Here is a 57117-nt window from a genome sequence, read left to right as displayed (position 1 = left end):
CTGAACAGTTTCAGGCTCTCGGTGCCAGGGCGCGAGCCCTGGCCGAAGTAGAAGGCCATGTCGGCCTTGCCTTGCAGCAGTTCGTCCGGCTCCTGTTCGTTGCACAGGTCCAGGTGGATCTGCGGGTGGCGCAGGCGCCAGCCCTTGAGGCGCGGTACCAGCCAGCGGGCGCCAAAGGTGTAGGGCGTGGACACGCGCAACACTTCGGTCTCGCCGCCGTAGGAGCGCAGGTAGTGGGTCGACATCTCCACCTGCGTGAGGATCTTGCGCACTTCCACCAGGTACAGGTCGCCCGCCGGGGTCATCTGCAAGCGGCGGCGTACGCGGCGGAACAGCAGGTGCTGGAGCAGTTCTTCCAGCTGCGCGACCTGTTTGCTCACTGCGCTTTGCGTGAGGTTCAGCTCCTCGGCGGCGCGGGTAAAGCTCAAGTGGCGGGTGGCGGCCTCGAAACACTGCAGGGCGGTGATCGAGGGCAAATGTCTTCTGTTCAGCACGGCACGCCTCTTTTTATTCTTTGCATGAATAAACGGAATGATATCTCGCCTAATCGTCGTTTGTTGGCAAGTCTTGGGCCAGCTACAAATAAGGCCTGGATCGCCGTGCGTGCCGCGGTGCGATTTTTTGTTCGAAGATTAAAGGAGTGACCCATGGTTGCCGCATTGCTTGATCGTCTCGGGGTAAACCCGGCGCTGTACCAGGCGGGTAAACAACCCGTGCATTCGCCGATTGATGGCAGCCGTATCGGCAGTGTGCACTGGGAAGGTGCCGCCGAGGTGGAGCAACAGGTCAGTCGCGCCGAGCATGCATTCGAGGCCTGGCGCAACGTGCCGGCACCGCGTCGCGGCGAGTTGGTGCGCCAGTTCGGCGATGTACTGCGCGAATACAAGGCCGATCTGGGCGAGCTGGTGTCCTGGGAAGCCGGCAAGATCACCCAGGAAGGCCTGGGTGAAGTGCAGGAAATGATCGACATTTGCGACTTCGCCGTGGGCCTGTCCCGCCAGTTATACGGCTTGACCATCGCCTCCGAGCGTCCGGGCCACCATATGCGTGAAACCTGGCACCCGCTGGGCGTGGTCGGGGTGATCAGCGCCTTCAACTTCCCGGTGGCCGTGTGGGCGTGGAACACCACGCTGGCGCTGGTATGCGGCAACGCGGTGATCTGGAAACCTTCGGAAAAGACCCCGCTCACCGCCCTGGCCTGCCAGGCGTTGTTCGAGCGCGTGTTGAAGAACTTCAAGGACGCCCCCGAGTACTTGAGCCAGGTGATCATCGGCGGCCGCGATGCCGGTGCTGCGCTGGTGGATGACCCCCGCGTGGCGCTGATCAGTGCCACCGGCAGCACCCGCATGGGCCGCGAAGTGGCGCCGAAAGTTGCCGCGCGGTTTGCCCGCAGCATCCTCGAACTGGGCGGCAACAACGCCATGATCCTCGGCCCGAGCGCCGACCTGGACATGGCCGTACGCGCCATCCTGTTCAGTGCCGTCGGCACCGCCGGCCAGCGTTGCACCACCCTGCGTCGGCTGATCGCCCACGAGTCGGTCAAGGAAGAAATCGTCACCCGCCTCAAGGCCGCCTATTCCAAAGTGCGCATCGGCCACCCGCTGGAAGGCAACCTGATCGGCCCGCTGATCGACAAGCATGGCTTCGACAACATGCAGGACGCCCTGGAGCAGGCCTTGAGCGAAGGCGGCAAGGTGTTCGGCGGCAAGCGCCAACTGGAAGACACGTTCCCCAACGCCTACTACGTATCGCCGGCCATCGTGGAAATGCCTGAGCAGAGCGATGTGGTGTGCACCGAAACCTTCGCACCGATTCTGTATGTCGTCGGCTACAAGGACTTCGCCGAAGCCCTGCGCCTGAACAACGCCGTGCCCCAAGGCCTGTCGTCGTGCATCTTCACCACTGACGTGCGCGAGGCCGAGCAATTCATGTCGGCAGTGGGCAGTGACTGCGGGATCGCCAACGTCAACATCGGCCCGAGCGGCGCGGAGATTGGCGGCGCGTTTGGCGGTGAGAAAGAGACCGGTGGCGGTCGTGAGTCAGGTTCGGATGCATGGCGCGGGTATATGCGCCGCCAGACCAATACCGTGAACTACTCGCTGGAATTGCCGCTGGCGCAGGGTATTACCTTCGACTAAATACCTGCCGGAACGCGGAAAAAATGTGGGAGCGGGCTTGCTCGCGAATGCGATGGATCAGCTGTATATCTGTTGACTGATCCACCGCTTTCGCGAGCAAGCCCGCTCCCACAGTTGATTGGATTACCAAGTCAAAACTGAATTTAGATGTTTGTTAGGTCTCATCGGAGTCTGGCAATGGCATTGCGCGAAACATGTTTGTGGGAACACCTAACCCCCGGCCGACCGGAGCGTGCGGCGCTGGCGGGCGAGGTCAAAGTGGATGTGTGTGTGATCGGCGCCGGCATCACCGGATTGTCGGCCGCCATTCACTTGCTGGAACAGGGTAAAAGCGTCGCCGTGCTGGAGGCTCATCGCACCGGTCACGGTGGTTCGGGGCGCAACGTCGGGTTGGTGAATGCCGGCCTGTGGATCCCCCCGGACGAGATCGAAGCCGGTTTCGGCGAAGCGGTGGGCAGCCAGCTCAACCGCATGCTCGGCGCGGCACCGTCGCTGGTGTTCAGCCTGATCGACAAATACACCATCGATTGCCAATTGCGCCGCGAGGGCACCTTGCACATGGCGCATAACGCCCGTGGCGAGGCGGATTTGCGCAGTCGTGAAGAACAATGGAAGCGCCGTGGCGCGCCGGTGGAATTGCTCACCGGCCAGGCCTGCGAGCAAGCCACCGGCACAAAAAAAATCGCCGCCGCCTTGCTGGACCGGCGTGCCGGCACCTTGAACCCGATGGCCTACACCAGTGGCCTGGCGAATGCTGCCGTGGGGCTTGGCGGGCAGTTGTTCGACCATTCGCCGGTCACCCGGTTGGAGCGCCAAGGTGCGAGCTGGTCAGTTCAGACCACCAGCGGTTCGGTGCAGGCTGCACAAGTGGTCATCGCCTCCAACGCCTACACCGAAGGTGAGTGGACCGAGCTGCGACGCAATTTTTTCCCTGGCTACTATTACCAGGTCGCCTCCGCGCCGCTGACCGACGCCGCCGCCGAGCAGATTCTGCCCGGCGGCCAAGGCTCATGGGATACACGCCAGGTATTGAGCAGCATCCGCCGCGATGCCGATGGCCGCCTGTTGCTCGGCAGCCTGGGCAACGGCAACCAGAAACCGGCGTGGTTCCTCAAGGCCTGGGCCGATCGGGTGCAACAGCATTACTTCCCGTACCTCAAATCGGTGCAATGGGAGTTCACGTGGACCGGCTGCATCGCCTTCACCCCCGATCACCTGATGCGCCTCTTCGAGCCAGCCCCCGGCCTGGTGGCAGTAACGGGCTATAACGGGCGCGGCGTGACCACCGGCAGCGTGGTCGGCAAGGCGTTTGCCGACTATTTGTGTCACCAGAATCCCCAGGCGTTGCCGATTCCGTTTGCACCCATGCAACCGCTGGCCGGGGTGGGCCTGCGCAGTTGCCTGTATGAAGCCGGATTTTCGCTGTATCACGCCGGGCAATGCCTGAGGATCGTGATCTGATCACCGAAATACCGCTCAGAAGCCTGCATTTTCTTAGCCGGCTACTAATCTGTATTGGTGCAGGTCGTAGCAATCGCGCACTGTAAATGTGCAGTTCCGTTACGCAGCCTGTTACAGCTGTAGGAACTGTCGTTTATTGCTTTGGTTGCAGGTGCGACCCGTCAGGGTTGTACTTTTTCGGTCAATGGGTTGCACCTATTGATGCCAGAGGGTTGCACGTCCTGGCGAGCGGAGCCGAAACGCCTGTAATAACAATGACACCGTGTCTTTTTGAAGAATAAAAACGTAATGGCACGAGGCTTGCTCTGGGCTTTCAGTGAAAAGTTTGAACGCAAGTTGTAGTGCCAAAAATCAAAAATATCGGAGCACCACTCATGTCCCAGACGTTTTACAAGAAAGGTTTTCTGGCCCTCGCCGTTGCAGCGGCGCTGGGTGTTTCTACGTTTGTTCAAGCTGATGTGAAGATTGGCGTTGCGGGGCCGATGACCGGCGCCAACGCGTCGTTCGGTGAGCAGTACATGAAGGGTGCCCAGGCGGCAGCCGAGGTGATCAACAAGGCCGGCGGCATCAACGGCGAGAAAGTTGTGCTGGTGGCAGGCGACGATGCCTGTGAGCCGAAACAGGCCGTGGCCGTGGCCAACCGCCTGGCGGACCAGGACAAAGTGATTGGCGTGGTCGGGCACTTCTGCTCGTCGAACACCATCCCGGCCTCCGAGGTCTACGACGAAGCGGGCATCATTGCGATCACCCCAGGCTCTACCAACCCACAGGTCACCGAACGCGGCCTGGGCGCCATGTTCCGTATGTGCGGCCGTGACGACCAGCAAGGCATCGTCGCCGGCGACTACATCGTCGATGTGCTCAAGGGCAAGAAAGTCGCCGTCATCAACGACAAGGACACCTACGGCAAAGGCCTGGCCGACGCCACCGCTGCCCAGTTGACCAAGCGCGGCGTCAAGCCAGTGCTGGAAGAAGGCCTGACCCGTGGCGAGAAAGACTTCAGTGCCCTGGTCACCAAAATCCGCTCCCTGGGCGCCGACGTCGTGTACTTCGGCGGCCTGCACCCGGAAGCCGGTCCATTGGTTCGCCAGATTCGTGAAGCCGGCCTGAAAGACGTCAAGTTCATGTCCGATGACGGCGTGGTGACCGATGAACTGGTGGCCACCGCTGGCGGCGCGCAATACGTCGATGGCGTCTACATGACCTTTGGTGCCGACCCGCGCCTGCTGCCTGACAGCAAGGCCGTCGTGGAAGAGTTCCGCAAGGCTGGCTACGAGCCTGAGGGCTACACCCTGTACGCCTACGCTTCGCTGCAGGCCCTGGCCGCCGGCTTCAATGGCGCCAAGTCCAACAAGGGCGAAGACGCGGCCAAATGGCTGAAAGCGCACCCGGTCAAAACCGTGATGGGCGAGAAGACCTGGGACGCGAAGGGCGACCTGAAAGTCTCCGACTACGTGGTTTATCAGTGGGATAAAGACGGCAAATACCACCAGTTGGAAAAGCAGAAGTAATCCATGTGGGAGGGGGCTTGCCCCCGATAGCGGAGTGTCAGTCAACAGTTGTTCAGCTGACCCACCGCATCGGGGGCGAGCCCCCTCCCACATTGGGACAGTGTTGTTATTGAGATCTGTCTTTTCCTCCAGAAGCGCCGCACACCGACTGGTGTGCAGGTGCTCACCGCGTGAGATTGCGTTATGGATGGTATTTTCCTGCAGCAACTGGTCAACGGCCTGACCCTCGGGTCGGTCTATGGCCTGATCGCCATCGGCTACACAATGGTCTATGGCATCATTGGCATGATCAACTTCGCCCACGGCGAGGTTTATATGATTTCCGCTTACCTCGCGGCGATCAGTCTGGCACTGCTGGCTTACTTCGGCATCGAATCCTTCCCGCTGCTCATTCTCGGCACCCTGATCTTCACCGTAGTCGTCACCGGCGTGTACGGTTGGGTCATCGAACGGGTCGCCTACAAACCGCTGCGCAACTCCACCCGACTGGCTCCGCTGATCAGCGCCATCGGGATTTCCCTGATCCTGCAGAACTACGCGCAGATCGCCCAGGGCGCCAAGCAACAAGGTATTCCAACCCTGCTGGCCGGGGCCTGGCGTGTCGATATCGGCACAGGCTTCGTACAGCTTACGTACACCAAAGTGTTCATCCTGGTCGCGGCATTCGCCGGCATGGCCTTGCTCACATACATCATCAAGTACACCAAGCTCGGCCGCATGTGCCGCGCTACCCAGCAAGACCGCAAGATGGCTTCGATCCTGGGGATCAACACCGACCGCGTCATTTCCTACGTATTTGTCATCGGTGCTGCCATGGCGGCCCTGGCCGGCGTGCTGATCACTCTCAATTACGGCACGTTCGACTTCTATGCCGGCTTCATCATCGGCATCAAGGCGTTTACCGCAGCGGTACTCGGCGGCATCGGCTCCCTGCCAGGGGCGATGCTGGGCGGGATCATCCTGGGTATTTCCGAGTCGTTGTTCTCAGGGTTGATCAACTCTGACTACAAAGACGTGTTCAGTTTCTCCCTGCTGGTGGTGATTCTGATTTTCCGTCCTCAGGGCCTGCTTGGTCGCCCACTTGTGGCGAAGGTGTAAACATGTCTGCTGCCAAACCCATCGATATCAAGAAAAGTGTGGTCGATACGGTCCTCGCCGGCCTTATTTCGCTGATCGTGTTCGGTCCGATCGTCGGCGTGGTCCTCGACGGCTACAGCTTCAACCTGGAACCTGCGCGCGTGGCCACGTTGGTCGCCATCGTGATGGCCGGGCGCTTTGCCCTCAGCCTGTTCCTGCAAACCCCCAAGGGCCTGAAGGTTCTGCAAGGCTTCGAAAGGAGCGGCTCCGGCGTTCATGTACTGCCACCGGACTACAAGTCGCGGCTGCGCTGGATCATCCCGGCGCTGATCGTGATCGCCATCGTGTTCCCGATCTTCGCCAACAAGTACCTGCTGACCGTGGTGATCCTCGGGCTGATCTACGTGTTGCTGGGCCTGGGCCTGAACATCGTGGTCGGCCTGGCCGGGCTGCTCGACCTGGGTTACGTGGCGTTCTACGCCATCGGTGCCTACGGCCTGGCGCTGGGTTATCAATACCTCGGCCTGGGCTTCTGGAGCGTGTTGCCGCTGGCAGCCATCGCGGCGGCGCTGGCGGGGTGCATACTCGGCTTCCCGGTGTTGCGAATGCACGGTGACTACCTGGCCATCGTGACCCTGGGCTTCGGTGAAATCATTCGCCTGGTCCTCAACAACTGGCTGTCGTTCACCGGCGGCCCGAACGGTATGCCGGTGCCTTCGCCGACCTTCCTGGGCCTGGAGTTCGGGCGCAGGGCAAAGGAGGGCGGGATTCCGTTCCACGAGTTCTTCGGCATCGATTACAACCCCACCATCAAGTTCATGTTCATCTACATCGTGCTGTTCCTGGTGGTGCTGGCCGTGCTGTACATCAAGCACCGCCTGACCCGCATGCCGGTCGGCCGCGCCTGGGAAGCCTTGCGCGAAGATGAGATCGCCTGCCGCTCCATGGGCCTGAACCACGTGCTGGTCAAGCTCTCGGCCTTCACCATTGGCGCGTCCACTGCCGGTTTGGCCGGGGTGTTCTTTGCCAGTTACCAGGGCTTCGTCAACCCGTCGTCGTTCACCTTCTTCGAATCGGCGCTGATCCTGGCCATCGTGGTGTTGGGCGGCATGGGCTCGACGGTCGGCGTGGTGATCGCGGCGTTCGTATTGACCGTCGCCCCTGAACTGCTGCGCAGCTTCAGCGAATACCGCGTGCTGCTGTTTGGCGTGTTGATGGTGGTGATGATGATCTGGCGACCGCGCGGCCTGATCCGGATCAGCCGTACCGGTGTGACCCCACGTAAAGGAGTGGCGCCATGAGCAAGGAAGTCGTCCTCTGCGTGGAACACCTGATGATGCACTTCGGTGGCATCAAGGCCTTGAGCGATGTGAGCCTCAAGGTCGAACGCAACTCGATCTTCGCCCTGATCGGCCCCAACGGCGCCGGCAAGACCACCGTGTTCAACTGCCTCACCGGCTTCTACAAAGCCAGCGGCGGCAAGATCGAACTCAATATCCGTGGCAAGCAGACCAACGTGATCCAGCTGCTCGGCGAGCGCTTCAAGGCGGTCGACTTCGTATCGCCGAAAAGCTTCTTGAGCCGGGTGTACTACAAGATGTTCGGTGGCACCCACCTGGTCAACCGCGCCGGCCTGGCGCGGACCTTCCAGAACATTCGCCTGTTCAAGGAAATGTCGGTGCTGGAAAACCTGCTGGTGGCCCAGCACATGTGGGTCAACCGCAACATGCTCGCGGGCATCCTCAACACCAAGGGCTACCGCAAGGCCGAAAGCGATGCCCTCGACCACGCGTTCTACTGGCTCGAAGTGGTGGACCTGGTGGACTGCGCCAACCGCCTGGCCGGTGAGCTTTCCTACGGCCAGCAGCGCCGCCTGGAAATCGCCCGCGCCATGTGCACCCGGCCGCAGATCATCTGCCTGGACGAGCCCGCAGCGGGCCTCAACCCTCAGGAAACCGAAGCCCTCAGCGCGATGATTCGCCTGTTGCGCGACGAACATGACCTTACGGTGGTGCTGATCGAACACGACATGGGCATGGTGATGAGTATTTCCGACCACATTGTGGTGCTGGACCACGGCAACGTAATCGCCGAAGGCGGGCCGGAAGCGATCCGCAACGACCCCAAAGTGATTGCCGCCTACCTGGGCGCAGACGAAGAGGAGCTGGTATGAGTGCACCTATCCTCGAAATGAAGGACCTGGACGTGTTCTACGGCCCGATCCAGGCCCTGAAAAAAGTCTCGCTGCACATCAACGAAGGCGAAACCGTCAGCTTGATCGGCTCCAACGGCGCGGGTAAATCCACGCTGCTGATGTCGATCTTCGGCCAGCCACGGGCCGAGTCGGGGCAGATCATCTACAACGGCGTCGACATTACCCACAAGTCGTCCCACTACATTGCTTCCAACGGCATTGCGCAGTCGCCGGAAGGGCGGCGGGTGTTCCCCGACATGACCGTCGAGGAAAACCTGCTGATGGGTACCATCCCGATTGGCGACAAGTTCGCCCAGGAAGACATGCAACGCATGTTCGAGCTGTTCCCACGGCTCAAGGAACGGCGTAACCAGCGGGCCATGACCATGTCCGGCGGCGAGCAGCAAATGCTCGCCATCGCCCGCGCGCTGATGAGCCGGCCCAAGCTGTTGCTGCTGGACGAACCGAGCCTGGGCCTGGCGCCGATTGTGGTGAAGCAGATCTTTTCCACCCTGCGCGAGCTGGCCTCCACCGGGATGACCATCTTCCTGGTGGAGCAGAACGCCAACCACGCGCTGCGGTTGTCGGACCGGGCGTATGTGATGGTCAACGGAGAGATTCGCCTTACCGGCACCGGCAAGGAGCTTTTAGTGAACGAGGAAGTGCGCAACGCCTACCTCGGTGGCCACTGATCTAAATAACAACGCAGTACCCCTGTGGGAGGAGGCAAGCCCCCTCCCACATTTGTTTTGTGTCGCCTGCAAGGGGCGATCCCAAATTGTGGAAAACAAATCCAGCCCCCCTCCAAAGCGCGACATATAGCCGCCGCAAATCCCTGTTTTGTCACAGTTTTGACTTGTCCCCATCCACTGTGGAACCGGCTGTGGGTAACGTGGGAGTAGCTGGCTGAACGCCTTTAAAACCGTGGCTTTCAGCTGTGTGGTTGTTTTTTGATCAGTGGCTTTTTCGCGGCCGATCGAGGGGTTTGTCAACCTGTTTAAAGACACAGGTATATGACTGAAATATGTCCCGTCAGCCTGTGGATAAGTCTGTGATTAAACTCTGGAAAGACGGCCGCAGAGGCCGGAATGACTGGCCTGGAGCCATCGTTCGTTTTCCCCCGCTGCCCATAGGCCTACATACGGCTGTGTCCAGGTCAAGCAAAAAACTTTCTAAAACTGCCTGAAAGCCTTGTACACAGCGGCCTGAAGCGTTTTGCACTTGCCCCCAAAGACTGTGGGCGCAGCTGTGGATAACCTGCGCGCATATGGCTGCAAGCCACGGTTTATAAGGCGTTGCTCGTAGTGGTTAAAAAATGACCAGGCGTGCGTGAAGTTATGCGCATAGCGGTTGCCGCAACCGCAGCGTAAGGGCATTCTGCTGGCTGATTTTTTTCCGATGCCCGCAAGGAGAACACCATGTCCAACACGCTGTTTATTACTGGCGCTACTTCAGGTTTCGGCGAAGCCTGCGCCCGTCGGTTTGCCGAAGCCGGCTGGAAACTGGTGCTCACCGGTCGTCGTGCCGAGCGTTTGAATGCCCTGGTCGAAGAGCTTTCCAAGCAAACCGAAGTGCATGGCCTGGTAGTGGACGTACGGGATCGCAAAGGCATGGAAGACGCGATCGCCAACCTGCCGCCATCGTTCGCCACCTTGCGCGGGCTGATCAACAACGCCGGCCTGGCCGTGGGCACCGACCCTGCGCCCAAGTGCGACCTCGACGATTGGGAAACCATGGTCGACACCAACATCAAAGGCCTGCTGACCACCACCAGCCTGCTGCTGCCGCGCCTGATCGCTCACGGCCGTGGCGCCGGGATCATCAACCTGGGCTCCATTGCCGGCAGCTACCCGTACCCGGGCAGCCATGTGTATGGCGGTTCCAAAGCGTTCGTGAAGCAGTTCTCCCTGAACCTGCGCTGCGACCTGCAAGGCACCGGCGTACGTGTGACCAACATCGAGCCGGGCCTGTGCGAAAGCGAGTTCTCCCTGGTGCGCTTCGGCGGTGACCAGGCGCGCTACGACGCCACCTACGCCGGTGCCGAGCCGATCCAGCCGCAGGACATCGCCGACACCATCTTCTGGGTGCTGAACACCCCGGCACACGTCAACATCAACCGCCTGGAGCTGATGCCGGTGAGCCAGACCTGGGCTGGGTTTGCGATTGAGCGTGGGGCCAAGTAAGGCTTTAGACCGAGTTGCTGCCATCGGGAGCAAGTCGAATCGTCGCACCGCCCCTCCCACATTGGGTCGTGTTCACACATTCAAATTTGTGAATACGGTCAAATGTGGGAGGGGGCTTGCTCCCGATGAGGCCCTGCAGGTCACCCAAGATGCTGGATCAGCCCCTGGTAGCAGGTTGCCAAATGATAGGGGGTGGTAGAAGGCATATCCCGCCGGCTCACCGCACCCTTGGAATCCAGGCATTCATGCCAGCCTTTTTCATGCAGGAAATGCTGTTGCAGCGCGAGCAATTGGCGCTGCAGCACCGCCTCACTGCCAGGCCGCAAGGTCAATGCCCGCAGGTATTCCGCCTGGGCCCAGATACGCTGGGTGCCGTCGCGCACGCTGCCGTCGAGTGCCAACATGCCGCTGACCGCTCCGGACGCGTTATCCACACCCTTGTGCTCTGCGTAGGCAAACGCCCGCGTCAGTGACGCATGCAGCGGCGTGCCGCGCAGCACGGGCGAGGATTCGAGCAAAAAGAACCACTCGAACTGGTGCCCCGGCTCAAACCAGTTATCCACAGCGCCCAGCGGTTTTTCCATCATCACGCCGTGCTGGCGGTCGATGAAACGCTGCTGCATGGCCGTCGCCAAGGCCAGCAGGGCTGCTTGCACAGGGGCATCCTCGCGCACCGCGAGTGTAGCGAGGAACGCTTCGGCCAGGTGCATCAACGGGTTTTGCAGCGGGCCGGACTGGAGGGACGACCAGTTGCGTTCCAGCACCGCCTCGTACAGGCCATCCTCGGTGGCGAAGCGCTGGGCGACTACTTCCAGGGCGGCGTTGAGCACCGATTCCACCAGCGGCTCACGCACCTTGGCCCAGTAATGGGCGCAGGCAAAGATGATGAAGGCGTGGGTGTAGAGGTCTTTGCGCTTGTCCAGCGGCTGGCCGGCGGGGTCGATGCTGTAGAACCAGCCGCCGTGTTCCGCATCGTGGAAATGCCGTTGCAGGGAGCGGAACAGCACGGCCGCGCGCGCTTCAGCGAAGGCCGCGCCTGGCTCGCCGATCAGGCTGGCAAACAGATACAACTGCCGCGCGCAGGCCATGGCGCGGTAGCGTTGCGGGGGCAGTGGGCGGTGATCGGCGTCCAGCGCCTCATAGGGCAACGCCAATTCGGCATTCCAGCCCGGGCCCTGCCAGAGCGGCACGATCAGGGTGTGGAAGTGCGTGAGCACGGCATTCAATGAAGGCTGAGGGGCGGAGCTTGGAGCGATGGGCATCGGCTGGCGTCGTCACGGCAGGGGTGTAGGCGCGCATGGTAGCAGAGGGGCAGCGTTAAGTTGTGAGCGGCAAGCTGCAAGTAAGAGCGGTTCGGCGTTTACTTGCAGCTTGTAGCTTGCGACTGTTAGCTGGCGAGCAACCACACCCCAGTCGCCGCCGAAGCCGCTCCGGCAATCCGCACCAACGGTGCCGCCGCAGCCGGCAGCCAGCGCACCAGCGCATACCCGGCAGCGTGCAGTGCAGCGGTGGCGCCGACAAACCCTGCGGCATACGCCCAAGAGCTCGACATCTCCGGCAACTCCAAGCCATGGGCCACACCATGGAACAGCGCAAACAACGCCGTCGCACCCATGGCCATGAACAACGGCGGACGCACCGCCAGTGCCACCGCCAGGCCCAGGGCCAGCACCGAGGCGGCAATCCCGCTTTCCAGCGCGGGCAATTGCAGACCTTCAAAACCGAGGATGCCGCCGATCAGCATGGTGCCGACAAAGGTGCACGGCAGGGCCCAGCGCGCGGCACCTTTTTGCTGAGCCGCCCACAGACCCACCGCAACCATGGCCAGCAGGTGGTCGAGGCCGCCCAGCGGGTGGCTGATACCGGCCACCAGGCCGTTGTCGCCGTGGCCAGGATGAGCGAAGGCCAGGGCGGGCGTGAGCAGCAGGGCGGCGGCTGCGAGGAGTTTGTTGAGGTTCATAAACAGGTTCCTTATGGGTTGATCAGGCGGCGGTCAGCAGGCCTTGGCGTTCGATAAAGGCGACGATTTCTTCCAGGCCTACCCCGGTTTTCTGGTTGCTGAACACGAAAGGCTTGCCGTTGCGCATGCGCTGGGTGTCGCTGTTCATCAGCTCCAGCGAGGCGCCGACCAGCGGCGCCAGGTCGATCTTGTTGATCACCAGCAGGTCGGATTTGCAGATACCCGGCCCGCCTTTGCGCGGCAGCTTGTCGCCGGCGGACACATCGATCACATAGATGGTCAGGTCCGACAGCTCCGGGCTGAAGGTGGCCGACAGATTGTCGCCACCGGATTCCACCAGGATCAGGTCCAGGCCGGGAAAGCGACGGTTGAGTTGGTCCACCGCTTCCAGATTGATCGAGGCGTCCTCGCGAATCGCCGTGTGTGGGCAGCCGCCGGTTTCCACGCCGATGATGCGCTCCGGCGCCAGGGCCTGGTTGCGCACCAGGAAGTCGGCGTCTTCGCGGGTGTAGATGTCGTTGGTGACCACCGCCAGGTTGTAGCGATCGCGCAGCGCGAGGCACAGGGCCAGGGTCAGGGCGGTCTTGCCGGAGCCGACCGGGCCGCCGATACCGACGCGCAGGGGTTGTGTGTTCATCTGATTCTCCAAAATAAAAGGCCCAAAATTTAAAGCCCTAGGAACGGAACAGGCGGCTGTACTGGCGCTCGTGGGCCATGCTCGCCAGGGACAGGCCGAAGGCGGCGCTGCCGAAATGGTGGGGGTCGATGCAGGCGGCGTCCTGCTGGGCTTGTTGCAGCAGGGGCAGCAGCTCGCTGGTCAGGCGTTGCGCGGCTTGTTGGCCCAGGGGCAGGGTTTTCATCAGCACGGCCAATTGGTTTTCCAGCCAGCTCCAGAGCCAGGCGGCGAGGGCGTCGTCGGCGCTGATCGCCCAGGCACGTGCGGCCAGGGCCCAGCCCAAGGCCAAGTGCGGTTCGCTGCGTTGCTCCAGGAAGCTGTGGGCGTCGCTGTCCAGTTCCGGCAGGCCATTGAGCAACTGCTGCAGGGAATAACCCATCTGCCGACTTTCCTGATACAGCTCCCGGGTTTCGCGGCTGGCTTGATGCGCTTCGCACAGCTGTGCCAACGCTGGCCAGTCCTGCTCTGCGGCGGCGCGACAGTGGGCGAGCAACAACGGGGCTTCGAAGCGCGCAAGGTTGAGCAGCAATTGGTCGCTGATCCAGCGGCGAGCACTGGCGGCATCGTTGACGCGGCCGTTCTCCACGGCCATTTCCAAACCTTGGGAATAGCTGTAGCCGCCAATCGGCAATTGCGGACTGGCCAGACGCAACAGCGCCCAGGCTGGGTTCATAGACGCACGCCGAACTGATGCAGCTTGGGCGGGTAGTTGAAATCTTCATCGCCATGACGGGAGTGATGGTGGCCACCGCCGTAGGCGCCGTGTTCCGGTTGGAACGGCGCTTCGATGGTTTCGGTGTGGGCGCCCAGTTGCTCAAGCATGGCCTTGAGCACGTAGTCATCGAGCAGGCGCAACCAGCCATCCCCCACTTGCAAGGCCACATGGCGGTTGCCGAGGTGGTAGGCGGCGCGGGTCAGTTCAAAGGCGTTGCTGCAGGTGACGTGCAGCAGGTGTTCAGGGCGGGCGCACACGCGTACGACACGTCCGTCTTCGGCTTGTAGGAATTCGCCATCGTGCAACGGCGGCTGGCCGCGCTCCAGAAACAGGCCGACGTCTTCACCGTCGGCACTGAAACAGCGCAGGCGGCTCTTGCTGCGTGCTTCGAAATTCAGCAGCAGCTCAGCGGCCCAGAGGGCTTGGGGGGCGATTCGGCGGTGGATCACCAGCATCAGGAAGCTTCCAGCTATGAGCGATGGAAGTGCTAGAGCAAGGGGCTTGCCAACCCGGTCAAGCGTAGGAAATGCCTGTAGGCAGGCAAGACGGTGCTACTAAACGGGGCGTGGGAAGGGTTTTTGAGTGGGCCAAAATGGTGCGATTTGCTGTTGTGCGCACTGGTCTCGGGCGTTTTCGGATTTGTCCTACGCGTGATCAGGAATCGGCGTTCAAAACATTACGTGCCGTGTCTTTAGGCTATGCGCCGTGTTTAATCCACTGCGACGTTCATCATGTTCAAGTCATTTTTTTGCTTGGTTATTGTCAGCCTGTCTTTGGCCATTTCATCGGCCTCGGCCAATTTGCAGCCACGTTCAACCTTCACCGTTTCGGTTAAGGAGGCCCCTATCAATGATGTGATCGACCGTGCCCACGAACTGCTGGGCACCCCCTACAAGTGGGGTGGTTCTTCAGCAGAGCAGGGGTTCGATTGCAGCAGCTTCCTGGTTTACCTGTTCAAGACCCAAGCCAATATCCAGATACCGCGCACCACGGTGGCGATGCACCGATCAACGGCTCCGACCATCCAACGCACGGCTTTAAAGCCAGGGGATGCGGTGTTTTTCAAAGGCAATGGGCGCGGCCAGGTCAGCCATGTCGGCCTGTATATCGGCGAGGGTAAATTCATTCATTCACCGCGCACCGGCAAAAGCATCCGCATCGATTCACTGAGCAACAGCTATTGGAACAAGCACTACACCACCGCCAAGCGTTTTCACACGGCGGGTTGACGGCTTATTCGGTGCTGCCCAGGCCTTGCCAGTGTTTGAGGCCGATAAAGATAAAGCGCAGTTGCTGGGTGATTTTCGCCTGGGGCGTGAGGTGGGCAGGCAACGCCTGGGCAGGCGGGTCGATGATGTCGGGGAGGGTGGCAAACACGCTCTTGACGATCAGGTCCGCCATCACGTGCAAACCTTCGGCATCCAGGTGCTGCAGTTTGGGCATCAGCGTCAGGTCTGCCGCCAGGTCGCGGGTGATGTCTTCACGCAGGGCTCCGATGGCTTGGCGCACCGCCAGGCAACCGCCGTATTGCTCACGGGCCAGGAACAGGAATTGCGAGCGGTTGGCCGAGACCACATCGAGAAAAATCCGCACTGAGGCATCGATAATGCCGCCCATCACGAATTCGTTGTGGCGCACCAGGCGAATGGTGGCGCGAAAGGTCTGGCCCACCTCACTCACCAATACAAGTCCAAGCTGGTCCATATCGGCAAAGTGGCGATAGAAACCGGTGGGGACAATGCCTGCGGTTTTGGCCACTTCACGCAGGCTCAGGCTGCCAAACCCACGACCACACTCCATCAGATGGCGGGCAGCGTCCATCAGGGCGAGGCGGGTCTGTTGCTTCTGTTCGGCGCGGGGCAGCATGGGCAGGCGGGCTTTGTCGGCGAGTACAGCGACGCACTCTAGCAAAACAGCTTCGTTGACGTCGAACTTGGCGGGGGATAGATGAGGAGGTTGCGTGACAGGCTCTACAAAAAGTCAAAAGCCCGGTCGGTAGATCGGGCTTTTTTGTGGGCCACCACGGGGTCAGCTCTGAGCTTGATGCAGTTCTTGCAGGCGATCAGCACCACCTTCGGCGACACCTTCAGTGTAGGCACGTTCGTTGGCTTGTTCCGCGCCACCTTCAACCAAACCTTTCTGTTCCAGGCGGTTACGGCCGTTTTCGGTCAGGCCTTCGGTGTAGGCGCGTTTGTTGGCTTGTTCCGAACCGTTTTCAGCAACAGCGCCTTTGGCGTAGTCACGGTTCTCGTCTTCTTGCGAACCGCTGCGGGCCAGGGTCTGGTTGAAGTGAACGGCGTCGGCTTTGACTTGTGGGGTAACCTGTTCGGCGGCAGGCAGCGCAAATGCGCTGGAAGCCAGGATGGATAACAGGACGGTAGCGAGTACTTGGCGTTTCATGATGGGTTGCTCCTTGGGAGGGCGATAAAGTGGGTACGGGGCTAATGCTACTCTCGATAAGTCGATATAAAAGTTCATAAACGCAATGGTAATAATCAACAGAATTGATTGTTCCCGGCGGAGGCTCTAGAACAAGCCTCTCAAGCACGCGGTTTTGCACCGTGGTGGGTATTTTCGACACGAACCTGGGTAACAATGGTGCGTCGTTGATGGCCAGAATGTGTCTGGTTGGTCAGGTAAATGGCTTTTTGCGGTTAAATCGGTGATCGGGTTAAACCCCCGGTCGGTTTGCCAGTCGTAGTTTTATAAGCTGTCTTAATGGCTGTAACCCGGCCAGTCGTATTCAGGAGTCCTGTGCAATGACGCGCACTCGTAAAATCGTCACTTGGAGCTGCGCCAGCTTCGTTGTGTTAATCGCTGTGGTGGTGCTGGTCCTGGTGTTCTTCGACTGGAACCGCATCAAGCCCCCGCTCAATGCCAAAGTTTCCGAAGAGCTGCATCGTCCGTTTGCCATCAACGGCAACCTGGCGGTGGTGTGGGCACGTGAGCCCGATGAAGGCGGCTGGCGCGCCTGGGTGCCGTGGCCCCATGTGATTGCCGAGGACCTGACCCTGGGCAACCCCGAGTGGTCGAAAAAACCGCAGATGGTCACGCTGAAAAAAGTCGAGTTGCGTATTTCGCCGCTGGCGTTGCTGGTGCAGCGCGTGGTGATCCCGCGTATCGACCTCACCGAGCCCAGTGCCGAGTTGCAGCGCCTGGCCGATGGCCGCGCCAACTGGACGTTCAAGTTCGATCCCAAGGACCCCGACGCCGAACCTTCCAACTGGGTGGTGGACATCGGCGCCATTGGTTTCGACAAGGGCCACGTGACCCTCGACGACCAGACCCTCAAGACTCAGTTGGACGTGATCATCGACCCCCTGGGCAAGCCGATCCCGTTCGGCGAAATCGTCGGTGACGCCGATGCCAGGAAGGCCTTGGAAAAAGGCTCCGCGCCCCAGGACTATGCGTTCGCCCTCAAGGTCAAAGGCCAGTACCACGGGCAGAAGCTCGACGGCAGCGGCAAGATCGGTGGCCTGCTGGCCTTGCAGGACGCGGCCAAGCCGTTTCCGCTGCAAGCCCAGGTCAAGATTGCCGATACCAGCATCGCGCTGGCAGGCACCTTGACCGACCCGTTGAACCTCGGCGCCCTGGACCTGCGCCTGAAACTGTCCGGCAGCAGCCTGGGTAACCTCTACCCGCTGACCGGCGTCACCTTGCCGGATTCACCGGCCTACTCCACTGACGGCCACTTGATCGCCAAGTTGCACGAGGCCAGCGGCGCGTCATTCAGCTACGAAAACTTCAACGGCAAGATCGGCAACAGCGATATTCACGGCAACCTCGCCTATGTCGCCAGCCAGCCACGTCCCAAGCTCAGCGGTGCGTTGGTGTCCAACCAATTGCTGATGACCGACCTTGCCCCCCTGATCGGTGCCGACTCCAACGCCAAGCAAAAGGCGCGTGGCGGTGAGAGCAAACAGCCGGCGACCAAAGTGCTGCCGGTGGAGGAGTTCCGCACCGAGCGCTGGCGCGACATGGATGCCGATGTGGAATTCACCGGCAAGCGCATCGTGCACAGTGCCGAATTGCCCTTCAACGACCTGTACACTCACCTGGTACTCAACGATGGGGAACTGAGCCTGGAGCCGCTGCGATTCGGCGTCGCCGGCGGCAAGCTGGATGCGCAGATCCGCTTGAACGGCCGCACCACGCCGATGGAAGGCCGCGCCAAATTCACTGCGCGCAACTTCAAGCTCAAGCAGTTGTTCCCGACCTTCGAACCGATGAAAACCAGCTTTGGTGAACTCAACGGTGATGCCGATATTTCCGGGCGCGGTAACTCCGTCGCGGCGCTGTTGGGCACCTCCAACGGTGACCTGAAGATGCTGATCAACGACGGCGCCATCAGCCGTGGCCTGATGGAAATTGCCGGGCTCAACGTGGGCAACTATGTGGTGGGCCGCCTGTTTGGCGACAAGGAAGTGAAGATCAACTGCGCGGCGGCGGACTTCGGGATCAAGACCGGCCTGGCAACCACACGGTTGTTTGTGTTCGATACCGAGAACGCGATCATCTATATCGATGGCACCGCCAACATGGCCACCGAACAGCTCGACCTGACCGTCACCCCCGAGTCCAAGGGCTTCCGCCTGTTTTCCCTGCGTTCGCCGTTGTACGTCAACGGCCCGTTCATCAAGCCCAATGCGGGTGTAAAAGCCATCCCCCTGGCCCTGCGTGGCGCGGGTATGGTGGCTCTGGGTGTGATCGCCGGCCCGGCAGCGGGTCTGTTGGCGCTGGTGGCACCAAGCGCCGATGCGCCGAACCAGTGTGCACCGTTGTTGCAGCAGATGAAGGAGGGCAAGGCACCGAAGACGGTGAAAGGCTAGCGGACAGAACACAAACCCAAATGTGGGAGGGGGCTTGCCCCCGATGCGTCGTTTCAGCCACTGCATCCGGTGGCTGACACTCCGTCATCGGGAGCAAGCCCCCTCCCACATTTTTTTGAATTGCGCGGCTTACAGGCTTTCGAGAATATCCGCCATATCGTCCGCATGCTCTTCTTCCTGAGCCAGGATCTCTTCAAACAGGCGACGCGTGGTTGGATCCTTATCACCGATGTACTGGATGATTTCACGGTAGCTGTCCACCGCGATCCGCTCGGCCACCAGGTCTTCGTAGACCATTTCCTTCAAGCTGTTACCGGCCACGTATTGGGCGTGGGAGTTTTTCGACAGCAGGTCCGGGTTGAACTCCGGCTCGCCGCCTAACTGCACGATGCGTTCGGCGAGTTTGTCGGCGTGCTCGGCTTCCTGGGTGGCGTGTTCGAGGAACTCCTGCGCGGCGACGGCAGCTTTAACGCCGCTGGCCATGAAGTAGTGGCGCTTGTAGCGCAGCACACACACCAGCTCAGTGGCCAGGGAGCCGTTGAGCAGGCGGATAATCTCTTCGCGGTCGGCGTCATAGCCCTCGGTCACGGCACCGTTTTCGACGTTTTGGCGGGCGCGGCTGCGCAGGGTCGCAACGTCAGTCAAGTTTGCTTCAGTCATCTCAATCTCCTGGGGCTAATCCGGTTTTACGCCACGCTCTGTCGGCGTGATCGCTCCCAGTTGTGAGTCACGGGCGCAGCAAAAAGTTTTATTGGATTTGCCCGACGTGTCATCAGCGCGTCGCTGGAGTTGCGCTAGCCTGCCATCATCCTTTCTTGATCCAGGGCGTTCGCTACATGTCGCAGTTGTTAGCCACGCGTTACCCCTTGGTGCTGGTGCCTGGCATGCTGGGGTTCGTGCGCCTGGGGTTCTTCCCTTACTGGTACGGCATTGTCCCGGCACTGCGGGCGGGTGGGGCGCAGGTGTTTCCCATCCAGGTGGCGCCGCTGGATTCCAGCGAGGTGCGTGGCGAGCAGTTGCTGGCGCAGATCGAGCGGATTCGCCTTGAGACCGGCGCCGACAAGGTCAACCTGATCGGCCATAGCCAGGGCGCGCTGACCGCCCGTTATGCGGCGGCCATGCGCCCGGAGTGGGTAGCATCGGTGACGTCGGTGGCCGGGCCCAATCACGGCTCGGAACTGGCGGACCATATCCACGCGCATTATCCGGCCGACAGCGTGAAGGGGCGGCTCATGAGCGCGCTGTTTCATCTGGTTGCAGCGGTGATGAGCCTGCTGGAAACCGGCTATCGCGGCCCGCGCTTCAAGGCGGACTTGCAGGCGTCCCACCACTCCCTGACCAGTGCAGGCGTGGCGCTGTTCAACCGCGAGTATCCCCAAGGGCTGCCGCACACCTGGGGCGGGCACGGGGCGGAGGTGGTCAATGGCGTGCGCTACTACTCATGGTCCGGCACCTTGCAACCGGGCAAGACCGATCGCGGGCGCAACCTGCTGGACGGGACGAATCGCAGTTGCCGAGTGTTCGCCCGCAGCTTCGTGCGCGAGAAGGGCCAGTGCGACGGCATGGTCGGGCGCTGCAGCTCGCACCTGGGGCGGGTGATCGGCGATGACTACGCCCTGGACCACTTCGATATCGTCAACCAGTCCATGGGCCTGGTAGGCAAGGGCGCCGAGCCGATCCGGTTGTTCGTCGAGCATGCCCAGCGCCTGAAGGCCGCCGGGGTTTAAGCCTGGCGGCGCACCGGTGTGGTCCAGCGCTCGGACAAAATCACCCCGCCCAAGGTCAGCAAGCCCCCCACCAGGTGATACAGCGCCAACTCTTCCTTCAACACCACGGAGGCAATCAACGCGGTGATCAACGGCAGCAGGTTGAAAAACAGCGTTGTGCGGCTTGGTCCCAGGGTCTTCACCGAATGCATCCACGCCAGCGGCGCGAGCATCGAAGCCAGCAAGCACGCATAAAGCACCAGTGGAATATTCGCCCAGCCCAGGCCGGCTTTTGCCGAAAACAGAAACAGCGGAAACAGCACCACCACTGCCACCAGCACCTGTAAATACAGAAGCACCAGCGGCGGCAAGCGCAGTTGCCATTTTTTCAGCAGGGTGCTGTAGACCGCATACGCCAGGGTCGCGACCAGCATCATTGCGTCGCCCAGGTTCACGCCGTGCTGCAGCAACGCGCCGAGGCTGCCGGCCGACACCACCACCACAACCCCGGCGAACGACAGCACCGCACCCGTCAGCGCACCAAACGTCAGGCGCTGGCCCAGGCTGATGATGGCCGCCGTCAGGGCCATCAACGGCATCAACGACAGGATGATGCCCATGTTGGTGGCGCTGGTCAGCGAAGCGGCGTAGTACGCCAGGCTCTGGTACACCGCCATGCCCAGCACGCCGAGGATGCAGATCTTGCCCAGGTTCGGGCGGATCAGCGGCCAGTTGGCGATGACCGGTTTGAGCATGAACGGTGTAAACAGCAGTGCTGCCAGCAACCAGCGGTAAAAGCCGATTTCAGCGGGGAAAATCGAACCCACGGCCAGTTTGTTGACCACGGTGTTGCCGGCCCAGATAAAAATGGCCAGCAAGGGATACGCGTATTGCATGACATCGCCGTACAGAGGAATGAGCGGGGATTATCCTCTCTTCGCGGGAATGTGTAACAGGATTTGGCTACACTCTCGGAAGGCTGCGCTCCTCGGCGCGGTAACAGGGAGAAAACTTCATGAAGATGTTGCGTGTTCCGTTGATGATGTTAGGCCTGCTGCTCTGTTCCCAAGGCTTTGCCGCCACCGCGCAGCAAAACAAGATGACCACCTGCAATGCCGAAGCCACCACCAAGACGCTCAAGGGCGACGAGCGCAAGGCATTCATGAAAACCTGCCTGTCGGCCCCGGCGGCCAATGATGCGAAGACGCTCACGCCGCAGCAGCAGAAGATGAAGGATTGCAATGCGTCGGCGAAAACCAAGGCGCTGACCGGCGATGCGCGCAAGACGTTCATGAGTACCTGCCTGAAGAATTGATAGCCCCGGGCCCTAGAAGGCTGCGACACTCGCACACAGCCCACCTGTAGGAGCGAGCTTGCTCGCGAAGAACACAATTACCCCGCGTTTATTCAGAATAAACGCGTTATCGTTGGCGACCTTCGCGAGCAAGCTCGCTCCCACACATCCTTTAATGCCGTTCGTTTTGAGGCTGTATGCCAACGTTTTCTCAGCGTCATGTGTTGTTGCTGGCCAGCTACATCATCATTTTCGGCGGGTTGCTGCTGGTATTGCCGCTGAAATTGCTGCCCAGCCTGTTGGCCGGCCTGTTGGTCTATGAACTGGTCAACATGCTCACCCCCCAACTGCAACGGTTGATCGAAGGGCGCCGCGCGCGCTGGTTGGCGGTGGCCTTGCTCGGCACCCTGATCGTCAGCGTGCTGACCCTGATCTTCGCCGGCGCCATCAGCTTCCTGCTCCACGAAGCGGAAAACCCCGGGGCCTCCCTCGACAAGTTCATGGGTGTGGTCGACCGGGCGCGCGGCCAGTTGCCGCCGTTCCTCGATGCCTACCTGCCCGCCAGCGCCGCCGAATTCCGCGTGGCCATCGGCGACTGGCTGAGCAAGCACCTGAGCGAACTGCAACTGGTCGGCAAAGACGCCGCCCACATGTTCGTCACCCTGCTGATCGGCATGGTGCTTGGCGCGATCATCGCCCTGCAGCGCGTGCCGGATCTGACCAAGCGCAAGCCTTTGGCCGCCGCGCTGTTCGACCGCCTGCACCTGCTGGTCCAGGCGTTTCGCAACATCGTTTTTGCACAGATCAAGATCGCCGCGCTCAACACCGTCTTTACCGCCGTGTTCCTCGCCGTGGTATTGCCGTTGTGCGGCATTCACCTGCCGCTGACCAAAACCCTGATCGTGCTGACCTTCCTGCTCGGCCTGCTGCCGGTGATTGGCAACCTGATGTCCAACACCCTGATCACCATCGTCGCGCTGTCGCTGTCGATCTGGGTGGCGGTGGCGGCGCTGGGGTATTTGATCGTGATCCACAAGGTCGAGTACTTCCTCAACGCGCGCATCGTCGGCGGGCAGATCAGTGCCAAGTCGTGGGAATTGCTTCTGGCGATGCTGGTGTTTGAAGCCGCGTTTGGTTTGCCGGGGGTGGTGGCGGGGCCGATTTACTATGCGTATCTGAAGAGTGAGCTGAAGCTCGGCGGGATGGTTTAAGGCGTGTGTTGCCTGGGCGGGCCCCATCGGGGGCAAGCCCCCTCCCACATTTACTGTGTTTACATAGGTCGACTTGTGAACACTGTCAGTGTGGGAGGGGGCTTGCCCCCGATGAAGTCACCACGGTATTTCAGGTGAAACTCAGCAGCCGTAGCGCTTGCTGGCTTCAATCGCCAAACCGCTGCCGATACTGCCGAAGATATTCCCTTCCACATGCCGGGCATTCGGCAGCATTGCCGAGATGCTGTGGCGCAGTGCTGGAATACCGCTTGAACCACCGGTAAAGAACACCGTGTCCACCTGGGCCACCGACACCGAGGCATCGGTGAGCAACTGCGTCACGCTGTTGCGCACGCGCTCCAGCAAGCCGTCGATGGCCGACTCGAACAGTGCGCGGCTCAGGTCCACGCTCAACCCCGGCTCAACCCGGTCCAGCAGGACGTGGCGGCTGTCGTCATGGGTGAGTTGGATCTTGGTCTCTTCCACTTCCATGGCCAGCCAGTGCCCGGCGCGCTGTTCGATCAGCTTGAACAGGCGGTCGATGCCGCCGGTGTCTTCGATGTCATAGCGCATGCTGCCCAGGGCCAGCTGGGATTTCTGCGAGTACACCGAGTTGATGGTGTGCCAGGTCGCCAGATTCATGTGGTGGCTGGTGGGCATGTAGGCGCCGCTTTTCATGCGGCTGCCGTAGCCGAACAGCGGCATCATGCCGGCCAGGGACAGTTGCTTGTCGAAGTCGGTCCCGCCGATGTGCACGCCGCCGGTGGCGAGGATGTCGTCCTGGCGGTTGTCGTTGTGGCGGCGGTCCGGGGACAGACGCACCAGCGAGAAGTCGGACGTACCACCGCCGATGTCGACGATCAGTACCAGCTCTTCTTTCTCGATGGTGGACTCGTAGTCGAACGCGGCGGCAATCGGTTCGTATTGGAACGAGATGTCCTTGAAACCGATCTTGCGCGCCACGTCGACCAAGGTGTTTTCGGCTTCCTGGTCGGCCATCGGGTCGTCATCGACGAAGAACACCGGGCGGCCCAGTACCACTTCTTCGAACTCGCGGCCGGCGGTGGCTTCGGCGCGGCTCTTGAGTTGGCCGATAAACAGCGCCAGCAGGTCGGTGAACGGCATCGCCGTGCCCAATACGCTGGTGTCGTGCTTGATCAACTTGGAACCCAGCAGGCTCTTGAGCGAGCGCATCAGCCGGCCTTCGTAGTTTTCCAGGTATTCGTGCAGGGCCAGGCGACCGTAGACCGGGCGGCGCTCCTCGAAGTTGAAGAACACCACCGACGGCAGGGTGATCTTGTCGTCCTCCAGCGCGATAAGCGTTTCCATGCCGGGGCGGATCCAGCCGACGGTGGAGTTGGACGTGCCGAAGTCGATACCGCAGGCACGGGCTGGGGATGGGTTTTTCATGTCTATCGGGTTCCGGTTGAAAAACGGCCGCGCAGTGTATGCCAGTCGAGGGCGGATGCGTAGGCCGACCATCCGTTAAATCGTGCTTGAAAGTTCAGCATTTGCCCCCACATCTGGTGCATACGGCAAGCGCCGATAACACTTTGACGCACCCCCAGGCCACGACACTCTACAGGTGCAAAGCAACGCACGTTGTGCCCCGGGCTGTGCGATCTCGATTAAGGATGGTGAACCGCCGATGGATTTCAAAGACTACTACAAGATTCTGGGTGTCGAGCCGACGGCCGATGACAAGGAAATCAAGGCCGCCTATCGCAAGCTCGCGCGCAAATATCACCCGGACGTGAGCAAGGAAAAAGACGCCGAAGCCAAGTTCAAGGACGCGTCCGAAGCCTATGAAGCGCTTAAAAGCGCCGATAAGCGCGCCGAATACGACGAGCTGCGCAAATACGGCCAGCATGGCCAACCGTTCCAGGGCCCGCCAGGCTGGCAGAGCCGTGGCGGTTTTGGCGGTGGCCAGGGCACCGAAGACTTCTCTGACTTCTTCAGCTCGATCTTTGGCGGTCGTGGCGATGCCTTTGGTGGCGGCCAGCGTCGTCCGACCGGGCGCAAGGGCCAGGACGTGGAGATGCAGCTGTCGGTGTTCCTCGAAGAGACGCTGTCCACCGAGTCCAAGCAGATCAGCTTCCAGGTGCCGCAATACGACGCCTCGGGCCGGCATGTCAGCAATACCACCAAGAGCCTGAACGTGAAGATCCCCGCCGGCGTGGCCGACGGTGAGCGTATCCGCCTCAAAGGGCAGGGCGCACCGGGCATTGGCGGTGGGGCCAATGGTGACCTGTACCTGATCGTCAAGTTTGCGCCGCATCCCAAGTTCGAAGTGGATGGCGAAAACCTGATCATCAACCTGCCGCTGGCGCCGTGGGAATTGGCGCTGGGCGCGGAAGTGGCCGTGCCGACCCTGACTGGCAAGATCAACCTCAAGGTGCCAGCCGGCAGCCAGAACGGCCAGCGCATGCGTGCCAAGGGCCATGGCTTGCTGAACAAGGCCGGGCAGCGTGGCTTCCTGTACGTGCAGCTCAAGGCGGTGATGCCACCGGCAGGCGATGACGACGTGAAAGCGTTGTGGCAGGAGCTGGCAAAAAAAGCCGCGTTCAATCCGCGCGAGCAGTTCTAAGGGGATTTGTGGTGAGGGCACAAGCTCCCTCACCACAGGTTCCAAGTCAGAATAGGAAATACCGCTGCGCCATCGGCAACACATCCGCCGGCTCACACCACAGCAGCACCCCGTCGGCCTTGACCTGATAGGTCTGTGGGTCCACCTCGATATCCGGCAGGTAATCGTTGTGGATCAGGTCGGTTTTCTGCACGTCGCGACACCCTTTCACCACCTCAATCTGTTTCTTCAGGCCCAGCGCTTGCGGCAAGCCTGCGTCCAGGGCTGCCTGGCTGATAAAGGTCAGGCTGGTGGCATGCAGTGAGCTGCCGAAACTGGCGAACATCGGGCGATAGTGCACCGGCTGCGGGGTGGGGATCGACGCATTGGCATCGCCCATCAGGCTGGACGCAATCGCGCCGCCCTTGAGGATCAGGGTCGGCTTGATGCCGAAGAACGCCGGGCGCCACAGCACCAGGTCAGCCCACTTGCCCACTTCGATGGACCCGACGATATGGCTGATGCCATGGGTGATCGCCGGGTTGATGGTGTACTTGGCGATGTAGCGCTTGGCGCGGAAGTTGTCGTTGCCGGGGCCGTCACCGGGCAGGGCGCCACGCTGTTTCTTCATCTTGTCGGCGGTCTGCCAGGTGCGGGTGATCACTTCACCAACGCGGCCCATGGCCTGGCTGTCGGAGCTGATCATCGAGAACGCGCCGAGGTCGTGCAGGATGTCTTCGGCGGCGATGGTCTCGCGGCGGATGCGGCTTTCGGCGAAGGCCACGTCTTCGGCAATGCTTGGGTCCAGGTGATGGCAGACCATCAACATGTCCAGGTGTTCGTCGATGGTGTTGCGCGTGAACGGCCGCGTCGGGTTGGTGGAGCTGGGCAGCACGTTGGGAAAGCCGCAGGCCTTGATGATGTCCGGCGCGTGGCCGCCACCGGCACCTTCGGTGTGGTAGGTGTGGATGGTGCGGCCCTTGAGCGCGGCGAGGGTGGTTTCGACAAAGCCGGATTCGTTGAGGGTGTCGCTGTGGATCGCCACCTGCACGTCGTACTGGTCGGCGACGCTCAGGCAGTTGTCGATGCTGGCGGGCGTGGTGCCCCAGTCTTCATGCAACTTCAAGCCGATGGCGCCGGCCTTGACCTGCTCGATCAACGGCTCGGGCAAGCTCGCGTTGCCCTTGCCGGTAAACCCGATGTTCATCGGGAACGAGTCGCTGGCCTGCAGCATGCGCGCCAGGTGCCAGGGCCCGGAGGTGCAGGTGGTGGCGTTGGTGCCGGTGGCCGGCCCGGTGCCGCCGCCGATCATGGTGGTGACGCCGCTGGTCAGCGCCTCTTCGATCTGCTGCGGGCAGATGAAATGCACGTGGGAGTCGATGCCGCCGGCGGTGAGGATCATGCCTTCGCCGGCGATCACTTCGGTGCTGGCGCCGATGGCCATGGTTACGCCGGGCTGGATGTCCGGGTTGCCGGCCTTGCCGATCGCGTGAATGCGGCCGTTCTTCAAGCCGACGTCGGCTTTGACGATGCCCCAGTGGTCGATGATCAGCGCGTTGGTGATCAGGGTGTCGACGACTTCATGGGCGAGCAATTGGCTCTGGCCCTGGCCGTCGCGGATGACTTTGCCGCCGCCGAATTTCACTTCTTCGCCATAGACGGTGAAGTCCTGCTCGACTTCGACGAACAGCTCGGTATCGGCCAGGCGGACCTTGTCACCGACGGTGGGGCCGTACATGTCGGCGTAGGCTTGGCGGCTGATTTTCATAGGTGTGTGCCCTGAGAAGAATGTGTTGAATGTGACACCGCTATCGGGAGCAAGCCCCCTCCCACCTTTGATGTGTGAACACGGTCAAAATGTGGGAGGGGCGGTGCGACGATTCGACTTGCTCCCGATGAGGCCCTAAAGGTCGCCCATGATCCGTCCGGCAAACCCGAATACCCGCCGCCCGCCGCTCAAATCAACCAGCTCGACCTCACGGCTCTGCCCCGGCTCAAACCGCACCGCCGTGCCCGCCGGAATATTCAGGCGCATGCCGCGGCTCAATGGACGGTCAAACGTCAGTGCGTCATTGGTCTCGAAAAAATGGTAGTGCGAACCCACCTGGATCGGCCGGTCGCCGCTGTTGGCCACGCTGAGGGTGACGGTGCGCCGGCCGACGTTGAGTTCGATCTCGCCAGGCTGGATCTGATATTCGCCAGGAATCATGCAGGTTGCCCCAGGGTCTTGAAGTAGATGGCGGTCGGGCTGTAGCGCCCGTCCGGGCTTTGGCAGTAGTCGGGCAGTTCACCGAGCTTGGTGTAGCGCAGCGACTGGTAGAAGGCTTCGGCAGGCGAGCCGGCTTCGGTGTCCAGGTACAGCAGGCCGCGCTTGTGCTGGCGCGCGGCGAGCTCCAGGGTGTTCATCAATTGTTGGCCCAGGCCGTGGCGCCGCGCGCTGCTGTGCACCAGCAGCTTTTGCACTTCGGCGCGGTTCAGGCCGTTGGCTTTCTGACACAGTGCCAACTGCACGCTGGCGATCACCTGCTCATCGCGCACCACCACCCACAGCAACAGGCTGGCGTCTTCAATGCTCGCCTGCACGCTTTCCAGATAGACGCGGGCCTGGGCCTCATCGAAGTCGGCCATAAAACCAACCGACGCACCCTGCTTGACCGCATCCAGCAACAGCTCGATCAGGCCCCGGCGGTAGTGGGCAAAACTTTCAGCATTGACTCGACGCAGTTGCGCGGCATTCATCGAACTCACTCCTTGGGCGGTTGCGCGCCCGGATTCAATGTCAGTTGCATAAAGGTCAGGTCCAGCCAGCGGCCGAACTTGATGCCCACTTGGGGCATTTGCCCGGTGGTGACGAACCCCAGGCGTTCATGCAGGCGGATCGACGCCAGGTTGCCGCTTTCGATAGCCGCCACCATCACATGCTTGCCACAGGTTCTGGCGCGTTCGATCAGGGCCTGCATCAGCAGTGGGCCAAGGCCTTTGCCGCGCTGGTCGTTGCGTACATACACCGAGTGCTCGACGCTGTAGCGGTAGCCCTCGAACGCGCGCCAATCGCCAAACGAGGCATAGCCGATCACTTGCTCATTTTCGGTCGCCACCAGAATCGGATAGCCCTGGGCCTGGCGTGCACTGAGCCAGGCCTGGCGGTTGCCGAGATCCACCAGTTGTTCGTTCCAGATCGCCGTGGTGTTGAGTACCGCGTCGTTGTAGATGTCGCGGATCGCCGGCAGGTCCTGCTCGGTTGCATCACGAATCATGGCCGTGCCTCACGCGATGGGTTGGTGGACAGTCACCAGTTTGGTGCCGTCGGGGAAGGTGGCTTCCACCTGGATATCCGGGATCATTTCCGGGATGCCTTCCATCACCTGTTCACGGCTGAGCAGGGTGGTGCCGTAGTGCATCAGGTCGGCCACGGTGCGGCCATCGCGGGCGCCTTCCATCAAGGCGGCGGAGATATAGGCGATGGTTTCCGGGTAGTTGAGCTTCACACCGCGCGCCAGGCGCCGTTCGGCTACTAAACCGGCGGTGAAGATCAGCAGTTTGTCTTTTTCCCGTGGGGTCAGGTCCATGGTTCAAGGTCCTTCAAACATCATTCATAAAAACACCGCAGATCCCCTGTGGGAGGGGGCTTGCCCCCGATAGGGCCGTGTCAGGCAATGCATCTGTCACTGATCCACCGCTATCGGGAGCAAGCCTCCTCCCACATGTTGATCTTCAGGTGCTCCAGATTCTTGGTGAGACCGCCTCTCGCCCAAACATGGCGGGGCGTAACAATTTCCATAAATCAATCAACCAGCCCCGCGCCAGCAGCGCTTCGCTGGCCAGGCAGCGGGCGACCAGCAAGCCGGGCAGTTGGGTCAGGTCGCCGCGCACGGCGTGGGGCAGTGCGCGGCAGTGTTCGAGTAATTCAGGTTCTATATCGCCGGTCACCAGCAGTGTGGCGAACACCGGTTGGCCGTCCAGGCCGATGGGCGAGTCGAGCAGACCGTCGGCGCCCACAATGCGCTGGCGCTCGTGCCAGAGCAACTGGCCGTCGCGGCGGATATCCAGGTGCGATTGAAAGTGCCCCAGGTCGAAACGCTCGCCACTGGCCGGGCGTCCCAGGGCGATCACGTCCCAGTAGAACAACCGGGCATCGCCGTGCAGGTCGATGCGGGTGCTGAGTTCGGCCTGGGCGGCGCTGAACACGATGGTTTCCTGGGGCAGCCACTCCAGGGTCGCGCCGGTTTCCACGGTCAGGTCCAACTGCTGAAACGCCGGGCCGCTGGCGCGATACCACTTGGCTGCGCCGGGGCTGGTCAACTGGGCCCAGGCGCCCTCGGCGACATGGGCGCGGATGTCCAGGCGATCACCGCCGGCAATCCCGCCAGGTGGGTGCACGATGATGTGCTGGCACACCTCGGGACCTTCGGCGTACAGGTGCTTTTGCACCCGCAGCGGGCCGAGATGGCGGCGCATCACCGGGCGCGTGGTGTCGCCGAAGCGCGCATAGCCGAGTTCCAGCTCGGCGTGCCAGCTGGGCGTGAACAGGGCAGGGGAAACGGGCAGGTTCATGGTTTCTTGTGCTTATCGTCAGGACGCTACAGGTTAGATGGTAACCAAGCCGCGCACACCCTCGCTTTCCATATTTTCACCGCGGCCCTGCTGCACGATTTCACCGCGCGACATCACCAGGTAGTGGTCGGCCAACTCGGCAGCAAAGTCGTAGAACTGCTCCACCAACAGGATCGCCATGTCGCCGCGCGCCGCGAGTTTCTTGATCACTGCGCCGATCTCCTTGATTACCGACGGCTGGATGCCTTCGGTGGGCTCATCGAGGATCAACAGGCGCGGACGGCTGGCCAGGGCGCGGCCGATGGCCAACTGTTGCTGCTGGCCGCCGGACAAATCGCCGCCGCGCCGGTGCTTCATTTGCAGCAAAACCGGGAACAGTTCATAGATAAACGCCGGCACTTCCTTGGCTTCCGAGCCGGGAAAACGCGACAGCCCCATCAGCAGGTTTTCTTCCACCGTCAGCCGCCCGAAAATCTCCCGGCCCTGGGGCACATAGGCGATCCCTGCGTGCACCCGCTGGTGTGGCTTGAAGCCGGTGATGGCCTTGCCTTCCCAATTCACCGCGCCTTCTTTGGCCGGCAGCAGGCCCATCAGGCATTTGAGCAGGGTGGTCTTGCCCACGCCGTTACGGCCGAGCAGGCAGGTGACTTCGCCGATCTTCACGTCGAAGGACAGCCCACGCAGGATGTGGCTACCGCCGTAGTACTGGTGCAGCTTGTCGACTTGCAGCATGTTCAGTTCTCCTTAGCGACCGAGGTACACCTCGATCACCCGCTCATTTTCCTGCACCTGTTCCAGCGACCCTTCGGCCAGCACACTGCCCTGGTGCAACACGGTCACGTGGTCGGCAATCGAGCCGACAAAACCCATGTCGTGTTCCACCACCATCAACGAATGCTTGCCCGCCAGGCGCTTGAACAGTTCGGCGGTGAATTCGGTTTCGGCGTCGGTCATGCCCGCCACCGGTTCGTCCAGCAGCAACAGTTGCGGGTCTTGCATCAGCAGCATACCGATTTCCAGGAACTGCTTTTGCCCGTGTGAGAGCAGCCCGGCGGGCCGATGCACCGAAGCGGTGAGGCGGATGGTGTCGAGCACTTCATCGATACGATCCTTTTGCTCACCGCTCAGGCGTGCACGCAGGCTGGCCCACACCGACTTGTCGGTCTTCTGCGCCAGCTCCAGGTTTTCGAACACGCTCAGGGCTTCGAACACCGTGGGTTTCTGGAACTTACGGCCGATGCCGGCCTGGGCGATCTGCACTTCGCTCATGCTGGTCAAGTCGAGGGTTTCGCCAAACCAGGCCTTGCCGTGGCTGGGCCGGGTCTTGCCGGTGATCACGTCCATCAGCGTGGTCTTGCCCGCGCCGTTGGGGCCGATGATGCAGCGCAATTCGCCGACGCCGATGTACAGGTTCAAGTTGTTGAGCGCCTTGAAACCGTCAAAGCTGACGCTGATGTCTTCGAGGGTCAGGATGGTGCCATGGCGGGTGTTCAGGCCGGTGCCTGCGGCCTGGCCGATGCCGATCGCATCGCGGCCGCTGCCCGCATCAAAAATAGGTTCGAGCATGACGTTCCTCATTTCTTCAACAGCCCGATAACGCCCTTGGGCAGGTACAGGGTGACGATGATGAACAGCGCCCCGAGGAAGAACAGCCAGTACTCCGGAAAGGCCACGGTGAACCAGCTCTTCATACCATTGACCACGCCCGCGCCGAGCAACGGCCCGATCAGCGTGCCACGCCCGCCCAAGGCCACCCATACGGCGGCTTCGATGGAGTTGGTCGGCGACATTTCACTCGGGTTGATGATGCCCACTTGCGGCACGTACAACGCACCTGCCAAGCCGCATAACACCGCGCTCAACACCCATACGAACAGCTTGAAGCCGCGCGGGTCGTAGCCGCAGAACATCAGGCGGTTCTCGGCATCGCGCAGAGCGGTCAGCACCCGGCCGAACTTGCTCTGGGCCAGGCGCCAGCCGATGTACAGGCTCGCCACCAGCAACCCCACTGTTGCCACGAACAGCACGGCACGCGTGCCTGGTTCGGTAATGCCAAAGCCGAGGATGCTGCGGAAGTTGGTGAAGCCGTTGTTGCCACCGAACCCGGTCTCGTTGCGAAAGAACAACAGCATCCCGGCAAAGGTCAGCGCCTGGGTCATGATCGAGAAATACACGCCCTTGATCCGCGAGCGGAACGCGAAGAAGCCGAACACCAGCGCCAGCACGCCCGGCGCCAATACCACCAGGCACAGGGCCCAGAGGAAGTGCTCGGTGCCGACCCAATACCAGGGCAATTCGGTCCACGACAAAAAGGTCATGAACGCCGGCAGCTCATCGCCAGAGGCCTGGCGCATCAGGTACATGCCCATGGCATAACCGCCGAGGGCAAAGAACAGGCCGTGGCCCAGGGACAGCATCCCCGCATAACCCCACACCAGGTCCAAGGCCAGGGCGACGATGGCGTAGCAAAGGATCTTGCCCACCAATGTCAGGGTGTAGGCCGATACATGCAGCGGGTTGTCCGGTGACAGCAGCGAACACAACGGCAGGGCCAGCAGCAGGAGCAGCACCACCGCGCCGACTGCAATCGTCACCTTGGGGCCGGCCTTTTGTGCGGCCGTAAGCATCAGTGGCTGGTTCATCAGTCGATCACCCGTCCTTTCAGTGCGAAGAGTCCCTGCGGGCGTTTCTGGATAAACAGAATGATCAGCGCGAGGATCAGGATCTTGCCGAGCACGGCACCGATCTGTGGTTCGAGGATCTTGTTGGCGATACCCAAGCCAAACGCCGCCATGACGCTACCGGCCAACTGGCCGACACCGCCGAGCACCACCACCAGGAACGAGTCGATGATGTAGCTCTGGCCCAGGTCGGGGCCGACGTTACCGATCTGGCTCAGCGCCACGCCGCCCAGCCCGGCAATGCCGGAGCCCAGGCCAAACGCGAGCATGTCCACACGCCCGGTGGGCACGCCGCAGCAGGCGGCCATGTTGCGGTTCTGGGTGACGGCGCGCACGTTGAGCCCCAGGCGGGTCTTGTTCAGCAGCAGCCAGGTCAGCACCACCACAAACAGCGCGAAAGCGATGATCACGATGCGGTTGTACGGCAGCACCAGGTTGGGCAGCACTTGAATGCCGCCCGACAGCCACTGCGGGTTTGCCACCTCGACGTTCTGCGCACCAAACACCAGGCGCACCAGTTGGATCAGCATCAGGCTGATGCCCCAGGTGGCGAGCAGGGTTTCCAGTGGCCGGCCGTACAGGTGACGAATCACCGTGCGCTCCAGGGCCATGCCGATTGCGGCGGTGACGAAAAACGCCACCGGCAGCGCGATCAGCGGATAGAACTCGATGGCCGCAGGCACGTAGCGCTGCATCAGCAGTTGCACCACATAGGTGGAGTAGGCGCCGAGCATCAGCATCTCGCCGTGGGCCATGTTGATCACACCGAGCAGGCCGAAGGTGATCGCCAGGCCCAGGGCCGCCAGCAGCAGGATCGATCCCAGGGACATGCCGCTGAAGGCCTGGCCGAGGATTTCACCCATCATCAGTTTGCGTTTGACCTGGGCCAGGCTGGTCTCGGCGGCGGTGTGCACGGCGGCGTCGGTTTCCACACCGGGCGCCAGCAGCGCTTCGAGGCGGGTGCGGGCCAGCGGGTCGCCGGTACTGCCGAGCAGGCGCACCGCAGCGAGGCGCACCACCGGGTCGGTGTCCACCAGTTGCAGGTTGGCCAGGGCCAGGCTGAGGGCGGTGTGCACGTCCTCGTTGGTTTCGGCGGCGACCTGCTGGTCGAGGAATTTGAGTTGCGCAGGTTGCGCGCTTTTTTGCAGGGTTTGCGCAGCGGCCAGGCGCACCTTGGGGTCGGCGGCGAGCAGTTGCTGGCTGGCTTGTACGTTATCGATCAGGCCACGCAGGCGGTTGTTCAGGCGCACGGTCTTGGTTTCACCGTTGAGCGTGAGCTGGCCTTGTTGCAGGGCGTCCACCAACTCGATGCGCGCCGGGTCGGGCTGGGCGGCCCAGTCCTGGAGGAGCTTGGCTTGTTGCATCGGGTTGGCGGCCAGGAAGTCTTCGGCGTCGCCGGCATGTACCGCCAAAGGCAGCAATAGCAGCAATGCCAGGAGATAGCGATTGAGGGCAGCGGGCATAAACAAATGTCCTAGTCATGCGCGGACAGTGTGGGAGGGGGCAAGCCCGCTCCCACAGTTGACCTGTGGTCGGGCTTTAGTTGCTCTTCACCGCATAGTCCGGTTTCTTGTCATTGCCCGGAATGTACGGGCTCCACGGCTGCGCCCGGATCGGCTCCTGGGTCTGCCACACCACCGAGAACTGCCCATCGGACTGGATCTCGCCGATCATCACCGGCTTGTGCAGGTGGTGGTTGGTCTTGTCCATGGTCAGGGTGAAGCCCGACGGCGCTGCGAAGGTCTGGCCGGCCAGTGCTTCACGCACTTTGTCGACGTCGGTGGATTTGGCTTTTTCCACTGCCTGCGCCCACATGTGGATGCCCACGTAGGTGGCTTCCATCGGGTCGTTGGTCACGGCTTTGTCCGCGCCCGGCAGGTTGTGTTTCTTGGCGTAGGCTTTCCAGTCGGCGACGAACTTGGTGTTCACCGGGTTCTCCACCGACTGGAAGTAGTTCCAGGCCGCCAGGTTGCCCACCAGCGGCTTGGTGTCGATGCCGCGCAGTTCTTCTTCGCCCACGGAGAAAGCCACCACCGGTACGTCGGTCGCCTTCAAACCCTGGTTGGCCAGCTCTTTGTAGAACGGCACGTTGGAGTCGCCGTTCACGGTGGAAATCACCGCTGTCTTGCCGCCAGCGGAGAACTTCTTGATGTTGGCAACAATGGTCTGGTAATCGGCGTGGCCGAATGGGGTGTAGACCTCTTCGATATCTTTATCCGCTACGCCTTTGGAGTGCAGGAACGAGCGCAGAATCTTGTTGGTGGTGCGCGGGTACACATAGTCGGTGCCGAGCAGGAAGAAACGCTTGGCGCTGCCGCCTTCTTCGCTCATCAGGTATTCCACCGCCGGGATCGCCTGCTGGTTCGGCGCCGCACCGGTGTAGAACACGTTCGGCGACATCTCTTCGCCTTCGTATTGCACCGGGTAGAACAGCAGGCCGTTGAGTTCTTCGAACACCGGCAATACCGATTTGCGCGACACCGAGGTCCAGCAGCCAAACACCACGGCGACCTTGTCCTGGGTCAGCAACTGCCGGCCTTTTTCCGCGAACAACGGCCAGTTCGAAGCCGGGTCCACCACGACCGGCTCAAGCATCTTGCCATTCACCCCGCCCTTGGCGTTGATCTCGTCGATGGTCATCAGCGCCATGTCTTTGAGGGACGTTTCGGAGATGGCCATGGTGCCGGACAGCGAGTGCAGGATGCCGACCTTGATGGTCTCGGCGGCCTGCACGGTCCACGTCATGCCCATGGCGACAATGGAGGCGGACAGGGTGAAAGCCTTGATCAAGCTGCGACGCTTCATGGTGCGGTCTCCGTAAACGTTTAGTTTTTTTTGATAGGCCGATGTGAACGCTGAACAGGTACTAGCAAAGGCTGTGCCCGATGGAGAAATGCCCGGTTTTACTGGAGAAAAAGCCCGGCAGCGGTTGTGTGTGCACCAATAGCGGGCAGGCACGCATAGGCGGTGCAGGCGGTGCGCCTAAAGAGTGCTGCGCCCCCAGAAAACTGGATAACTATGCAGTGCCCTCGCTGTGATCCAAGCGAGGACGCTGTTGGGTGGCTGGCGTTCTGCAAGTCCGGTGCGGGTGAGCACCGACAATGAGCGTGATCAAGGAAGTGTCATGGAAGAGTATTTACCCAGAGAAAAACGAGCGGCCGCCTCGGCGGTGAGAGGTATTCAGTACAAGCTCAGTCCTGCATTTATCAGTGCCGACGATGCCGCGCGTTATGTGCATACGCGCATCGGCAACAAGCGTGACAAGGAGTACGGCAGCGTCATTCTCCAGCGCTTGGCGGATAACAAGGTCTTTGCCACCGAGCCGATTCCCGGCAAGGCGGTGACCTTCGATTTTTCATTGCTGCTGGCGCGTGGGGCGCGCAACGAGTTTCTCGCCCCGACGGGTTATAAACTGGTGGGAGGGGTGCACTCCCACCCTGAGCAATTTGCCGATTTGAAGGCGAAGAACCTACGGTTCCGCGATCTTCAGGTGCGTATTTTCAACAGTTTTTTTTCTGAGCGGGACGTTGTCTTCAATCACTATGAAGGGCGCGCGTTTGGCGCTGCCTACCTGTCGGGCCCCAATGGTGTACTGCTCAAGTACCTGCCCAGCTTCTCCGAAGCCGAGCGCAGGTTTGTCGATTGGATCGATAACGTCAGCACCGCCGTGCCTGAGGATGGGCACGACGGCTCGCTGGAAGGTTTCATCAAGAAGGTGGCGTCTTTGGGGCGCCTGTCATTGTTGGTCGCCAACGCGGATTGGGGCGGCGTCAGTGGCGTCATCGATCATCTCTGGCAGCCTTACCTGCCCTTGAAGGCAGGGCGTGAGACGATTGCGTGTGGCGGGCTCTACCCTGATGTGACGCGGGCACTGAATGCTGCGCAGGCCCGCATGAGGCGCACGCCCAACGTGCACCAGATGGCAATGGTGCTCAAACATGAGCTGCGTGATGAGTTCGTCGCTACCCAGGCTTTTTCCCTCAGCAGCGCAGCGCAATTGCCGGTCGATAACCAACTGCCGTTGCTCGCGGGCGGGCCGTTGTTGCCGGAGGGCTTTCACCTGCATGGGTTCTTCTATTTGTCGCGGCCGGTGCCGGCGCTGTTCCCCACGGTAGAACCCTGGCTGTACCAGCAGTTCTTCAGCCCCGAGGAGCTGGCAGCCTACATCGCCACATCCCGTCGCTACCTGCATGCGTCGCCGTCTGTGCTGGGTATCTCGTTGTACCTGCGCACCCGGGACAATGCGCTGTTGCGCTACCGGTTCAGTGGCTCGCCGGCGGAAACCCGATTGCTCGGTACTGAGCAGGCAGACCTTCAGCAGGCGTTGACCCCGCGTCAGTTTGTGGCGCGGGTGGCCGAAGCCGGTGAGTTGAGCGTCGAGCAGACCAGCCCGCTGTGGGATGTGGAAGGTGTGGTCGAGAGTGGCTGGGTACCCTATGCAACCTTCCCGTTCAAAAAACCAACGCTGGGCCAATCGTTTTCGTCGGCCGACAAGGCGGCGCGGTTCGCCCATGCGCAGGTGGGCGCGCGGCGTGAGCGTGAATATGGGGCGCTGATACTCAAGCATCCCGACCAGCATTACGTGTTGACCGAACTGCTGGAAACGGGTGCCAACCCTTTTGGGTTCGAGGGTTTCTTTCCCTGGGATACCTACAGCAAACAACTGGCACTGCCCGATGGTTACCAATTGCAGGGCTGGTTCGGCTCACACAGGGCGGTGTCGTCCGCGGACCTCGATAGCGCGTTCAAGATGAGGTGGACTCAGGACGATATCAGCGTCCACGCCCAGAGTTTCTCGGATGTCGAGGCATACCGTGTGCATCAGTTGCAAGTGCCGGGCTATCTCTCGGGCGCTGTGGACAGCCTGGTCGTGCTGGAACCCCAGGCGCCGGACCAGGCCGAGTTCTCCCGTTTTTTTGCGCCGGCGACCCAAGGCAGCCTGATTTCCAGGCAGTTGGCGGACGGTACCTACAAGCCCGCCGATGTCGTACGCAAGCTGGCAGAGGTCAGCCGATTGCGGGTTGTGCTGGGCAATGGGTTATGGGGGGCGGCCGCCGTTGTCGACCGACACTGGAAACCCTTTGCGGCAGTACCGCCGCCCAAATCCCGGCCGGGCGGCGTCGACAGGGTGGTGACCCTGCCGACCTTGAGTCCGGCGTTTATTTCGCCGGATGACGCGGCGCTCTGGGCCCACCGACGTATCGGGGCGCGACGCGAACGAGAGTACGGCGGGGTGATTCTGCAAAGCCCTGGCGGCTATTTTTTCGCCACCGAACCGGTGCATGGCAAAGAGCTTGAGTTCGATGTGCGCGAGGTGTTGAGCACCCATGCCGATGGCAGCTTCTTGTCGATCCCTGGGTATCAGCGGGCTGCGCTCTACCATTCCCACCCGGCGGACCATGACGTGGTAGCGAGCAGCAATCCGAATTTTTCCCCTCAGCAGGTGAAAGCACACCTGAATTTTTTCTCCACGTGGGACGCCGCCGCCGACATCGTCTGGCAAAAAAACTTCGCGCTTTCGTACGTGTCCGGGCCGGATGACTCACTGATTCGCTATCGACCCAGTGGCACATTTGCGGAAAAACAGTACGCCAAGTGGCTGTTGGGAGAAATTGCCGATGGCCCTTTCGGCAGCGATGGGACGCTGGAGGGTTTCATAAAAAAAATGCAGGTGCTGGGGGAACTGAGTTTTGTCACCGCCAGCGCCCTATGGGGCGGTTCTCGAGGCGTGGTGCCGGCAAACTGGCAACCCTATCAGGCATTCGCACACACGCCGACGGGGATGCGGCCTTTGCTGTCTGCCGTATGCACCGCGCCCACCGATGCCATCCAGGCTGCCGTGGAGGGCTTGCCTGCCAGTCAGGACACCTGGCGCATCGGCCTGATCCTCAAGCGTAGTGGCCAGCCGGAATACCTGGCGACCCCAGCGCTGGGCACTCAGCAACCGCGGTTCTCCATGACGGACTTTCTGATGTGGAACCAGGACGGTCGTTATGTACTGCCTGACGGGTTTGTCATCGAAGGGTTTTACTGCGACGCGCCCCCGGCGCGATCCCGGGTACCGGAGGCACAGCCGTGGCTGTATCGCAGCTTTTTCCCGGCGTTGGGGTTGGCGACGGCGGCGCAGCAGGCGCGTCTGATCCCCAGTGAGCAAGTGGCGGAGCAGGGCGTGAGTCTTTATCTACGAGCCCCGGACGACGCGGTGCTTGCGTACCGGTTTTCCTATTCGCAGAAGGAGGCTGGCCTTTATCGCGTCCAAGGCACCACGGTGGACGATCACGGATTTGAAAGCGCGCTGTTGACGGGTGTGCTGACCCCGCAGGCTTACGTCCACAAGGTGGCAATGGCCGGGACGCTGCAGGTGCTCAGTACCAGCCGGATCTGGGACCAGGCCGGGGAGGTGGTGGATAACTGGCGGCCTTTTTCGAACATTCCCGAACCGGAGGTCGGCCCCGCCTTTGCCTTGCCCGATGACGCCGCCTACTGGGCTCACACCAGTATTGGCGAGCGGCGGGACAAGGAGTACGGCGGCGCGATCCTCAAGCGCGATAACCACTATTTCGCCACGGTGCCGGTTGCGGGTGACGAGGTGCGGTTCGACTTCCAGCGTATCCTGGCCACCGATGATCAGGGGCACTTCATCGCCCCGGCTTCTTATGAGTGCCAGGGTCTCTATCATTCCCACCCCGCCGACACCGGCGAGGTGAAGCAGCACAATCCCAGCTTCAACCTGGACCAGGTGGCGCTGTTCACCAGCTTCTTCTCGAATGCCGATCAGGTGTTTGCCCTGACCCACCGTGATTTCACTCCGGTGCATTATCTGACCGGGCCTGACGGCTCGTTGCTCAAGTACACCAGCAGTGGTTCCAACGAAGAGCAAGTGTTATTGCGACAGATGACCGGGGCCGAGCCAGTGGTGCCGTTCACGGCATTTGAAGGTGCCGTGTGGAACCTGGCGCAAGCCGGAGACTTGCGGGTGGTGGTCGCCAACAAAGTGTGGGGAGGGATTCGTGGTCGCGTGGTAAAGGGCTGGACGCTGGGCAGCCCGGTCAGCCGTGAGGCCACGGTACAGGACCAGCCGTTTTTTAGCCCTCAGACCAGCATGGGGCACACCGCTGTGTTGGTTGCCCTGAACAGTCGCGATCTATCGGGGCGTGCCGCCGTGGGGTTTGTACTCAAGCACCGAACGGCCCCGAGTTATATCGCCACGTTGCCGGCGGCTCCGGGCACCACCTTGGGCAGCTTGTTTCCTGTGCGTGAAAACGGCCAGCCGAAGCTGGTATCGAACTACCGCCTGGTCGGGCTCTATTACGCGAACTCGGCCCAGGCACCGCAGAAACTGCCGCCCGAGGACGCGTGGCTGTATAAGCGCTTTGCGTCGCCAGCGCTGCTGGTGGATGTGATGACGCAGTCGCTGGCCACCACAGGTATCCAGATCGCCTCCCTCGGGCTCAAGCTCTACCTGCGAACCGCTGACAATGCCTTGCTGCACTGGCAGGTCCCGAGTGCCGAGTCCGCCCAGGAGCTGTTTACCCTCGACGGCCAAACCGTCACCGACAAAGGCAATGAAGCAGCGTTGCTCGACGGCTCGCTGTCACCCCGGGATTTTGTTCGCCGGGTGGCCCGCGCCGGCGACTTGGTGGTGGTTCAGCGAGGCGGGCTCTGGAGCACGCTGGGGCCGGTGCATGACAGCGAGGCATTACCACTGGGCTCGACTGCAGTGTCACTGAGTGCCGCGTTCCTCACCGCCGATGATGCCGCACGTCATGCCCACGAGAAGATCGGCTTTCGCCGGGGAACGGCCTATGGCGGTTATATCCTCAAGGGCACAACGGGGCGATTTGTGTTCACCGAGCCCATGATCATTCACGGCGATGGATTCGCCACCGACCTGCTGACACCCATCGTGGGCAATGGGGCACTGGTGCCCCCCGCAGGCTACCGGATTCATGCGCGCTATGCCTCCCACGCGGCGTTGTCTGCGGGTGATCGGGAACGCCAGCAGCGATTGAAATGGACGCTGAGCGACCTGGAGGTCAACACCACGTTGTTCTCGGATGTGGAGATCCGCTCGGTGATTCAGTCGCGGTTGCCGGCCTATTTGAGCGGTTCGCCCAATAACCTGATCAGCTACACCCCCAGTGGCTCGGACAGGGAGCTGCTGGTACAGAGTAATACCACCCGCGAGCCGGGCAAAAATGGCTATTTCGAGCGGCTGGAGTCGGGCGCGCTCAAGCCGGTGGACATCGTTACCCGGCTGGCCGATGCGGGCAGTCTGCAGGTGCTTGTGCAGAGCCCCCTGTGGGGCCCGCGCGGCAGGGTCTACAACGACTGGACGCCGAACTTCGAGTACGCCGCCGCTGCGCTGCAAACCCCGGCGTTGGGTGCGGTCTTCAGCAGTCAGGACGCGGCCGCGATCAATGCCCATGTTCGCGGGTACGGCAGGAACCTGGATGCTCAAGGGTGTACCGCGTACATCCTCAAGCACCCGCAGGCGGATGAGTACGTGGTCAGCGAACTCTTACCCATGAGTACCAACGGGCGTTGGTTGAGCGATGCTTCCAGGGGGAGTGGCTACCTGGGGGGTGGAAGTTTTGTGCAAAATTTCGTGCTGGTGGGGCTGCTCTATTCACAGCAATGGCAACCCTCGGGATTACCGACCCTGGAGGCCTGGCTGACGCAGTTTTTTGTCACGCCCGAGGTGCTGTTGCGTGCCGAAGAAGATGCCCGGTACCTGCCTCGCGCGTCCACCAACGGTGCGCTGCCGGTCTACCTGTCGACCCTGGATGGTGCCCTGTTGCGTTACCAGCCCCAAGCTTCCACCCTGCTCAAGGCGCCAAGCGCTGACGAGGGCGTGACGATTGAAGGCATGAGCCTGCGCAATGGCGCGTTCGATACGCGCCGGTATATTTCACTGGTCGCCCGCGCCGGTGACCTGCGGGTGCTGTACAGCAGCCAGTGCTGGGACCGACGAGGCGCGGTGAGCCCCGGCACCGAACAATGGCGACCGTATGCCAATTTCATCCGCCGTCGCCTGGGCCCGGCGTTCCACGATCAGGACGATGCGGCACGCCATGCACGCTCGCTGCTCCAGAGTAACGGGTTGATGGGCGGCTTGATTCTCAAGCGTCCGGATGGTTTGTTCGTGACCACCGAACCCCTGAAAGTGCCTCGGGAAGACTTTGACCCCAAGTGGATTTTCCCTGACGAAGTGGTCAGTACCGGCGGCTTCCCGGGGGGCCATACCATTGTCGCGCGCTACCGCTCAAGCTCGCCTCGCGACCTGCCGTTTGCGCTGGAAGCCCGGCAGGAGAGCCTCTACCGCAACATGCTGTCCACCCGGGTGATTTCTGCGGCCCTCTCGGGCCAGGATGCCAGCCTGGTCCGCGAGTACCTGTTGGGCTCCGATGGTTGTGTACTGAGCTACACCCGCAGCCATACCACCCTGGAAGAACAACTGAAAAAGGACCTGGTGCCGCTGAACCGGGTCCGCGGGGACCGCTTGGAAAACCGCATCGAACGTCAGATTCGCACAGGCGAATTGACCCCCGCCGAGTTCGTCACCCGCCTGGGCAATGCCGGTGTATTGCGCGTGGTGGAGGGCAGCCAGGCCTGGGGGATCCCACGCAGGATAACCGGGGCGTTCGTTGCGGTTCAGGTCGAGCCGTTGATGATCAGAAACGCGCTGGCAGACCCGGCGTTCAGTCCGATCTTCACCCAGCAGAAGGATGCGGTGCGTTATGCCCATGAGCACCGCAGGCATGGCGAACACCTGCAATTCGGCTACGTCTTCAAGTCGAAGAAAAACGGGCGCTACATGGCCAGCCTGCCCTTGGTACGCCAGAGCTATCGTGACTTTGGGCAAGTCTTTCCCCATGGCCTGCTCCCCCAGGACTATGGACTGGAGGGTTTCTATCTGTGTGCCAGCAACGAAACCCTGGCCCCCGTCGGTGATCCGCTGCGCCAGGCGTTCTTTTCTCCTACGGATATCGACACCGGCATCCGCTTCGCCTTGCAGGGGGTGAAGGACAAGCAACTGGCGTTTTACCTGTCGTGCCAGGACGGAGCCTTGCTTCAGTATCAGTACCAGGGCACCGATGCTCAACTGGACAGTTGGGGGCGACTGGTCGAGCTTCGGCAGCAGTTGCGCGATGGCGTGAGGACGGTGCTCAGTTACGTGCATGACCTTATCGCAATCGGCCAGTTGGACACCCTTGTGCCGGGGCGAATCTGGACCACGCGCAATCGTATCGATCAGTTCTGGCAGCCTGGCGTTGCCGAGATATTTGTCCCACCGTGGGCGGCGGCCTGTGGGCCGGTGTTTTCCCACGGCGATGATGCCGTGCGTGACCTCAAGCGCCGACTGTCGCCCTATCAGAGTCAGCAGTACCTCTCTGCGGTGCTTGCCAATGGCGGGGGGGTCTCGTTCCTGGCCACGTTGCCGGTCGCCGCAGGGCTTGCCGAGTCGCTGATTCTGCGCTTGTTCTACAGCGGGCCCCAGGGTGCGGTCCAACCGGCGATGCCACCTGCACCCATGCCGGACTTCCCGTCAGGCTACGCTGTTGCAGGCGTTCACCTGTTGTTCAGCAGCATGCCGGCCACGGACAGCCGTGAAGCCAGGGACCAAGCCCTGATCCGCAACTTTGTGGCACCGTCCTCCGTGAGCTATTTCATTCGCGTATTACGGGGCGGCACTCGTCAGCCCGCGGCGCTGTACCTGTCGTGTCTGGGCGGTGGGTTATTGAAGTATCTGCCGAGCTTTTCGCCTCAGGAAAGCCAGGTGCTGGTGGCGGGTCCGAACGTGTATCCCAGCGTTTTTCTGAAGGGCTTGGTCAAGGTCGGGAAGCTGTTTGTCCTGGATAAGGATGATTTCTGGATGAACGAAGGGCAGTTGTCTGAACAACAACTGGAGCGTTCCAATGGCCCGGAAATCGAGGGCCCGGAAGAGGATGAACCGCTGAGCATTCGTGACCGCGATGAGCTGTAAGCGTTAGCGCGTCAGGCCGATAAAGCACAGACCACGGGGCGACAGCGAGAGGGTGCTGTCGCCCCGTGGTGTTCAGTGCCAGGGCATCTCACCCGGTTTATGTCGAACCTGTGGTGGATTGACGTTGCGTAAACAGCCGCGACAACACCAGGCGATCCAGTGCCCAGATCACGATCAACGAGGCGCCCACCAGCGGGAAAATGATCGCCAGCCCGAGCATGATCACCATCGCGGTTTTCCACTTCGGCAGGTCGTGACGCAACGGCGGAACACCCAGGCCGCCCTGGGGACGGCGCTTCCACCAGATCACCACACCGCTTACGGCGCTGAGCAGGATCATCAGGCAGATCAGCAGCACGATCAGTTGGTTCACCCAGCCGAACATCTTGCCCTCGTGCAGCATTACGCCGGTCTCGGTGGCCCGCGCCACGGTGTTGTAGTGCGCCCAGCGCACATCGGCGAGGACTTTGCCGGTGTATTGGTCCACGTGCAGCGTGGCGTCGTTGCGCGGGTCGTCGGCGAACACGGCGATAGTGAACACGCCCTCGGCGGTGGTGGGGACGGTGATGCTGTAGCCGGGCTCGACCTTGCGTGCGTTGGCCAGGTCAACCACGTGTTGCAGGCTGACGGTGGGGGCTGCGGGAGCGGCGTGCATGGCGCCGTGCTTCATGTGTTCGGCATGATCGCCGGACATCGGCATCGGCGTATTTTCCATGGCCCAGGGCACGGTCTGTTGCGTCGCGGTGTTGAGCACGCGCGCCTGTTGGTCGGACTGCGGCACGTTGTTCCACATCGCCGCCGGGAAGGTGTTCCACAGGTCGGCGTATTGCTTGCCCCAGAAGCCGGTCCAGGTCATGCCGCTGAGCAGCATCACCAGCAAAAACGCCGCGCCCCAGAAACCTGCGACGGCATGCAGATCACGCCAGAACACGCGGCCACGGGTATTGAAACGTGGCCACAGCACGCCGGCCGACGTCTTGCCGCGCGGCCACCACAGGTACAGGCCGGACACCACCAGCATCACACCCCAACCGGCAGCGAGTTCCACCAGGCGATCGCCGACGGTGCCGATCATCAACTCGCCGTGCAGGGCGCGGGCAATGGCTTGCAGGTTTTTTTTCGCATCCTGCTCACCGAGTACGGTGCCGCGATAAGGGTCGACGAACACCGTCACTTCGCGCCCGGCGTCGTGCATCACGAACTGCGCGCTGCTGGTGGCGTCGACGGGTGGCAGGTACTTGCTGATCTTGCCCTGGGGAAAGGCCGCCTGGGCACGTTGCAACTGTTCGTCGGCACTCAGTGCGTGCTCGGCGCTTTGCACCTTGAGCAGGTCGCCGTACATCAGCGGGTCGAGTTGGGGCTTGAACAGGTAAATGATGCCGGTCAGGGCCAGCAGCACCATGAAAGGGGCGACGAAGAGGCCGGCGTAGAAGTGCCAGCGCCAGGCCAGGTTGTAGAAGGAAACTTTTTGAGTGGTCATCAGGGATGCTCCGCAAAGCTTAATTTTTTGTCGTTGGTCAGGCCGCCATCGGGGGCAAGCCCCCTCCCACATGTGGAATGCATTCCAACTGTGGGAGGGGGCTTGCCCCCGATGCTTTTAGAAGCTCATATCCACCTTGGTCCACAGAGTGCGACCTGGCTCCTTGATGGCCTGCGGGTCGTTGGCCGGGTAGCCGAACCCGGCGTTGCCGGCCAGGTTCAAGTGCTCGGCGTAGGCTTTGCCGAACAGGTTGTCGACGCCGGTGCTGACCTTGAAGTTTTTGTTGATGCGATACGCGCCATTCAGCGAGAACACGCCAAAGCCGCCGCTCTTGTCGTAGTCCTTGCCGACCACGTTGCCCTTGTTCTGGTCGATGCGGTTTTGCGCCGCCACCACCCGCCACAGGGCGCCGACGCTCCAGTCGTCCTCGCTGTAGGTCAGGCCGAAACGTGCATCCAGCGGCGGCATTTGCGGCAGGGCCTTGCCGTCGCTGCTGTTCTTGCCCCAGGCGTAGGCGAGGGTGGCGTCGGCCTTCCAGTGTTGCGTCAGCGTGTAGGCCGCGCCCAGTTCGCCGCCCATGATGCGCGCGTCCACATTGCGCGCCTGGGAGGTGGTGCCCATCATCCCCGGCCGGTAGTCGAACAGGATGAAATCACGTACCTGGCCGACGTAGCCCGAGGCCCAGGCTTCGAGGTTGTCAGCCTTGTATTGCGCGCCGAAGTCGAGCTGGGTGGTTTTCTCCGGCTTCACGCCGTCGAAGGCGTTGACCGAACCGACTGCGCCGGTGTTGGGCGAGAACAGCTCCCAGTAATCCGGGAAGCGTTCCGAGTGGCCCAGGCCGGCATAGAGCGTGGTCGGGCTGTCGGCCAGGTCGTGCTCGTAGCGCATAAAGCCCGAGGGCAGGGTATCGGCGCGGGTGTCGTCGGCGGTCGGGTTGGCGCGTGCGCTCATGCCGGAACCGGTGGTCTGGCGGAAGTCCTTGGCCGAGGCGCGGTCCAGGCGCGCGCCGGTGATCAGGCGGTCACGGTCGGCGGCGTACCAGGTGAGTTCGCCGAACACGCCGTAGTTGTGGAAGTTGGCGTCCTTGACCTTGGGCAAATCCTTGTAGGTGTCGATGCCCATGCTGCTGCGTTGGCGATGCTCGTTGGTCTGTGCATCCAGGCCGCTGATCAGTTGCACGTCGGCCCAACGCCAGGTGGCCTTGATGCGCGCGCCGAGGGTGCGGCGATCGACGTTGGAGGCCATGGGCCCGGCCATCATCCCGGTGCCCGAGGGCGTGCGCAGGCTGTAGTTGTCCATCACGTGGTCAGCGTAGTTGTAGTAGACCTGGGCTTCGACCTTATCCAGCACTTCGCCGATATTCGATTTCTCGAAGCGCAGGCCCAGGCTTTCGCGCAGGAACTGCGAGCCGTCCATGCCGCGCCCGGCGTAACGCGCTTCGCCGTCGCCACGGCCGGCGGTGAGCTCCAGCAGGGTGTCGGCATCCGGGGTGAAGCCGACGGCAACGTCGCCATTCCACTTGTCGTAACGCGAGGCGACGGTGTCGTTGTTGCCGTCCTTGTAGTCATCGGCATGGGCCTGGTTGCCGATTACCCGCACATAGCCCAGCGGCCCGCCAGCGGCGGCATCGATGACCTTGTCGAAGCGCCCGTTGGAACCGGCCAATACACTGGCATTGAGCCGCGTGCCGAGTTCACCGAAGTGCTCCGGTTCGCGCTCGAACAGGACGGTGCCGGCCGACGCGCCCGGGCCCCAGAGTACGGTCTGCGGGCCTTTGATCACGGTGAGCTTGTCGTAGGTTTCCGGCGAAATGTACGAGGTCGGTGCATCCATCCTGCCGGGGCAGGCGCCGAGCATCATGCTGCCGTTGGTGAGGATGTTCAGGCGTGAGCCGAACATGCCGCGCAGCACCGGGTCGCCATTGGTGCCGCCGTTGCGTACCAGGGCGAAGCCGGGGATGGTCTTGAGGTAGTCGCCGCCATCGCTGGCGGGCACCGGTTGGCGCGGGTCCTTGGGGTTGGTAATCACGGTCAGCGGCGAGCTGGGCGCGATGGCGGTGATCACCGTGGGCGTCAGCTCATGTTCGGCGTGCTCATCGGCCTGAGCGTGGGTGGCGAGCAGGGCGCCGCATAGGGCAGCGAGCACAGAAGTACTTCCCAAACGGGAGTCAGCAGTAAACCTGGACATGACAAATTCCATCAATCAATCGTAAACAACACGGCCAGCAGCCTGCGGCTGTCTGTCTAAAGTCGGCCGGGGTGAAGTAACGGTGTCAGGTGCTTACGAGGCGATGGGCGGGGCGCGGCTGCGCGCGCCGGGGAAAATGCTCTGCCGGGCATGGCCCAGGCGCGGGTTGGGGGTGAGGGCATTGGCCGGCGGCGGGGTACCGATGGCCACGAATGACACGCTGCCAGGCAGGGCCGGGCAACTGTACAGCAGGTCGCAATAACCGCACTTGGACCAGAGCGCGTGATGTTCGTCGGGGGCTTTAGGGTGGTGGCCTTCGCCATGCTCGCCGGGCATGTCCATGGACATGTTCATCGACATACCGGCGTGATGATCCATCGGCATCGCTTGGGAAATCAGCGGACCGATAAAAATCATCAGCATGGCGAACAGGCTGATCCAACTGCCGCGCATCACGCGGCGGTGTGGAGATAACCTGGCGCGAGGGGCGCCCATCGAGGTTGGCTTACTGAGCGTGCATATGCTCGTGACCGGCCATCGGCGGCGCTTTCTGCACCGACACTTCCACTTCGACCTTGCCGGCTTTTTCGAAGGTCAGGGTCAGTGGGAATTGCTTGCCATCGGCCAGCAGGCTGCGGTCCGTGAGGCCCAGCAACATCACGTGATACGCCATGGGCGCGAAGGTCAGGTCACCCTTGGCCGGTACGGCAACGCTGGGGACTTGCTGCATCTTCATCAAGTCGCCCTGCATCACATGCTCATGCAGCTCGGCCTTGTCCGCCACCGGCGTGTCGGCACTGAGCAGGCGATCCGGGGTCGCGCCGGTGTTATGAATCACGAAATACGCGGCGACGGTCGGCGCATTCGGCGGCAACTCCTGGGACCAGGGATCGCTGACCAGCAGGTCGCCGGCCTTGTAGTCTTCGGCATTGGCAGCACTGAACACCGGCAGCAGCAACGCAGCCAGAAGCAGGGAAGATTTAAGCATGGCAGTTCTCCAGAACGGTTCTAAACGCAGTTCACTTGCGAAGACGATCAAACCGTTGGAGAGGCGCGGGGGTTAAGGCTCGGCCATTGCTGGCGCGGGGTGGGGGTTTGCAATGGGGGGTGTGGTTGACGCTGTACCGTCTCAAATCGCGTGAGATACAACTGCGGCACATGCCCCGGCAACGCCACCAACGGCGCCGAGCCGGAGCAACACCAGCAATGCTGCATGGTGGAATGATCGTCCTGCTGCGGCGCTGGGATTTCCAGCTTGCCCAGGGCAATGGTCTTCAGGCTGGCGCCATTGGACGAACAGAAACTGCCCCACAGCAATTGCTGCATGGGGTCCTTGGATTGTTGCATCGCACTGGCCATCGGCATGGCAAAGGCATTGAACAGCACTGCAAGGCAGGCGATCCAGGCAATTGCAAAGCGTTGACGGGACATGGCGGACAATCCGTAGGGTTAAACGATCAGGCGGGTATTTAGCCTGATCGGGGGGGATAAGTAAAAAGTAGTGGTGTGGTTTGGTGTCGCAGTGCTGGGTTTGAGGATAGACGGGGAATCGAGGGGATGCCGATCTTCAAGTCAGCGCCCCTCCCACATTTGAACTACGTTGTTCAGGGAGATTGGATGGCCTGTAAGACCGCCGCCACTGTGGCGAACTCCCGATCCACCACAGCCAATACCGGCCGCTTCAACACCAACACCGGCACCCCTCGTTCCCGCGCCACTTCCAGCTTCGGCTCGGTGGCGGTACTGCCACTGTTCTTGCTGATCAGCACATCAATCCCACGCCGTTCAAACAACGCGCGTTCATCTTCAAGCAGAAACGGCCCGCGCGCGCCAATCACTTCGCACCGCTCATTCCCCGGATACACATCCAGCGCGCGCAGCGTCCAGAACTGCTCGGGCGGGATTTCATCAAGGTGCTGCAACGGCTCGCGGCCCAAGGTGAACAATGGACGCTTGAAGGGTTTCAAGGCCTCGATCAATTCAGCCCAGTCACTGACCTCTCGCCAGTCATCGCCGGCCTGCGGTTGCCACGCGGGGCGACGCAATGCCCAACACGGCACACCGCTCAACCGTGCAGCCTCGGCGGCATTGCGGCTGATCTGCGCCGCATACGGATGGGTCGCGTCGAGGATCAGGCTGACCTGTTCGTCGCGAACAAACTGCGCCAACCCTTCGGCACCACCATAACCGCCGACACGCACCTGGCAGGTGAGATCGGTCGGCACACGCCCCACACCCGCCAGGCTGTAGATATGCGCCGGCCCCAAGGTGCGCGCGATAGCCAGTGCTTCGGTCACACCGCCCAGCAGCAGGATGCGTTTCATCGCGGCTTGACCACTTCCAGCAATGTGATCGGCAGCGCCTGGCGCCATGTATCGAACTCCCCCAACGGCTGCGCCTGGGCCACATGGATGCGCGTCAGTTCGCCGCCGTGTTCCGTGCGCCAGTTCATCAAGGTCATTTCACTTTGCAGGGTGACGGCATTGGCCACCAATCGACCGCCGGGGCGCAGGTGTTGCCAGCAGGTGTCGAGTACGCCGTCGCGGGTGACGCCGCCGCCGATGAAGATGGCGTCGGGTGCTGTAAGGCCGTGCAACGCGTCCGGGGCCTTGCCGCGAATCAGTTGCAAACCGGGCACGCCGAGGGCGTCGCGGTTGTGTTCAATAAGGCCCTGGCGGCCTTCGTCTGCTTCAATCGCCAATGCGCGGCAACTCGGATGGGCGCGCATCCATTCGATACCGATGGAGCCACTGCCCGCGCCCACGTCCCACAGCAGTTCGCCGGGCATCGGGGCGAGGCGGGCGAGGGTCATGGCGCGGACGTCGCGCTTGGTCAATTGGCCGTCGTGCTGGAAGGCGGAATCGGGCAAGCCAGCGAGGCGCGACAGACGTGGTGTGTCGTTGGAAGCCAGGCAGTCGATGGCGACCAGGTTCAAATCGGCGACCGAGGCGTGTTGCCAATCCTCAGCCAAACCGTCGATGCGCCGCTCATCCGCGCCGCCCAGGTGTTCAAACACGGTCAATCGGCTGGGCCCAAACCCGGATTCAGCCAACAACGAAGCAATCAACGCGGGACTGCCGCCGTCATTACTCAGTACCAATAAACGCACACCTGTGGCCAGATGCGCATTGATCGCCGCCGCCGGCCGGGCCACTACGGACAGCGTCACCACCTCCTGCAACGGCCAGCCCAACCGCGCCGCCGCCAATGACACCGACGACGGCGCCGGCAAAATCAGCAGTTCTTCAGCCGCCACCTGCCGCGCCAGGCTGGCGCCCACGCCATAGAACATCGGATCGCCACTGGCCAGCACACACACAGGTTCGCTACGCCGCGCCAGTACCGGCTCCAGGGAGAACGGGCTCGGCCACACCTGGCGCTCACCGCGAATACACACCGGCAACAGGTCCAACTGGCGCTGGCCACCTATAATCCGCGAAGCGCGCAACAGGGCATGCCGGGCATTCCTGCCCAGCCCCTTGAAGCCGTCTTCACCGATGCCTACAACCGTCAGCCAGGGCGACATATCAATTCCTTGAGCGACATCCGACGGGCAGGCTTTTCATGCCGCCGGACAAAGCAGGCATAATACCGCGCCTTTACCCGTCAACCGGTAGCCCCGTGAACCCAACGCCCGCTGTGAATACCTTGCGCCCCTCGGCTTGTCCGGGGTTGCTGCGTATCGTCCAGGCGTTGGATGGCGGCATTTGCCGGATCAAATTGGCCGGTGGCTCGATCAGCGCCGCCCAGGCCCATGCCGTGGCGGATGCGGCCCAGGCCTACGCGGGCGGGGTGATCGAGGCGACCAACCGCGCCAACCTGCAAATACGTGGGATCGGTGCCGAGCAAGACGCCTTGATTGCCATGCTGCTGGCCGCCGACCTGGGCCCGAGTAACGCTGCTGGCGACGACGTACGCAACCTGATGCTCAGCCCCAGCGCCGGTATCGATCCGCAGATGCTGTTCGACACCCGGCCGCTGGCCGAGCAGATCCTCGCCACCTTGCAAAATCATCCGCGTTTCCATGAGCTGTCGGCCAAGTTCGCCGTGCAACTGGATGGCGGCGAAGCCCTGGCGATGCTCGAACATCATCATGATCTGTGGCTGTCGGCGTTCGTACGCAATGGCGAGACGCTCCTCGCGTTCGGCCTGGCAGGGTGTCCAGGGCTGGATGCGCCGTTGGCCGCCGTGCCGCTGGAGCAGGGTCATGGGTTGGTGGTGGCGGTGCTGGAGGCGTTTCTTGACCTCGCCACCCCAGAGCAAACCCGCATGCGCCATCTGGCTGTGGATAAGTTGCTGAGCCGCCTCAGTCTCTCGCTGCTGCCGGTCGACGGCTTCAAACGCCCGCCCAGCGGCGCTTTGCTGCACCTCGGGAGTTATCCACAGGCTCAGAAAAATCAATTCTACGTCGCTGCCATCGCACCCTTGGGGCGCCTGGATTCGACGATGCTCAAGGGCGTCGCGCAACTCGCCAACGAACATGGCGACGGCACATTGCGCTTCACCCCTTGGCAAGGTGTGCTACTGCCCAACGTCGAAAAACCTCACGCCGTGACCCAACGCCTGAGGCAATTGGGCTTTCTCTGCTCAGTCGACCAACCCCTGGCGCACATGATCGCCTGCACCGGCTCCAGCGGTTGCGCCAAGGCCCTCGCCGACACCAAGGCCGACGCCGTGCAACTGGCCGCGTTGCATCCCGGCCATGACGTGCACCTGTCCGGCTGCTCGCGCTCCTGCGCCGCCGCGCACGTTGCGCCGGTCACCTTGCTGGCGGTGAGCCCTGGCCACTACGACCTCTATTTTCGCGAGGCAGCCCACCCCGGTTTCGGCCGGCTGCACGCGCGCACTCTTTCCATTGAAGCGGCGGGCGCCTTGCTGCGCGCTCACCCACGGAGCAACACCGATGATTGATTACATCCGCGACGGTCAGGAGATCTATCGCAACTCCTTCGCCATTATTCGCGCGGAAGCCAACTTGGAGCGTATCCCGGCTGATTTGGAGAAACTCGCGGTGCGGGTGATTCATGCGTGCGGCATGGTCGAGGCCATCGACGGCCTGCAGTTCTCCGAAGGTGCGGGTAAGGCCGGGCGCGATGCGCTGGCCGCTGGCGCGCCGATTCTGTGTGATGCGCGGATGGTCTCCGAAGGCGTGACCCGTGCGCGCCTGCCCGCCAATAACCCAGTGATCTGCACCCTGCGCGACGACAGCGTGCCGGAGTTGGCGCGGGAGCTGGGCAACACCCGTTCCGCTGCCGCCCTGGAGTTGTGGCGTCCGCACCTGGCAGGCAGCGTGGTAGTGATCGGCAACGCGCCGACGGCGTTGTTCTACCTGCTCGAGATGCTGGATGCCGGTGCGCCGAAACCGGCGTTGATCCTCGGCTTCCCGGTCGGCTTTGTCGGCGCGGCCGAATCCAAGGCCATGCTGGCGGCGGACAGCCGTGGCGTACCGTTCGTGATCATGCAGGGCCGCCTGGGCGGCAGTGCCATGGCCGCCGCTGCGGTGAATGCGCTCGCCACGGAGGTCGAATAATGCCGGCACGCGGACGTTTGATCGGCCTGGGCGTCGGCCCTGGAGACCCGGAACTGATTACGGTCAAGGCCCTGCGCCTGCTGCGCGAATCACCGGTGGTGGCGTATTTCGTGGCCAAGGGCAAGAAGGGCAACGCCTTCGGCATCATCGAAGACCACCTGGTACCACAGCAAACCCTTATGCCGCTGGTGTACCCGGTGACCACCGAAGCGCTGCCGGCGCCGTTGTCCTATGAGCAAGTGATCAGCGACTTCTACGACACCGCCAGTGTCGATGTGGCTGTGCACCTGGACGCCGGTCGCGATGTGGCGGTGATCTGTGAAGGCGACCCGTTCTTCTACGGCTCCTATATGTATTTGCATGACCGTCTGGCCGAGCGCTACGAAGCCCAGGTCATCCCAGGTGTGTGCTCGATGCTCGGCGGCGCCTCCGTACTCGGCGCGCCGTTGGTGTATCGCAACCAGAGTCTCTCGGTGCTCTCGGGCGTGTTGCCTCACGAAGACCTCAAGCGCCGCCTGGCAGATGCCGACGCGGCGGTGATCATGAAGCTGGGACGCAACTTCCCCAAGGTGCGTCAGGTACTCGAAGAACTCGGCCTGGCCGAGCGCGCGCTGTATGTGGAACGCGCGACCATGGCCAACCAGAAAATCGTGCCGCTGGACCAGGTGCAGCCGATGTCTTCGCCGTACTTCTCGCTGATCATCGTGCCGGGTGAAAGGTGGCAAGGTTGATGAACCCGGCGATTGTCATTCTGGGCCAGGGCAGCCTGGCCACCGCGCGCACCATTCAGCAGGTTTACCCTGGCGCACTGATCCACGGCCTGGCGGGTCGAGTTGAGGGTGCAGACCAGTCTTACAGCGAATTCGGCGCGACCCTGCGTCAGTTGTACCAGCAGGGCACGCCGCTGATCGTCCTGTGTGCGGCCGGCATCGTGATCCGCACACTGGCGCCGCTGCTGCTGGAGAAAGGCGAAGAACCCGCCGTGCTGGCCGTGGCGGAAGACGGCAGCGCCGTGGTGCCGTTGCTCGGTGGCCTGGGTGGTGTGAACGTCATGGCGCGGGACATCGCAGCGGTACTGGGCGTTGCTGCGGCGATCACCACCAGTGGCGAGCTGCGTTTCGGTACCTGCCTGCTCAACCCGCCGGCGGGTTATGAGCTGGCGGACCTGGAGCTGGGCAAGCGCTTCGTGTCCGACCTGCTGGCCGGCGAAAGCGTGCGCATCGAAGGTGCGGCGCCGTGGTTGGATCAGGCGAATTTGCCCCAGGACCAGCAGGCGCATTTAGCCATTCACGTGGGCAGTGCCGAGCGTGTGCCTGCCGCCAACGAGTTGCTGATCTATCCGAAGACTGTGTGCGTGACCTGCAGGCCGGGTGCGCAGTTGGCGGAGCGTGTCCGCACGGCGTTGCACGAGGCGGGCATCGCCGTGCAATCCCTGGCGTGCCTGTTGGCCAGCGATAGGCAGATGGCCGAAGCGTCGCTGCATGAAGCGGCGTTGCAGTTGGGGGTGCCGCTGCGCTTTGCCGACGTGGCGCCAAGTGCAGACATCGTCATCAGTGTTGCCGAGCAGCCTTTGGACCTGGCCCAGGTCGGTCGCCGCCGTGGTCGCCTTGCCGTGATCGGCCTGGGCCCTGGCGCCGCCGAGTTGATGGTGCCGGCGGTAAAGGCCGAACTCGCGCGCTGCACCGATGTGCTGGGCTACGAAACGTATGTGCGCATGGCCGGGCCGTTCCGTAACGACCAGGTGCAGCACTGCACCGATAACCGCGAAGAGATGCAACGCGCCCGCCATGCGTTTGAGCTGGCCGCCCAGGGCCGTTCGGTGGTGGTGGTGTCGTCCGGCGACCCGGGCGTCTTCGCCATGGCGGCGGCGGTGATCGAGGCGTTGCACGAGTCTGGCGATCCGGCGTGGCATCAGGTCGAGCTGGAAATCCTGCCGGGCGTCTCGGCCTCCCTGGCCACCGCCGCCCAGGCCGGTGCGCCGCTGGGCCATGACTTCTGCGTGATGTCGCTGTCGGACAACCTCAAACCCTGGTCGATTATCGAAAAGCGCCTGGACCTCGCGTCCCAGGCCGACCTGGCGCTGGCGTTCTACAACCCGATCTCGCGTTCGCGGCCTTGGCAGCTGGGGCGCGCCCTGGAAATCGTCGCGCAACACCGCACGCCTGAAACCCCGGTGGTGCTGGGCCGCGATATCGGTCGCCCCGGCCAGACCCTGCGCGTCACCACCCTGGGGCACCTCACGCCAGACCAGGTGGACATGCGCACCATGGTGCTGATCGGCTCATCCACCACCTGCACATTCCCTCGCGCCGGTGGCGGTGAATGGGTGTACACCCCGCGCTGGTACGGTGCCAAACCCGCCTCCTGAAAACGCCTGGGCGGCTGCACGAAAGCTCCGAATGACAATGGGTGGTTGCCTATTGTCGCTCGGGGCTTTTTCTTTTTTTGGCCACGAAAACCGGAAGGGTTCGAGGAGCACCCCGTCATTGCTGGGCAGGGGTTTTTGCCGTGTGCCGGCAAGCGATGTTTGTGGCATGGAAGAGCCGCCGGTGGCTGGACTAGTGTGGACACAAGCCCCGAGTCGGGGTGTTTGTGGAGAACTGAAAATGGAGCGACATCACAGAAGGATCAACAATACAAAACGGCGCAAGTTGATTGCGGCCTACACATTACCGAGGGCGTCAGGTGCGCAGCCCTCTTTGCCCCTCGACACGGAGGACGACTGCAACGCGGCGGTGGTCAACAACGGTGTGATTTCGTTTGCCGAGGGGCTGTCCGGGCTGAACATGGAGTACATCCGTAAAAGCTATCTGCTGGCCAGCAGCTATGTCAGCGATGTATTGAAAATCCACCGAGGTACCGAGGCCTGGTACGACGAATTCATCAAAGTGATGATCGGTTTGGGTTGGCTGCCGGTGCGCAGTCGTTTCGAGCGGGTTTCAAGCTCCGGCAAGGGCCTGACGGTGCAACTTGCGGCGCTGAACATCATCGCCAGCCTGTTGGCGTCGACGTCACTGACCGGGCCGTTGCTCACTGCACTGCCCAAACTGGCCGCTGATGCGCTGGAGGCCCTGAAGCAGCAGCCGGCATCCTTCGAGCTGTTCAAGCGCAATAGCAGCGTGCACGAGGGCGGTGATTTTGGCCTGGCGTCATGCGCCGAAACGGACGGCGAATTGACGATGGTGCTGGTGACTTACAGCACCCATGGCGTGAGCAAGCAGGTTGGGCTGCCTTTTCTGGAATGGGACAGTACCCAGTTCGAGGCCTTCAGCGGGCAGACCTGCCTGGTGCTGAATACCTCGGTGGTCAACGAAAAAACCATCCGACTGATGCGTGAGAGTGCGGGCGACAAGGTGCAGTCGGCGATTGCCAAATACCGCATCTAAGGCACCAGGTAGCCGCGCACCCCAGTAAAGATGATCTGCGCGGCGAGGGCACACACGAACAATCCCATCAAACGACTGACAATCTGCAAGCCCTGGTCACCGAGAATCCGTTCGATACGGTTGGACAGGTACAGCACCACGCCGACCGTGAGGCTGGCCAGGGCGATGCTGAGAATGGCGGTGATCTTGTCATCCCAGTGCGGCTGGCTGACGCCCATGACCAGCAGTGCACCGATGGTGCCGGGGCCGACGGTGAGAGGGATGGTCAGCGGTACGATGGTCACGTCCTGCTGCACGTTGTCGGTCTGCACCGCCGATTTGCCTTGGGCCATGCCCAGGGCGGAGATAAACAGCACACTGCCGGCGCCGATGCGGAAGGCGTCGACGGTGATGCCGAACACGCTGAAGATCACCCGGCCGAACAGGTAGAGCAACACGCTCGACACCAGGGTTGCCAGCGCCACTTTCCAGGCCAGGCGTCGCCGCTCTTTGCTCGAATAACCACGTGTCAGGCTGATAAAGCAGGACAGCACGAAGAACGGGCTGTAGAGCACCAGCATCTTCAGGTAAACGCTGAATAACACGTGGAGCATGGGAGTGGCTCGCGGGCGGGGAAAGTGTGGAGAGTCTATCAGGCGCCAGAGATCAAATGTGGGAGGGGGCTTGAACTGGTCAAGTAATCTTGGACACTGATTAAGGTTCACGCCGCCAACCTTTCCTTCACGACCGGCGACCGGTAGTCGTTGTAGCTATGAGGCCTGCTGATGTTGTAGCGCGAGACATAGCGCTGC

At 62.0% G+C, this 57117-nt stretch carries 50 protein-coding genes (1 of these 50 only partly in view); 20 read left to right on the top strand and 30 right to left on the bottom strand.

Features of this window, described 5'->3' with window-relative positions:
* A protein-coding gene (locus HCF10_RS11395) for a LysR family transcriptional regulator (RefSeq protein WP_131696752.1) crosses the window boundary here: on the bottom strand, nt 1-494 show its 5' portion. Its footprint begins 397 nt before the window's first position; 494 of the gene's 891 nt are visible here — the first part of the coding sequence; its start codon is at nt 492-494; its stop codon lies beyond the left edge, outside the window.
* A gap of 153 nt (nt 495-647) precedes the next feature.
* Here HCF10_RS11395 and amaB point away from each other — a divergent pair, with 153 nt between their 5' ends.
* The 8 genes from amaB to HCF10_RS11355 all read left to right on the top strand — a co-directional run bounded on the left by amaB (nt 648) and on the right by HCF10_RS11355 (nt 10564).
* Nucleotides 648-2138, top strand: a complete 1491-nt coding sequence (gene amaB / locus HCF10_RS11390; RefSeq protein ID WP_167655544.1) for an L-piperidine-6-carboxylate dehydrogenase — start codon at nt 648-650, stop codon at nt 2136-2138.
* A gap of 177 nt (nt 2139-2315) precedes the next feature.
* Nucleotides 2316-3599 (top strand): L-pipecolate oxidase, encoded by a 1284-nt coding sequence (gene amaA / locus HCF10_RS11385; protein WP_145336027.1) that lies wholly within the window; start codon nt 2316-2318, stop codon nt 3597-3599.
* A gap of 374 nt (nt 3600-3973) precedes the next feature.
* On the top strand, nt 3974-5110 hold the full coding sequence (locus tag HCF10_RS11380; protein ID WP_027607701.1) for a branched-chain amino acid ABC transporter substrate-binding protein: 1137 nt from the start codon (nt 3974-3976) through the stop codon (nt 5108-5110).
* Nucleotides 5111-5293: 183 nt separating this feature from the next.
* On the top strand, nt 5294-6208 hold the full coding sequence (locus HCF10_RS11375; RefSeq protein ID WP_003188099.1) for an ABC transporter permease subunit: 915 nt from the start codon (nt 5294-5296) through the stop codon (nt 6206-6208).
* A 2-nt stretch (nt 6209-6210) separates the two neighbouring features.
* Nucleotides 6211-7488 carry a high-affinity branched-chain amino acid ABC transporter permease LivM gene (gene livM / locus HCF10_RS11370; RefSeq protein ID WP_131696749.1) on the top strand — a complete coding sequence of 426 codons (1278 nt, stop codon included), beginning with the start codon at nt 6211-6213 and terminating at the stop codon, nt 7486-7488.
* Entirely contained in the window at nt 7485-8360 is an 876-nt protein-coding gene (locus HCF10_RS11365; protein ID WP_167655543.1) for an ABC transporter ATP-binding protein, read from the top strand. The genes livM and HCF10_RS11365 overlap by 4 nt, the downstream gene beginning before the upstream one ends.
* Nucleotides 8357-9073, top strand: a complete 717-nt coding sequence (locus tag HCF10_RS11360; RefSeq protein ID WP_025857339.1) for an ABC transporter ATP-binding protein — start codon at nt 8357-8359, stop codon at nt 9071-9073. The genes HCF10_RS11365 and HCF10_RS11360 overlap by 4 nt, the downstream gene beginning before the upstream one ends.
* A 726-nt stretch (nt 9074-9799) precedes the next feature.
* On the top strand, nt 9800-10564 hold the full coding sequence (locus HCF10_RS11355) for an SDR family oxidoreductase (RefSeq protein ID WP_053134501.1): 765 nt from the start codon (nt 9800-9802) through the stop codon (nt 10562-10564).
* Between the two features lie 140 nt (nt 10565-10704).
* On the opposite strand, the gene HCF10_RS11350 is transcribed toward HCF10_RS11355, so the two are convergent.
* The 5 genes from HCF10_RS11350 to ureE all read right to left on the bottom strand — a co-directional run bounded on the left by HCF10_RS11350 (nt 10705) and on the right by ureE (nt 14370).
* On the bottom strand, nt 10705-11826 hold the full coding sequence (locus HCF10_RS11350) for an AGE family epimerase/isomerase (protein ID WP_167655542.1): 1122 nt from the start codon (nt 11824-11826) through the stop codon (nt 10705-10707).
* A gap of 125 nt (nt 11827-11951) precedes the next feature.
* The gene (locus tag HCF10_RS11345) at nt 11952-12524 is read right to left on the bottom strand and encodes a HupE/UreJ family protein (RefSeq protein ID WP_167655541.1); all 573 of its coding nucleotides are present in this window, start codon (nt 12522-12524) and stop codon (nt 11952-11954) included.
* Nucleotides 12525-12546: 22 nt separating this feature from the next.
* Nucleotides 12547-13161, bottom strand: a complete 615-nt coding sequence (gene ureG / locus HCF10_RS11340) for an urease accessory protein UreG (RefSeq protein ID WP_012721947.1) — start codon at nt 13159-13161, stop codon at nt 12547-12549.
* A 37-nt stretch (nt 13162-13198) separates the two neighbouring features.
* Nucleotides 13199-13873, bottom strand: coding sequence for an urease accessory protein UreF (locus tag HCF10_RS11335; RefSeq protein ID WP_167655540.1), 675 nt, complete (start codon nt 13871-13873; stop codon nt 13199-13201).
* On the bottom strand, nt 13870-14370 hold the full coding sequence (gene ureE / locus HCF10_RS11330; protein WP_065947138.1) for an urease accessory protein UreE: 501 nt from the start codon (nt 14368-14370) through the stop codon (nt 13870-13872). Before ureE ends, HCF10_RS11335 begins: the two co-directional genes overlap by 4 nt.
* Nucleotides 14371-14646: 276 nt before the next feature.
* Between ureE and HCF10_RS11325 the strand changes: the two genes are divergently transcribed.
* Nucleotides 14647-15144, top strand: coding sequence for a C40 family peptidase (locus HCF10_RS11325; protein ID WP_131696744.1), 498 nt, complete (start codon nt 14647-14649; stop codon nt 15142-15144).
* 4 nt (nt 15145-15148) lie between these two features.
* Here the strand turns inward: HCF10_RS11325 and HCF10_RS11320 are convergent, their stop codons facing one another.
* Together HCF10_RS11320 and HCF10_RS11315 are read right to left on the bottom strand one after the other, a co-directional pair.
* Complete coding sequence (locus HCF10_RS11320) at nt 15149-15781, bottom strand: TetR family transcriptional regulator (protein WP_065900186.1); 633 nt, start codon at nt 15779-15781, stop codon at nt 15149-15151.
* Between the two features lie 162 nt (nt 15782-15943).
* Complete coding sequence (locus tag HCF10_RS11315) at nt 15944-16315, bottom strand: hypothetical protein (protein ID WP_131696743.1); 372 nt, start codon at nt 16313-16315, stop codon at nt 15944-15946.
* A 359-nt stretch (nt 16316-16674) separates the two neighbouring features.
* On the opposite strand from HCF10_RS11315, the gene HCF10_RS11310 reads away from it, so the two are divergent.
* Nucleotides 16675-18744 (top strand): AsmA family protein, encoded by a 2070-nt coding sequence (locus HCF10_RS11310; RefSeq protein WP_167655539.1) that lies wholly within the window; start codon nt 16675-16677, stop codon nt 18742-18744.
* A gap of 129 nt (nt 18745-18873) precedes the next feature.
* On the opposite strand, the gene HCF10_RS11305 is transcribed toward HCF10_RS11310, so the two are convergent.
* A complete protein-coding gene (locus HCF10_RS11305) occupies nt 18874-19404 on the bottom strand; it encodes a ferritin-like domain-containing protein (RefSeq protein WP_027607715.1) in 531 nt (176 codons plus the stop codon).
* Between the two features lie 176 nt (nt 19405-19580).
* Between HCF10_RS11305 and HCF10_RS11300 the strand changes: the two genes are divergently transcribed.
* Nucleotides 19581-20471: an esterase/lipase family protein gene (locus HCF10_RS11300; protein ID WP_131696741.1), complete on the top strand. Its 891-nt coding sequence runs from the start codon at nt 19581-19583 to the stop codon at nt 20469-20471.
* Here the strand turns inward: HCF10_RS11300 and HCF10_RS11295 are convergent.
* Nucleotides 20468-21346, bottom strand: a complete 879-nt coding sequence (locus HCF10_RS11295; protein ID WP_167655538.1) for a DMT family transporter — start codon at nt 21344-21346, stop codon at nt 20468-20470. The genes HCF10_RS11300 and HCF10_RS11295 overlap by 4 nt on opposite strands.
* 119 nt (nt 21347-21465) lie before the next feature.
* Here HCF10_RS11295 and HCF10_RS11290 point away from each other — a divergent pair, with 119 nt between their 5' ends.
* Both HCF10_RS11290 and HCF10_RS11285 read left to right on the top strand, forming a co-directional pair.
* On the top strand, nt 21466-21765 hold the full coding sequence (locus HCF10_RS11290) for a PsiF family protein (RefSeq protein WP_131696739.1): 300 nt from the start codon (nt 21466-21468) through the stop codon (nt 21763-21765).
* 176 nt (nt 21766-21941) lie between these two features.
* Nucleotides 21942-22955, top strand: a complete 1014-nt coding sequence (locus HCF10_RS11285; RefSeq protein ID WP_131696738.1) for an AI-2E family transporter — start codon at nt 21942-21944, stop codon at nt 22953-22955.
* A 141-nt stretch (nt 22956-23096) separates the two neighbouring features.
* Here HCF10_RS11285 and HCF10_RS11280 read toward each other — a convergent pair whose 3' ends face one another.
* Nucleotides 23097-24365: an Hsp70 family protein gene (locus HCF10_RS11280; RefSeq protein ID WP_131696737.1), complete on the bottom strand. Its 1269-nt coding sequence runs from the start codon at nt 24363-24365 to the stop codon at nt 23097-23099.
* A gap of 238 nt (nt 24366-24603) precedes the next feature.
* Between HCF10_RS11280 and HCF10_RS11275 the strand changes: the two genes are divergently transcribed.
* Nucleotides 24604-25542 (top strand): DnaJ C-terminal domain-containing protein, encoded by a 939-nt coding sequence (locus HCF10_RS11275; protein ID WP_131696736.1) that lies wholly within the window; start codon nt 24604-24606, stop codon nt 25540-25542.
* Between the two features lie 46 nt (nt 25543-25588).
* On the opposite strand, the gene ureC is transcribed toward HCF10_RS11275, so the two are convergent.
* From ureC to urtA, 11 genes are all read right to left on the bottom strand, one after another.
* Nucleotides 25589-27289, bottom strand: a complete 1701-nt coding sequence (gene ureC / locus HCF10_RS11270) for an urease subunit alpha (RefSeq protein WP_145336041.1) — start codon at nt 27287-27289, stop codon at nt 25589-25591.
* Between the two features lie 135 nt (nt 27290-27424).
* On the bottom strand, nt 27425-27730 hold the full coding sequence (locus HCF10_RS11265; protein ID WP_027607724.1) for an urease subunit beta: 306 nt from the start codon (nt 27728-27730) through the stop codon (nt 27425-27427).
* Entirely contained in the window at nt 27727-28260 is a 534-nt protein-coding gene (locus HCF10_RS11260) for a GNAT family N-acetyltransferase (RefSeq protein WP_131696734.1), read from the bottom strand. The genes HCF10_RS11265 and HCF10_RS11260 overlap by 4 nt, the downstream gene beginning before the upstream one ends.
* A gap of 5 nt (nt 28261-28265) precedes the next feature.
* A complete protein-coding gene (locus tag HCF10_RS11255; RefSeq protein WP_090400824.1) occupies nt 28266-28778 on the bottom strand; it encodes a GNAT family N-acetyltransferase in 513 nt (170 codons plus the stop codon).
* A gap of 9 nt (nt 28779-28787) precedes the next feature.
* Complete coding sequence (gene ureA, locus HCF10_RS11250; protein WP_003171437.1) at nt 28788-29090, bottom strand: urease subunit gamma; 303 nt, start codon at nt 29088-29090, stop codon at nt 28788-28790.
* Between the two features lie 145 nt (nt 29091-29235).
* Complete coding sequence (locus HCF10_RS11245) at nt 29236-30075, bottom strand: urease accessory protein UreD (protein WP_131696733.1); 840 nt, start codon at nt 30073-30075, stop codon at nt 29236-29238.
* A 33-nt stretch (nt 30076-30108) separates the two neighbouring features.
* Nucleotides 30109-30807 (bottom strand): urea ABC transporter ATP-binding subunit UrtE, encoded by a 699-nt coding sequence (gene urtE, locus HCF10_RS11240; protein WP_122538470.1) that lies wholly within the window; start codon nt 30805-30807, stop codon nt 30109-30111.
* A 12-nt stretch (nt 30808-30819) separates the two neighbouring features.
* Entirely contained in the window at nt 30820-31653 is an 834-nt protein-coding gene (gene urtD / locus HCF10_RS11235) for an urea ABC transporter ATP-binding protein UrtD (RefSeq protein ID WP_178116730.1), read from the bottom strand.
* Nucleotides 31650-32717, bottom strand: coding sequence for an urea ABC transporter permease subunit UrtC (gene urtC, locus HCF10_RS11230; protein ID WP_131696731.1), 1068 nt, complete (start codon nt 32715-32717; stop codon nt 31650-31652). The genes urtD and urtC overlap by 4 nt, the downstream gene beginning before the upstream one ends.
* Nucleotides 32717-34219, bottom strand: coding sequence for an urea ABC transporter permease subunit UrtB (gene urtB, locus HCF10_RS11225; RefSeq protein WP_167655537.1), 1503 nt, complete (start codon nt 34217-34219; stop codon nt 32717-32719). Before urtB ends, urtC begins: the two co-directional genes overlap by 1 nt.
* A gap of 76 nt (nt 34220-34295) precedes the next feature.
* Nucleotides 34296-35561: an urea ABC transporter substrate-binding protein gene (urtA, locus tag HCF10_RS11220; RefSeq protein WP_131696729.1), complete on the bottom strand. Its 1266-nt coding sequence runs from the start codon at nt 35559-35561 to the stop codon at nt 34296-34298.
* Between the two features lie 319 nt (nt 35562-35880).
* Here urtA and HCF10_RS11215 point away from each other — a divergent pair, with 319 nt between their 5' ends.
* Nucleotides 35881-43743: a DUF4329 domain-containing protein gene (locus tag HCF10_RS11215; protein ID WP_167655536.1), complete on the top strand. Its 7863-nt coding sequence runs from the start codon at nt 35881-35883 to the stop codon at nt 43741-43743.
* 97 nt (nt 43744-43840) lie between these two features.
* Here HCF10_RS11215 and HCF10_RS11210 read toward each other — a convergent pair whose 3' ends face one another.
* The 7 genes from HCF10_RS11210 to cbiE form a co-directional block, all read right to left on the bottom strand.
* Nucleotides 43841-45223, bottom strand: a complete 1383-nt coding sequence (locus HCF10_RS11210) for a PepSY-associated TM helix domain-containing protein (protein WP_167655535.1) — start codon at nt 45221-45223, stop codon at nt 43841-43843.
* A 117-nt stretch (nt 45224-45340) separates the two neighbouring features.
* Complete coding sequence (locus HCF10_RS11205; RefSeq protein WP_167655534.1) at nt 45341-47410, bottom strand: TonB-dependent copper receptor; 2070 nt, start codon at nt 47408-47410, stop codon at nt 45341-45343.
* A 93-nt stretch (nt 47411-47503) separates the two neighbouring features.
* Nucleotides 47504-47905 carry a DUF2946 domain-containing protein gene (locus tag HCF10_RS11200; protein ID WP_167655533.1) on the bottom strand — a complete coding sequence of 134 codons (402 nt, stop codon included), beginning with the start codon at nt 47903-47905 and terminating at the stop codon, nt 47504-47506.
* A gap of 10 nt (nt 47906-47915) precedes the next feature.
* Nucleotides 47916-48398, bottom strand: coding sequence for a copper chaperone PCu(A)C (locus HCF10_RS11195; RefSeq protein ID WP_167655532.1), 483 nt, complete (start codon nt 48396-48398; stop codon nt 47916-47918).
* 47 nt (nt 48399-48445) lie between these two features.
* Nucleotides 48446-48841 carry a DUF2946 domain-containing protein gene (locus HCF10_RS11190; RefSeq protein WP_167655531.1) on the bottom strand — a complete coding sequence of 132 codons (396 nt, stop codon included), beginning with the start codon at nt 48839-48841 and terminating at the stop codon, nt 48446-48448.
* Nucleotides 48842-49014: 173 nt separating this feature from the next.
* The gene (locus tag HCF10_RS11185; protein ID WP_122309259.1) at nt 49015-49734 is read right to left on the bottom strand and encodes a cobalt-precorrin-6A reductase; all 720 of its coding nucleotides are present in this window, start codon (nt 49732-49734) and stop codon (nt 49015-49017) included.
* Nucleotides 49731-50936 carry a precorrin-6y C5,15-methyltransferase (decarboxylating) subunit CbiE gene (gene cbiE, locus HCF10_RS11180; RefSeq protein ID WP_167655530.1) on the bottom strand — a complete coding sequence of 402 codons (1206 nt, stop codon included), beginning with the start codon at nt 50934-50936 and terminating at the stop codon, nt 49731-49733. The genes HCF10_RS11185 and cbiE overlap by 4 nt, the downstream gene beginning before the upstream one ends.
* 38 nt (nt 50937-50974) lie before the next feature.
* Between cbiE and cobG the strand changes: the two genes are divergently transcribed.
* The 5 genes from cobG (at nt 50975) to HCF10_RS11155 (ending at nt 56326) form a co-directional block, all read left to right on the top strand.
* On the top strand, nt 50975-52321 hold the full coding sequence (cobG, locus tag HCF10_RS11175) for a precorrin-3B synthase (RefSeq protein WP_167655529.1): 1347 nt from the start codon (nt 50975-50977) through the stop codon (nt 52319-52321).
* On the top strand, nt 52314-52940 hold the full coding sequence (locus HCF10_RS11170; protein ID WP_131696719.1) for a precorrin-8X methylmutase: 627 nt from the start codon (nt 52314-52316) through the stop codon (nt 52938-52940). Before cobG ends, HCF10_RS11170 begins: the two co-directional genes overlap by 8 nt.
* Nucleotides 52940-53671, top strand: a complete 732-nt coding sequence (locus HCF10_RS11165) for a precorrin-2 C(20)-methyltransferase (RefSeq protein ID WP_131696718.1) — start codon at nt 52940-52942, stop codon at nt 53669-53671. Before HCF10_RS11170 ends, HCF10_RS11165 begins: the two co-directional genes overlap by 1 nt.
* Nucleotides 53671-55308, top strand: a complete 1638-nt coding sequence (cobJ, locus tag HCF10_RS11160; RefSeq protein WP_167655528.1) for a precorrin-3B C(17)-methyltransferase — start codon at nt 53671-53673, stop codon at nt 55306-55308. Before HCF10_RS11165 ends, cobJ begins: the two co-directional genes overlap by 1 nt.
* Nucleotides 55309-55546: 238 nt before the next feature.
* Entirely contained in the window at nt 55547-56326 is a 780-nt protein-coding gene (locus HCF10_RS11155; RefSeq protein WP_131696716.1) for a hypothetical protein, read from the top strand.
* On the opposite strand, the gene HCF10_RS11150 is transcribed toward HCF10_RS11155, so the two are convergent.
* The gene (locus tag HCF10_RS11150) at nt 56323-56919 is read right to left on the bottom strand and encodes a MarC family protein (protein WP_003217330.1); all 597 of its coding nucleotides are present in this window, start codon (nt 56917-56919) and stop codon (nt 56323-56325) included. The two genes, HCF10_RS11155 and HCF10_RS11150, sit on opposite strands and share 4 nt — an antisense overlap.
* Nucleotides 56920-57117: the final 198 nt, after the last annotated feature.

It is taken from the genome of Pseudomonas sp. B14(2022), assembly GCF_012030485.1.
In the GTDB taxonomy this organism is placed as follows: domain Bacteria; phylum Pseudomonadota; class Gammaproteobacteria; order Pseudomonadales; family Pseudomonadaceae; genus Aquipseudomonas.
This window is presented reverse-complemented; position numbering and strand designations above follow the sequence as displayed.

Bases quoted from the DNA above. Each gene is read 5' to 3' on its own strand.
- amaA (WP_145336027.1), top strand. From the start codon at position 2,316: ATGGCATTGCGCGAAACATGTTTGTGGGAACACCTAACCCCCGGCCGA.
- HCF10_RS11215 (WP_167655536.1), top strand. From the start codon at position 35,881: ATGGAAGAGTATTTACCCAGAGAAAAACGAGCGGCCGCCTCGGCGGTG.
- HCF10_RS11300 (WP_131696741.1), top strand. From the start codon at position 19,581: ATGTCGCAGTTGTTAGCCACGCGTTACCCCTTGGTGCTGGTGCCTGGC.
- HCF10_RS11335 (WP_167655540.1), bottom strand. From the start codon at position 13,873: ATGAACCCAGCCTGGGCGCTGTTGCGTCTGGCCAGTCCGCAATTGCCG.
- urtA (WP_131696729.1), bottom strand. From the start codon at position 35,561: ATGAAGCGTCGCAGCTTGATCAAGGCTTTCACCCTGTCCGCCTCCATT.
- HCF10_RS11345 (WP_167655541.1), bottom strand. From the start codon at position 12,524: ATGAACCTCAACAAACTCCTCGCAGCCGCCGCCCTGCTGCTCACGCCC.
- HCF10_RS11265 (WP_027607724.1), bottom strand. From the start codon at position 27,730: ATGATTCCTGGCGAATATCAGATCCAGCCTGGCGAGATCGAACTCAAC.
- HCF10_RS11210 (WP_167655535.1), bottom strand. From the start codon at position 45,223: ATGACCACTCAAAAAGTTTCCTTCTACAACCTGGCCTGGCGCTGGCAC.
- cobG (WP_167655529.1), top strand. From the start codon at position 50,975: ATGCCGCCGGACAAAGCAGGCATAATACCGCGCCTTTACCCGTCAACC.
- HCF10_RS11320 (WP_065900186.1), bottom strand. From the start codon at position 15,781: ATGCTGCCCCGCGCCGAACAGAAGCAACAGACCCGCCTCGCCCTGATG.
- HCF10_RS11375 (WP_003188099.1), top strand. From the start codon at position 5,294: ATGGATGGTATTTTCCTGCAGCAACTGGTCAACGGCCTGACCCTCGGG.
- ureG (WP_012721947.1), bottom strand. From the start codon at position 13,161: ATGAACACACAACCCCTGCGCGTCGGTATCGGCGGCCCGGTCGGCTCC.
- urtB (WP_167655537.1), bottom strand. From the start codon at position 34,219: ATGCCCGCTGCCCTCAATCGCTATCTCCTGGCATTGCTGCTATTGCTG.
- HCF10_RS11275 (WP_131696736.1), top strand. From the start codon at position 24,604: ATGGATTTCAAAGACTACTACAAGATTCTGGGTGTCGAGCCGACGGCC.
- HCF10_RS11315 (WP_131696743.1), bottom strand. From the start codon at position 16,315: ATGAAACGCCAAGTACTCGCTACCGTCCTGTTATCCATCCTGGCTTCC.
- HCF10_RS11380 (WP_027607701.1), top strand. From the start codon at position 3,974: ATGTCCCAGACGTTTTACAAGAAAGGTTTTCTGGCCCTCGCCGTTGCA.
- HCF10_RS11245 (WP_131696733.1), bottom strand. From the start codon at position 30,075: ATGAACCTGCCCGTTTCCCCTGCCCTGTTCACGCCCAGCTGGCACGCC.
- HCF10_RS11355 (WP_053134501.1), top strand. From the start codon at position 9,800: ATGTCCAACACGCTGTTTATTACTGGCGCTACTTCAGGTTTCGGCGAA.
- HCF10_RS11185 (WP_122309259.1), bottom strand. From the start codon at position 49,734: ATGAAACGCATCCTGCTGCTGGGCGGTGTGACCGAAGCACTGGCTATC.
- HCF10_RS11310 (WP_167655539.1), top strand. From the start codon at position 16,675: ATGACGCGCACTCGTAAAATCGTCACTTGGAGCTGCGCCAGCTTCGTT.
- HCF10_RS11195 (WP_167655532.1), bottom strand. From the start codon at position 48,398: ATGCTTAAATCTTCCCTGCTTCTGGCTGCGTTGCTGCTGCCGGTGTTC.
- HCF10_RS11205 (WP_167655534.1), bottom strand. From the start codon at position 47,410: ATGTCCAGGTTTACTGCTGACTCCCGTTTGGGAAGTACTTCTGTGCTC.
- ureE (WP_065947138.1), bottom strand. From the start codon at position 14,370: ATGCTGGTGATCCACCGCCGAATCGCCCCCCAAGCCCTCTGGGCCGCT.
- HCF10_RS11165 (WP_131696718.1), top strand. From the start codon at position 52,940: ATGCCGGCACGCGGACGTTTGATCGGCCTGGGCGTCGGCCCTGGAGAC.
- urtD (WP_178116730.1), bottom strand. From the start codon at position 31,653: ATGAGGAACGTCATGCTCGAACCTATTTTTGATGCGGGCAGCGGCCGC.
- livM (WP_131696749.1), top strand. From the start codon at position 6,211: ATGTCTGCTGCCAAACCCATCGATATCAAGAAAAGTGTGGTCGATACG.
- urtC (WP_131696731.1), bottom strand. From the start codon at position 32,717: ATGAACCAGCCACTGATGCTTACGGCCGCACAAAAGGCCGGCCCCAAG.
- HCF10_RS11350 (WP_167655542.1), bottom strand. From the start codon at position 11,826: ATGCCCATCGCTCCAAGCTCCGCCCCTCAGCCTTCATTGAATGCCGTG.
- urtE (WP_122538470.1), bottom strand. From the start codon at position 30,807: ATGCTGCAAGTCGACAAGCTGCACCAGTACTACGGCGGTAGCCACATC.
- cbiE (WP_167655530.1), bottom strand. From the start codon at position 50,936: ATGTCGCCCTGGCTGACGGTTGTAGGCATCGGTGAAGACGGCTTCAAG.
- HCF10_RS11260 (WP_131696734.1), bottom strand. From the start codon at position 28,260: ATGAATGCCGCGCAACTGCGTCGAGTCAATGCTGAAAGTTTTGCCCAC.
- HCF10_RS11365 (WP_167655543.1), top strand. From the start codon at position 7,485: ATGAGCAAGGAAGTCGTCCTCTGCGTGGAACACCTGATGATGCACTTC.
- HCF10_RS11325 (WP_131696744.1), top strand. From the start codon at position 14,647: ATGTTCAAGTCATTTTTTTGCTTGGTTATTGTCAGCCTGTCTTTGGCC.
- HCF10_RS11360 (WP_025857339.1), top strand. From the start codon at position 8,357: ATGAGTGCACCTATCCTCGAAATGAAGGACCTGGACGTGTTCTACGGC.
- cobJ (WP_167655528.1), top strand. From the start codon at position 53,671: ATGAACCCGGCGATTGTCATTCTGGGCCAGGGCAGCCTGGCCACCGCG.
- amaB (WP_167655544.1), top strand. From the start codon at position 648: ATGGTTGCCGCATTGCTTGATCGTCTCGGGGTAAACCCGGCGCTGTAC.
- HCF10_RS11295 (WP_167655538.1), bottom strand. From the start codon at position 21,346: ATGCAATACGCGTATCCCTTGCTGGCCATTTTTATCTGGGCCGGCAAC.
- ureC (WP_145336041.1), bottom strand. From the start codon at position 27,289: ATGAAAATCAGCCGCCAAGCCTACGCCGACATGTACGGCCCCACCGTC.
- HCF10_RS11155 (WP_131696716.1), top strand. From the start codon at position 55,547: ATGGAGCGACATCACAGAAGGATCAACAATACAAAACGGCGCAAGTTG.
- HCF10_RS11170 (WP_131696719.1), top strand. From the start codon at position 52,314: ATGATTGATTACATCCGCGACGGTCAGGAGATCTATCGCAACTCCTTC.
- HCF10_RS11305 (WP_027607715.1), bottom strand. From the start codon at position 19,404: ATGACTGAAGCAAACTTGACTGACGTTGCGACCCTGCGCAGCCGCGCC.
- HCF10_RS11290 (WP_131696739.1), top strand. From the start codon at position 21,466: ATGAAGATGTTGCGTGTTCCGTTGATGATGTTAGGCCTGCTGCTCTGT.
- ureA (WP_003171437.1), bottom strand. From the start codon at position 29,090: ATGGACCTGACCCCACGGGAAAAAGACAAACTGCTGATCTTCACCGCC.
- HCF10_RS11190 (WP_167655531.1), bottom strand. From the start codon at position 48,841: ATGTCCCGTCAACGCTTTGCAATTGCCTGGATCGCCTGCCTTGCAGTG.
- HCF10_RS11280 (WP_131696737.1), bottom strand. From the start codon at position 24,365: ATGAAAAACCCATCCCCAGCCCGTGCCTGCGGTATCGACTTCGGCACG.
- HCF10_RS11255 (WP_090400824.1), bottom strand. From the start codon at position 28,778: ATGATTCGTGATGCAACCGAGCAGGACCTGCCGGCGATCCGCGACATC.
- HCF10_RS11285 (WP_131696738.1), top strand. From the start codon at position 21,942: ATGCCAACGTTTTCTCAGCGTCATGTGTTGTTGCTGGCCAGCTACATC.
- HCF10_RS11150 (WP_003217330.1), bottom strand. From the start codon at position 56,919: ATGCTCCACGTGTTATTCAGCGTTTACCTGAAGATGCTGGTGCTCTAC.
- HCF10_RS11200 (WP_167655533.1), bottom strand. From the start codon at position 47,905: ATGGGCGCCCCTCGCGCCAGGTTATCTCCACACCGCCGCGTGATGCGC.